Origin of the sequence: Mesorhizobium sp. B2-4-12 (assembly GCF_006441575.1) — a bacterium.
GTDB lineage: Bacteria > Pseudomonadota > Alphaproteobacteria > Rhizobiales > Rhizobiaceae > Mesorhizobium.
In genome coordinates this window covers 169320-221789 of the sequence record NZ_VFVC01000003.1, presented here as the reverse complement: position 1 = coordinate 221789, position 52470 = coordinate 169320, and the positions used below count along the sequence as shown (strand labels likewise).

The following is a 52470-nucleotide window of genomic DNA, read 5'->3' as shown; positions in this document are numbered from 1 at the left end:
TGAACATCAAGGTCGGATCGAGCGGCGGTCGGCCATTGTCGGCGCAGTAGAGCGGCGCTGTCAGATCGTGGATGAAGGAAAAGTCGATCGCGCGATCGATCTTGCGCAACAGGTGGTCAGCCGGAACCAGCTGATCCAACGTCACCATCTCGAGCGCGGTCTGTTCAGGGGCGGGTCGCTTCAACATGACCCAGTGAATCAAAAACCCCCGGCAAATGCCAGGGGTTTGTCAGCAGTCTGAGGCGCCGATCCGGCGCCTGTTTTCGTCCACGAAACCCAAACTGCCTAACGATTGATCGCTGTCGTCGTATCGGTGGCGGCCGCCGTGGCCGGCGGATTTGTCCGTGGCGGCCAGGAGAAATCATCGGCGCGCCCCGGCGAAGCCTCCGGCGCCTTGCCCTCGATCATCAGTCTTTCACCGGGGAGAGCCGGATCGGCTTTCGGCTGAGGAGCCGCGCCGAGCAGTTCGGTGCCGCCGTCGAACGCCGGGTCGCTGAGCAGCATCGGTGGCGTGCGGTCTATTACGATCGGCGCGGCCGCTGGGCCAGGTGCCTCGACGGGCGCGCCCGCCGGTGCGGCGGCAGGGGCGACGCCGCCGGGCGCGGCCAGGCCCAGGATCTTCATCAGCGGTTTTTCAGTATAGAAGGCGAGCTTGCGTTTGCCGGCCTTCGACACGTTGATGCCGTCATCGCCACGCAGCCGCACGGGCTGGCCGTTCATGTCGGGACCGCTGGTGACGAAGGCACCGTTCTCGTCGACGAACCCGTCCCAGACGTCGACGAATTCGCCGCCATGATTTTCGGCCGCCTTGCGGTAAATGTCGTTGAAGGCCAGCATGTCCGAGGTCATCTTCGGCAGCCGGAAAGCCGGCATGCCGACCCACAGGAAGGGCACCTTGGCAGTGGCGATGGCCGTGCCGAACGAATCGGTGCGGCGCTCGTATTCCTTGGTCCAGTTCTCCGACCGAGGCTGCTCGCGCACGTCCCCCACCTTCATCTGCTGGCGGTCGTTGGAGCCGAGCATGACGACAATGGCGGAAGGTTTTTCGGTCTCGATCAGCGATTTGATCTGTTCAGGCCAGTTGTAGAAATCCTCGCGCACGAAGCCGGATGAACCATTGCTGCGCGTAACGATCCTGACAGCGGCATTGTCGGTAAAGGCGGCGTCCAGGCCCTCGGCGAGGCCCGCCGCCATGAAGTCGCCGACCACCAGCACGGTGCGGGCGTCCGGCGCTTTTTCGACCACAGGGGTTTCAGGCTCCGTGGGCGGGCGAGGCGCGCGCGGTTTCTTGGCTTTGGGCTTTGGCCTTGCCTTCTCGATGTCCAGTGGTGGCTCGACCCATTCGCTGCGGCGCGGGAACAGCAGGTCGCGCAACGACCAGCCACGGTTTTGCTGCGGTTGCTCCTGTGCCAGGGCCGGCGTGCGGAAGGCGCCGGCGGCGCCGATCGTCAGCAGAACGATCGCCAGAATCAGGATCGGCGTGCGACGAACAAGGATCGCGATACGCGCAGCCGAAACCAATCACTCCTCCATCCCCTTGCGCCTGGTCCCGCAAACCGGAGCCGGTTTTGGGGCGTGGCGCAAGTTCAAAGTGCCATGGCGCCAGGTGCCAGCGCCAAAAAAACGCGGCGCCGCGGCCGGCTCTATTTCTGCCTGAGCCATTTGAGCACTTCCATGCTCGGATAGCCGTCCTGGGTCAAGCCGACCTTTGCCTGATAGGCCATGATGGCGGTCTTGGAACCGTCCCCGATCTTGCCGTCGAATTTGCCGTCGTAAAGCCCGTGCTGCGAAAGCCGCTTCTGCAACTCCTGTCTTTCCTCGAAGGTAAGCTTGGTGAAAGGCCGCTTCCAATCCTGGACCAGGCCGCTGCCACCGGCGATCTCGTCGGCCAGAAGGCCGACGGCGAGGGCATATTTGTCGGCGTTGTTGTAGGCCTTGATGACCGAAAAATTCCTGATCATCAGGAAGGCCGGCCCGCCACGGCCATCCGGCACCTTCAGTGTCGCCTTGTCCGTGAGGTTCCTGAACGGCTTGCCGCTGGCCCTGACGACGCCGAGCGTCTCCCACTGCGCCAGCGTTTTCGCTCCGCCGGGCAATTTGCCGGCCGGCAGCGTGACTTCGTAGCCCCAGGTCTTGCCGGCTTGCCAGCCGTTCTTCTTCAACAGATTGGCGGCGGTCGCCAGCGCATCGGGAATGGAATTCCAGATGTCGCGCTTGCCGTTGCCGTCCATGTCTACGGCATAGTGCTGGTAGCTGGTGGGGATGAACTGGGTCTGGCCCATGGCGCCGGCCCATGAGCCCATCAAATGGCTTTCATCGATGTCGCCGGTCTGCAGGATTTTCAGTGCCGCGATCAACTGCGTGCGGGCAAATTTCGACCGTTTCGGGTCGCCATAGCCCAAAGTCGCCAGCGAGCGGATGACATTGCGCATGATGTCGTCGCGCTTCAGGATCTCGCCATAGTTCGATTCCATCGACCATATCGCCAGGAGGACGTAGCGGTCGACACCAAACCTCGCCTCGATCCTGTCCAGCCACGGCTTCCACTTTTTCGCCATTGCCTGGCCGTTGGCCACCGACTGGTCATGCACGCGGTTGTCGAAATAGTCCCAGGCGGGTGCGGTGAATTCCGGCTGCGTGCGCGCCTTTTCCAGCACCACCGGATCGGGCTCGTTGATGCCCCGGAAAGCCTGGTCATAGATGGACCCGGAAACGCCGCCCGCCACAGCGGTGGCACGGAAACTGGCGACCCACTGCCGGAAACCGCCGTCGGCGAAGGCTGGCCCGGCGGGCATCAGCAGAGCAAGCGAGAGGCTGGCCGCCGTCGTGACGCTGGTGAAACGTTTTGCGGCATTGCGAACGGACATGTTTTCCTCCTTCTCTATCTCAGGAAAGACCATTCATCGCCGAACCGGGTTAGGAATTGGTTTACCATAGGCGTCGTCTGGAACGAAAAGACACCTGATGCTTTACCGGTGGAAGCTCCCCTCGGTTGTGCAGGTAATCCTCAATTCCGGCGTGAAAATGTCGACTGACGGGATTGCGGAGCCGGCCATCACATGGATAATTGAAAGCATGAAGAGAGTTCGCAAGGCAGTTTTCCCGGTCGCCGGCCTCGGTACGCGGTTTCTCCCAGCCACCAAGGCTGTTCCCAAGGAGATGCTGACCGTCGTCGACAGGCCGGTCATCCAGTATGTTGTCGATGAGGCCCGGGAAGCCGGCATCGAGCATTTCATCTTCGTGACCGGCCGCAACAAGGCGGTCATCGAGGATCATTTCGATATCCAGTTCGAGCTCTATGACACGCTGGCCCAGCGCGGCAAGGACGAGCAGCTTGCCCGCTTGCAGCGGCTGCAGCCGGCGCCTGGGCAAACCAGCTTCACCCGCCAGCAGGTGCCGCTCGGCCTTGGCCATGCGGTCTGGTGCGCGCGCGAACTGGTCGGCGACGAGCCGTTCGCGCTGTTGTTGCCCGACATGATCATGCAGTCGGAAAAGAGCTGCATGAAGTCGATGGTCGAACTCTACGAAGAAACCGGCAACAACATCATCGCCGTGCAGGAATGTGACCCGGCGGAGACCCACAAATACGGCATTGTCGGCCGCGGCGAGGATAAGCATCACGGCTTCCGCATCACCGAGATGGTGGAGAAGCCGAAGACCGGCACCGCGCCGTCCAACCTTTACATCAACGGCCGCTACATCCTGCAGCCGGAGATTTTCAAGATTCTCGAAGGCCAGGAAAAGGGCGCCGGCAACGAAATCCAGCTCACCGACGCGATGCTGAAGCTGGAGAAGCAGCAGTCCTTCTATGGCTATCACTATCAGGGCCGCACTTTCGACTGCGGCTCGCCGGAAGGTTTTGTGGAGGCCAATGTCGCTTTCGCGCTGTGGCGCAGCGACATGAACCATAGCATGGCCGGTGTCATCCGCACACTTCTGGACGAGATGAAGCCCTCGGAGCGGCGCGGCGCTGCTTTCTAGGTCGCGGGGCGAGTTTGGCCGACCGCAGGCCCCGCGCCTTCGTCATCCTTGGGTCTGCGCCGCGTCGCTTCGCTCCTTGCTACGCCCCAGGATGATGAATCTCAGACGTCCTCAGCGTTGCACTTTCACGCCGAGATAGATGCTGTTGGCGGTGTAGTCGCGGCCAGGCAGGTTGCTGGTCAGCTTTTCGGTTCTCACCCGGCTGGTGAGGCCGGCATAGCGGTTCAGCCACCAGGTCAGGCCGGCCTCGGCGCTCAGGATCCTGTCATGGCCGTCGATGCCGATATAGTCTCGCCAATCGAGGCCGAGTGCCGCATTGCCGGTAAGGTTGGCACGGATCTGCCGCTCGGCCGTCAGGCGGCCGGAGTAGAGGATATCGCCGCTTTCCCCAGCGGTGGTCGTGGTCTCGACGGTGGTCTTGCCGGTCAGGCCGATCGTGGTTCCGCGCTCTGGCGACCATTTGAGATCGGCGTTGACGGTCGCGCCTGAAATAGGCTCCAGGCTCTTGTCATCAAGCGCTTCCCTCAGCCACCCGGCCGAGAATTCACCCGATAGCTTCTCACCCATGTCGAGTTGCAAGCCGGCACGAGCGCCGAAGCGCGTCGAGGAGCGCTCGAAGCCTTCATTGTCGATGCGCTGATCATAGAGGCGACGGCCGAGCTCGACTTCCGTGAACGGGGTGAGGGCCGGGGAGATTTCGTAGCCGGTGCGCAGGGTCGCCGTGTAGAGCGTCGAGTCCTGATCCTTCTGCGACAGCGAGGTGCCGTCCGAAAGTTTCGCGTCGCCATAGAAGTCGTGCGAGACCGCGCCGGTCAACGTGTACTGCATCTTGCCGACGGCCTTCTCGATGCCGAGGCTGCCGTCGATCGTCTGCCGCAGCGGCTGGGTGCTGACGCCGGCAATGGCGTTGGGTGATGAGGCCGTTTCCGGCACGGCTTCGTAGCCGAGCTTGGCGATGGCGCGCAGTTCATTGTCGAGGTCCATGTTGAACTGGCCTTCGATGCGGCCTTGCCCATCGTGAACCGGGTAACCCGACACGGTCTCGCGGAACAGGCCGTAGCCGTCGACGGTGGCGGAGTTTTCGCGCCAGTCGGAAACCGCTGAAAAGCGCAGCGCCGTCTCCGACAGCAGCGCCGATGTGCCGGCACTGCTCGAATCGCCATTGGTCGTGGCGGTCAGGCCCTGTTCGATCGTCGGCCGGATGGTGAAGGACCCCCATCTGACGCCGGTAGCGGCGAACGGATCGTCCTCGGCCTTCTTGTTCAGGCCTTCGATGGCGGCGGTGCGCTCGGCGCCGGGGTCGAGCTTCTGCCGCTCGGCGCTGTCGATGGTGAGGGCGCGCCGGTTGGCCGCTTCCTGGTCCGTCGCGGCGGTGTCGCTGCCATCGGTCACGGCCCCGGTGGTGTCAGTGGTCGCGGCGGTTGTCTTCTTTTTCTTCGCCTTGTCGGCCGCCTTGGCGTCGGCCTTGGTCTTGTCCTGATCCGCCGCGGTCCGCCCGCCAGTCGATGGGCGGCGGCGGGGCTTGGGCGTCGTCGGATCGGCGGTGGACGTGTCGTCGTACGCCTGCGGCGGATCGAAAATGCTGGCTGTGGCGGCGTCGGTGCCCGTGTCGTCAGGGACGGCGCCGGCGCTGGCCGGCAAATAGGTACGCGGCTGCGTGTCGTCTTGCGCGGCATCGGCCGGTTGTTGCTGGCCCTGGGCAGCGAGGACCAACTGCCTTGCCTTGCGTTGCTGATCGGACAGGATCGCCGATTCGGGAACCTCGCCACGCAGCTCCGTTTCCTGGGCATGGAGCGGAGCCGGGCGCAGCAAGGCGAGCATGCTGGTCGCCAGCAACAAGGCACATGCCGCCTTGCCCTGTCGTCTTCTTGATTTTTCTGGCTGGGCCCCGGACATCGCCACCACTGCTTGCGCGGCGCCTGGACGCCATACTTACCGAACCGTAAATGGGGATGGTTAACGGAGGGTTGAGGTGGCGGTTGTTCGGGCGGCTAAAGCGCCGCTGTTCGCAGGCTCGCGCGCTGCGCGCGAGGCCTCTGCGGTCTGGGGTGTCAGCGCCATTTCTGTTGGACAGGCGGACGGCAAAGCGCTAATCGCATCATCCATGCATGCGAGATCCCTCGATAAGAAGCCCCTGGACAGGCAAGCGTCGATCGATTCGGCGCTGAGAACGGTGGCAACCGAGCAGGCGGGAATCGCCGCCTTGGCCGAAGCGCTCGAGAACGGACTGGCCGCGCCTTTCGCGCAGGCCGTCGACATGATCTCGAAGATCGATGGCCGACTGATCGTCACCGGTATCGGCAAAAGCGGCCATATCGGCTCCAAGATCGCGGCGACGCTGGCTTCGACCGGCACGCCGGCCTTCTTCGTCCATCCCGTCGAGGCCAACCATGGAGACCTCGGCATGATCGCCAAGGACGACGCGATCATCGCCATATCATGGTCGGGCGAGAGCAAGGAGATGATGGGCATCGTCACCTATTCCAGGCGCTTCTCCATCCCACTCATCGCCATCACATCCGGCGAGACATCGGCGCTGGCGCGCGCGGCCGACATCGTGCTGCTTTTGCCACGTACGCCCGAGGCCTGTCCGCACGGATTGGCGCCGACGACGTCGACATTGCTGCAACTGGTCATGGGCGATGCGCTGGCGATCGCGCTGCTCGAAGCGCGCGGTTTCACGCCGGATCATTTCCGCACCTTCCACCCGGGCGGCCAGCTCGGCGCCAACCTGACCATGGTCTCCGAGATCATGCGGGTCGGCGAGCAGATGCCGCTCGCTGTACTCGGTACAAAGATGCCGGAGGCGGTCATGACGCTGTCGCAAAAGAAGGTCGGCTGCGTCCTGATCGTCGACGCCAACGGCGAGCTGGCCGGGATCATCACCGACGGTGACGTCGCGCGCAACCTGCATCGCAACCTGGCCGATGTCATCGTGGACGAGGTGATGACCCGCACGCCCAAGACGGTCGACCCTCAGACACTTGCCGGTACGGCGATCGCGCTGCTCAACGAGCACAATATCGGTGCGCTCGTGGTGACCAGGAACAACATGCCGCTGGGCGTGGTTCATTTCCACGACCTACTGCGCATCGGCGCAGCTTAAGGTATTGATATTCAGGTGATGCCGGCCTGCGAAAGACGGCTTTCTGCGCTTCCGGTGCTCACGTACTTAAGTACGCTCCGCTCCGGTTCTCGAAAGCCATCCTTCTCGACTCGGCCTGACCTGAATCTCAACACCTTAGGGCGTTGGCGCTGTCTGCAACTCAGACCTGCTCCACCGTCAATTCCAGATCGGTATCGGCGGCGGCGGTGACGCGCACCTGCGTGCCGGCCGGCAGATCCGGGCCGGAAACCCGCCACAACGTATCGCCGAGCTTGATGCGGCCGCGGCCATCTCGGATCGGTTCGGCGAGCGTCGCCATCTTGCCGATCAATTGCGCGCCGCGACGGTTGAGTAGTGGCTGGTCGCTCGGCTGGTCGCGGCCGCCCATCAGTTTCTTGCCGATGAAAGCCGAAACCAGCGACAGCACGAGGAAGACGAGCACCTGGACCTGCCAGCTCCAGATGGCGGCATTCCAGATCAGCAGCGAGGCCGCGCCAACGATCAAGGCGGCGATGCCGATCCACAGCATGAAGAAGCCCGGCGCGATGACCTCCACCACCAGCAGCACGAAGCCCAGAACCATCCAGTTCCACGGACCGAGTTCGGAAATAATGCGGTCGATCATGATCTTGACCCACTCACAATGACATCAGTTATCACTTGGCTTGACGACCGGCGGGCGTGAAACCTGCCGTTGCGTGCCAGCCGGGCCATCGCCCTTGAAGACTTCCCGGGCGATCTCGCCGATGCCGCCCAGCGAGCCGATCAGCGACGACGCCTCGAAAGGCATCAGCACGATCTTGCTGTTGGTGGCGGAGCCGATCTTGCCGAGCGCCTCGGTGTATTTCTGGGCGACGAAGTAATTCAACGCCTGCACGTCGCCCTTGGCGATGGCTTCCGACACCACTTGCGTGGCGCGGGCTTCGGCCTCGGCGGAGCGTTCGCGCGCCTCGGCGTCGCGGAACGCGGCTTCCTTGCGGCCTTCGGCTTCGAGGATCTGCGACTGCTTGAGGCCCTCGGCGGCCAGGATCTGCGCGCGCTTGTTGCGCTCGGCGGTCATCTGGCGGCCCATCGATTCGATCAGGTTGGCCGGCGGATTGATGTCCTTGATCTCGACGCGGGTGATCTTGATGCCCCACGGATGCGCGGCTTCGTCGACGACACGCAGCAGGCGCTCGTTGATGGCGTCGCGGTTGGACAGCAGCTCGTCGAGGTCCATCGAGCCCATGACGGTACGGATGTTGGTCATCGTCAGGTTGAGGATGGCGTTCTGCAGGCCGGCGACCTGGTAGGCGGCCTGTGCCGCATTGAGGATCTGATAGAAGGCGATGCCGTCAACACCGACTATGGCGTTATCACGGGTGATGATTTCCTGGCTCGGAACGTCGAGCACCTGCTCCATCATGTTCATCTTGGCGCCGATGCGGTCAACGAAGGGCGTGATCAGGTTGAGGCCCGGGCTCAGTGTCTTTGTGTAACGGCCAAAGCGTTCGACGGTATAGTTGTAGCCTTGTGGAATTGTCTTGATGCCCTTGAACAGCACCAGCACGACAAGCGCGACCAAAACCACGACCGCAATATCGAAACCACTGAAATCCATTTGGCTCTCCCTCAGAGGCAGGCCGCGAGAGCCATTCCCGCGCAGCCGGCTTCACCAAAGACTTAAGTGTGTTTCAGCAACGTTACAATCAGGTGATGAGGGATTGTTTGCGGGGTGCGCTCAACGGTTGAAGGCAAATAGTCCTGCATCCGTGTCGTCCAGCCCGCCGATCGAGGCGGAGACGATCTCGGAAGCGATGCGCGAGAAGGTGATGCCGTTGCCGCCATAGCCCATCACCGCATGAATGCGCGGGTGCCTCGGAATGGCGCCGATATAGGGCAGGCCGGTGGTCGTGGTGCCGAAGGAGCCGGTCCAGGCAAATTCAGGCCTGACGTCGAGGTGCGGAAACAGCTGGCCAAGTTTTGCGGCGATGCGCGCGCTCTTGTCGGCGATCTGCTCGTCACGCCGCGTTTCGTCGACGAAATCCTCGTCCTCGCCGCCGCAGATGACCCTGCCGTCGGCCGTCGTCCTGACATAGAGGTATGGGTCGGACGCTTCCCAGACGAAGGTTGCCCGGGGCCAGAGCTTTCGCGGTTGCGGGCAGGTCGCGATCGCCCAGGTCGAGATGATCCGGTGGGCCGCCGCCGGCACGATGTCGATCAGTTCATAGCCGGTGGCCAGCACCATTTGTCGTGCCGTGATGGTCGGGCCGTCTTTCGTGGCCACGAGCACCTCGTTGGCGCCGTCCTCGATCCTTGTCGCTTCGACGGGGGCGTGGAAGCGAGCCTTGCGTTCCAGCGCCTTGAGAAACAGCCCGGCCGTCAGTTTGCATGGATCGAGCGCGATGTTGCCGTGGCTGTGGATGGCGCCATCGCGATCGATGCCAAATGTCTGCGCCAACGGCGCTGATGTGAGGTAGGTCGCGTCGATGCCGGCCTCTCGCCGCGCCTGGGCCTCGCCCCGGAGTTGCGAAGGGCCGAGCATGGTGCCGGCCAGATAGAGCGATTGGCTGCGGCTCAGAGCGCAGTTGATGCCGAGTTCGGCGATGCGGGCGGCAAGATTGGAAACGGCGAGCCGTGAGCGCCGCCAGGCCTGCTCGGCGGAGGCCTTGCCGATCATCTTCGACAGAATTGAAAGCGGCTGGTCGATTTCGAACTGCACCAGTGCGGTGGTTGCCGCGGTCGAACCTTTCAGCGGTCCGCGCCGGTCAATGCAGATGACGGAGTGGCCGTCCGCCGTCAGCGCTTCGGCCATCATGGCGCCGCTGATGCCCATGCCGACGATGAGCACATCCGCTTTGGCGTCGCGGGTCAGCGCTGAAGTCGGCACGCTGGGTGCCCGATAGGCGGACCAGACGGGCCGGCCAGTTCTGAGGTCGAGTTTGCGGGGCATCGAATTCTCCGGAAGCGCGGCTCAACGCTGCGGAGAGGCCGTTGTTCCGGTCTCAGACCCAGCCGGACAGTTCGCGCCGCACCATCGCCTCAATCACCGCCATGCCTTCGGCGCTGTCGTTGAGGCAAGGGATATGGGCGAAATTCTTGCCGCCGGCGTGGTGGAAGGTCTCGGCGGCCTCGCGGCCGATTTCATCCAGCGTCTCGATGCAGTCGACGGAAAAGCCGGGATTGACGATGGCGATCGACTTGACGCCGTCCTTGCCCAGTTTCTCCACGGTCTGGTCGGTATAGGGCTGCAGCCACTCCTGCGCTCCAAAGCGGGACTGGAAGGTGGTGATCAGCCTGCTCTCGCTCCAGCCGAGCTTCTCGCGCAGCAGCCGCGTCGTTTCCAGGCAATGCGCCTGATAGGGGTCGCCCTTGTCGGAATACGGTTTCGGGATGCCGTGATAGGAGGTGATGACGACTTCCGGTTCGAAATCGAGTGTTGCCAGATGCCGTTCGATCGAGGAGGCGAGCGCCTCGATGTAGATAGGCTCGGCATAATAGGGCGGCACGCTGCGGATGGCCGGTGCCGCCCGCATCTTCATCAAGGCGCGAAACAACTGGTCATTGGCGGTCGCCGTCGTCGTCGCCGAATATTGCGGATAGAGCGGAAAGGTCAGGATGCGGTCGCAGCTTTGCGCGAGCAGATTTTGGGCGACGCTCGCAGTCGAGGGGTTGCCGTAGCGCATCGCCCAATCGACGACGACATCGGGAAGGTCGCGCAGTGCCTGGGCCAGCTTTTCAGACTGGGCGCGCGTGTAGGTGCGCAGCGGCGACTCGTTCTTCTCCTGGTTCCAGATCCGAGCATAATTGGCGCCTGATTTCGTCGGCCGCGTGGTGAGCACCAGGCCGTAGAGGATCGGATACCAGACCGCCCTGTTGAGCTCGATGACGCGCGGATCGGACAGGAATTCCCTGAGATAGCGCCACATCGGCTTGAAGCCGGTGCCGTCGGGCGTGCCAAGATTGATCAGCATGACGCCGACCTTGCCCGCTCCGGTAGGCGCGTGACCCGCCGTCAGGCCAACCGGCTTGGCGGCTTTGGGATCGACAGCGGTGGTTAGCGTCATAAGGGTTCTCCGGACACGGCGTGAAACTAGCGATGGCACGCCGGTTTTCAATGCCGCGTCTGGCCGCACCTTATCGCGTTTCCAGCCGAAAACAGAACACCCGCCCGGTTTCCCGCGCGGGTGTTTGTGAGAAGGCGAAGTGACGTTACTTTGCCGGGATGGTCAGCGTGGCGCCGGGCATAAGCCGATGCGGCCTTTGACCCTGGTTGGCTTCATAGATGACTTTCCATTTGGTCGCGTCGCCATAGGCCTTTTTGGCCAGATCCCAATAGGTGTCGCCGGTTACGATGACATGGCTGCTCCCGGAAGGTGCGGCCTCGGCCGGCTTTGCCGGTTCTGATGATATGGGTGCTGCCGGTGCGGATTCGGCAGGAGCTGTCGCGGCCGGGGCGGGCTCGACCGGCTTTGCCGGTTCGGCAGGCGCCGGGGTTGCGGGGGCAGCAGCCGGCGTAGCGGGCTGGGGCGGTGCTCCTTCCGTCGATATGGCCGGCGGCGTGTTGGCGATATTGCCTGAATTGCTGGGCAACTCCGGCATCGCAGGCGCGGCGTCGGCGGGTTTCGCCGGTTCTGCCGGCTTGGTGGCATCCGCAGGGGCCGGGGCCGCCGGAGCCGCCTCGGCCGGCTTGGCTGGTGTGGTTGCCGGGGCAGCGGGAGCTGCAGCTGTCGTCGCGGCGATCTCGGTGATGCGGCCGTCGAGCTTGGGCGTGTAGGGCCGGTGGGCGCCGAGATAATCGGCGACAACCGTTTCCAGGCCGGGACCATAATCATAGGCGTTCCTGGCCTTGTCGGCGAAGACCTTGTAGCCGTCGCCGCCCTGGCGCACGTAGTTGTTGGTGGCGACCAGATAGTCCTTGTCGGGATTGATCGGCTTCCAGGCGCCGTTCTCCATCACTTCCACCGACTTGACGCGGCCGGCATTGGGCGCGACCGACTTGTCGAAGGAATATTTGAGACCCGCCACCTGGGGGAAGCGCCCGGCGCCGTCCTCGATCTGGCTGAGGCCGTTCTCCAGCCCGGCGACAAGGTCCTTGCCGGAAATCTGGAAGGTCGCCAGCGTGTTCTGGAACGGCAGAACGGTGAGCACTTCACCCATGGTGATGGTGCCTTTGTCTATCGAGGCGCGCAGGCCACCGCCATTGGAGATCGCTATCTCGACGCCCTGTCCCTTGACGCGGTCCAGGATGGCGTCGGAGACGAGATTGCCCATCGCGCATTCGCGCGCGCGGCAACTCTCGCGGCTGCCGTCGATGACATCGGTGGTCTCGGCCACTTCCTTGTTCTTCAGGGCCTCGATCGGCCCTCCGAGTTCCTTGATGCGTGCGAGCACGGCGGGATCCGGCGTGATCGATTTGTCGAGATAGATCGGATCGCCGCTGGCCGATTTGACCACGCCATTGTCGTCGAACACGACCTTGAACTCGCCGAGATATTTCGAATAGGACGCCGCCTGCACCACCGGCACCTTGTAGCCGCCGGGGTTGTCGACCATCGTCGGATAGAGGCCTGCCGCCTTCGGATCGGTGTTGGACAAAAGCGTGTGGCTGTGGCCGCCGACAACGACATCGATGCCAGGGATCTTGGCAATGACGTCGCGCTCCCTGTTGTAGCCGATATGGGTGATGGCGATGATCTTGTTGATGCCTTGCGCCTGCAGTTTCTCGACCTCCGCCGTGATCGACTTGACGTCGTTTTCTATTGCGATGTTCGGGCCGGGGGAAGCGAGTTCGGGCGTGTCGTTGGTGACGGCGCCGATGATGCCGATCTTCTGGCCGCCGACTTCAACGACGATCGATGGCTTGACGCGGTCGCCGAGCTTGGACTGCGCGTTGGCTTTCACATTGGCGCCAAGCACGGGGAATTTGATCATGTCGAGGAACGGCGCCAGCGCCGCTTCGCCGTCGTCGAACTCGTGGTTGCCGAGCGCCATGGCGTCGAACTTCATGTCGTTGAGGAACTCGCCTTCGACCTTGCCCTTGTAGGTCGTATAGAACAGTGAGCCCTGGAAATTGTCGCCGGCGCTGAGCAAGAGCACGTTCTGGCCCTGGAGCTTCTTGCGTTCCTGGGCGATCGCGGTGATCAGCCGGCCCGCGCCGCCGATGCACTCGCCCTTGGTCTCTTCGTCGGCCGAGCAGGTCGTTTCATATTTATTGTTGCCTTCGATGCGGCTGTGCCAGTCGTTGATGTGTAGGATGTTCAGTGTGTAGTCGGCAAAGGATGTGCCGGCCGACAGGCCAAGCGTCGATGCCGAAACGGCGGCAATGGCGGCAAGCTTCTTCATCTTTGTCTCCCGACAGGCTGATCAGAGGCGTTTAACGCGCTTGCTCGACTGGGATATAACAGCCAGCGTTTTGACCATGTTCCCATCGTGTTCCGGCTGAGGCAAGCGCAAAACGGGGTATTTGCAAGCGCAAAACCCGGGGTATTTGCCGGCGCAAAAAAGGACGGCGGCCAGTGGCGCCGTCCCCGATGAGCTCGATGTCTGCTGGTTCAGACGCGCCGTGTCAGCACGAAGTTCTGGCCGGCTGAACTGGTGCAGTTCAGCTGGCTGGTGGACACCAGCAGGCAGTTGAAGCTGACGCCGGTCTGGCGGATCAGCGAGGTGCCGTTGATCTGCACCGACGTTGGGCCGGTCATCGTGTAGCTGCCATCGGCAAGCTTCTGGCCGGTATCGGTGGCGACGGTCGTGAACTTTCCGCCATTGAAGGTCGACAAGCCGGTGCCCTTGGCATCGATCCACGACCCTTCGACGCCTTTCGGCGCGGCTGCCATCGGCGGCGCGTCCGGACCGCTGGTGGTACAGGCCGCGAGCATCGTGGAAATGGCGCCCGCCACGCCCATCGAAAGAACTTTGCGCGCAATAGTCATGTGAAATCCTCTCCAAACGCATCAGCCCAAAGATCGGATCCGATTTTGGAAGGCATGATGCGAACGTCCAAAGTGCTGGAGCGGGCGTGCGTCCCACAAGACGCACGCTGCCCAGGCCGCATCTCTTCAATCGCCCGATTTCCGGGCGATTGCAAGGCAATGGGGCAGGGTGCGCGCGATGCTATCGGACGAGGATGTTGCGGAATTGCCACGGGTCGCTACGGTCGAGGTCCTCGGGGAAGAGGCCCGGGCGCCGGTCGAGCGGCGTCCAGTCGGTGTAGTAACCCTTGACCGGCCCGAGATAAGGCAACTGCACGTCCAGGCAGCGCCTGTAATCCATCTCGTCGGCCTCGACGATGCCAGCCTGAGGATTTTCCAGCGCCCAGACCATGCCGGCCAGAACCGCCGAGGTGACCTGCATGCCGGTGGCATTCTGATAGGGCGCCAGCTTGCGCGCCTCGGCGAGCGACAGTTGCGAGCCGTACCAGTAGGCGTTCTTGTCGTGGCCGTAGAGCAGGACGCCGAGCTCGTCGACGCCGTCGACCAGTTCGTTCTCGTCAAGCACGTGGTGCACCGGCTGGGGCTTGCCGGCGGCGCCGAACATCTCGTCCAGCGACAGCATCGCGTCGTTGCAGGGGTGGTAGGCATAGTGGCAGGTCGGCCGGTACTGAACCTTGCCCTTCTTGGAGCGGACGGTGAAGAAATCGGCGATCGAGATCGCCTCGTTATGCGTCACCAGCAGGCCGTATTGGGCGCCCGGGGTCGGGCACCAGGAGCGCACGCGCGTGTTGGCGCCGGCCTGCTCGAGATAGATCGCGGCCTTGGAGCCGTGCTTGTGCTTCTTGCCGTTCTTCGGCATCCACTTCTCGTGCGTGCCCCAGCCGAGTTCGGCGGGCTGCAATCCTTCCGAGATGAAGCCCTCGACCGACCAGGTGTTCCAGAACACATCCATCGGCTTCGGCTTCTTGGTGCGCTGGGTGTCACGCTCGGCGATGTGGATGCCCTTGACGCCGGCCTTCTTCATCAGCTTGGCCCAGCCCTCACGGTCGTCCTGTGCCGGCTCCGAGAAGTCCATGCCAAGGTCGGTGGCGAGGTTGACCAGCGCCTGCTTGACGAACCACGAGACCATGCCCGGGTTGGCACCGCAGGTGGAGACGGCGGTGGCGCCGCCCGGCTTGTCGTGCTTTTCCTTCATCAGCGCTTCGCGCAACGCATAGTTGGTGCGGCTGGCATTGTCGGCCTTGGCATCGAAATAGAAGCCCAGCCATGGCTCGACGACGGTGTCGATATAGAGCATGCCAAGCTTGCGGCAGAGCTTCATCAGGTCCACCGAACCGGTATCGACTGAGAGGTTGACGCAAAAGCCCTGGCCGCCGCCATTGGTCAAAAGCGGCGTCAAAAGCTTCTTGTAGTTCTTCTCGGTCACTGCTTCTTGGACGAAGGCGATGCCGCGCTCGTCGAGCAGCTTGCGGTCGGTATCGCGCGGGTCGATGACAGTCATGCGCGACTTGTCGAACTTGAAATGGCGTTCGATGAGAGGCAGCGTTCCCCGTCCGATCGAACCGAAGCCGATCATCACCACAGGGCCGGTGATCTCACCGTAAACAGGCCAGTTTTCATTCGCCATTTTATCGAGCACTCCTTCAGACACGTGCAAAAAAGCCAGGCATTTTCGCCAACGGCCATGCGCTACATCACAGATCATTGTCATAAACCAGCGAAAAGCGCCAACCCGTGGCTAGCCATCCTTGGCCATGTGGTTAAGGACCGACACCAGCCGATCGCGGTCCGATGTCAGGCCCTTGTAGTCGAGCTGGGCAAGATCGAGTTCTTTAAGCTGGGCGGCAAAGGACATTGCGAGCGTCGTCCGGTCGGGGTGCCGCGCCAGCACGGCGAGCGGATCGAGATGGATTCGGATGGTGAACAGGATGTCGCGCGAAGAGGGCAGCTTGCGCAGCGTCTGGCGCTCGACGCGGATGAAGGCGTGCGCCTTGACGTCACCGTCGGGGAAGCGTGTCGGCCGGTTCGTGGCGCGGTCGATGCGCTCGACATTGGACAGCGGATGGTAGAGCGCATCGCCCGACTGGATCGACCAGTTGTAGCGTTCGACGGCTTGGCCCTGCAGGCCGTCGAACATGCGGTTGATCAATTCGGCCGGCCTGGTGCCCGGGCCGAAGCCCGGCACCGGCGCGTGGATCTGCTGCAGCGGCTTGCCGAATTTTTCATTGAGCGACCAGGACGAGGGGAAGCACAGCGAACCCGCGGCGAGCCGCCAGCCGCTGTCGTCGCGGCGCATCAGGATCAGGTCTTCCTGGACCAGCAGCGAGGCTTCGACGAGCGGCGCGCTGCTGGTACCGGAAGGCAGGGCAGGTTGCTTCGTGGCGCCCACAATTTCGATGCCCGCATCGGTGCGCCTATAGGTGCCCGGAAATCTCTGAGGCAGGTATGCGCCGAGCAGGTCGAGCACTTCCTGCTGGGCATCGCGAGTCCCGTCCTCCTCGACGAAGACCCGCTCCGGAATTTCGGCGTAAAGCCGGCGCTTCTCGGCGAGATACGCCGGCAGATGGTCGTCGATTTCGATCCAGTCCGCGGGGTCGAGCGGCTTCAGCCCGATGGTGAAGAGTTTCGAGGAGCCGTCATAGGGCGTATGGGTGGGCTGGCGAAGACTCATTTTCGACTGTCGCATTCTCCGGGCCGCCTGTCAGGCCAGCCTCGCCGGGACCAGGCCGCGCAGCGAATTGCCGACGAACAACGCCTTGGCCAACATCAGATCATCGTAGCTGTAGATTGCTTCCTCGGCCCGGCCTTCATCCAGAAGCGCCTCGCGCAGTACGCCAGGCAGCAAGCCACAGTCGAGCCGGGGTGTTGCCAGCACGCCGTCGCCGAAATCGGCGAAGATATTGGTGATGGTGCCCTCGCAGATTTCGCCTCGCTCATTGGCCAGGATCACCTCGTCGGCCTGGTTGACGAGATATTCGCAGCGGGCATGGGTGTAGAGCTGGCGCCGGCTGGTCTTGTGGCGCAGCAGCTTGTTGTTCGAATCGAGCCTCGTTCGCGCCAGCCGCAGCATCCAGACCTTGTCGGCGGCGAGCGGTTCATAAGGCTGCGCCGAGGCGGTCGCGTCGCCGTTGCGCGACAAGGCAAGCCGGGTGCGCATGGCGCCACGGGCGCCATCGAGGGCGTCGCTCAACACCTCCGCGATCCTTCGCGAATCGCAGGCAAAGCCGAGCTCCGCCGCCGAACCATAGAGCCGCGCAAGGTGGCGATCGAAGCGCAGGAAGCCCGTCCCCGGCTCCCAGCGCATGGTCTCGATCAGCTCGAAATCGGCGGTGTCCCCGTCGCGAAGCGGGCTTTGAGCAGACACTCCTGATACTCCTCTTCGGCGACCGAATCGAAAACGATGCCGCCGCCGACATTGTAGACGGCCTCGCCATTGGCAAAGAGCGAGATGGTGCGGATCGCCACCGAAAAGCGCATGGTGCCTCCGGGAGCGATCCAGCCGATGGCGCCGCAATAAACGTCGCGCGGCATGCCTTCCAGATCGTGCAGGATTTCCATGGTGCGGATTTTTGGCGCCCCGGTGATCGAGCCGCACGGGAACAGCGCCGCGAATATCTGGCGAATCGACAGCCCCGGCAGCAGCTTCGCCCTGACGTCGCTGACCATCTGGTGAACAGTCGGGTAGCTCTCGATGCGGAACAGTTCCGGCACCTCCAGCGTGCCGACCTCGCTGATCAGCGAGATATCGTTGCGCAGGAGATCGACGATCATCCGATTCTCGGCCTGGTTCTTTTCGTCGTTGCGCAGGAAGTTCTTCTGCCGCTCGTCTTCTGCTTTGGTCGCACCGCGCGGCGCGGTGCCCTTCATCGGATGGGTCTCGATCATGCCTTGCGCGTCGATTTCGAAGAAGAGTTCGGGCGAGCGCGACAGCACGATCGGGTTCCCCATTGCGACCAGCGCGCCATATTTCACCGGTTGACGTTCGGTCAGCGCGTCGAAGGCTGCCAGCGGATCGCCCGACCATTGCGCCTGCACCGGAAAGGTCAGATTGCCCTGGTAGCAATCGCCTTGTCTGATGTGCTGGTGCAGCCGCTTAAAGCGCTTCTCATAGTCGTCGAACGACCAGGCCGCCCTTGCATCGAAGATCGGACCATTGGTCGCCGCTGCCGTGCGTTCAGGTACCGCCTCCTCCACCGGCGCATCGAAGACGCCAAGGCAGACCAGCGGCGCCCGGCGCCCCCCCGGCAGCAGGGGCACAAGTTTCGGCTCGAGCAGGTAACCCGCCTCATACGAGAAATAGCCGGCCAGCCATTTGCCGGCGTCGTGCGCGGCTTGCGCGGCTTGCAGCGCCGGCGCGAAATCCCGGGCGCCATGCGCCACGATGATGTCGGCCGGCCGGTCGAAAACGAGCTGGCGCGCGCTGTCGTCGTTGCGGAAAATGGCGGCAGGCAGGGACATGGGAACCGAGATCGATAAGGCCGACGATCGCTCTATATGGGAGGTCGGCCGCGCGCAATCGAGGGAACGGCACCCTGTCCCTCAAAGCCGACCTATGGGCCGACCTTAGGCGACCTGCCCTGCGGCAAAGAAAACCGGCGGCGCCCGTGGCGTCGCCGGTTGTTGCCCTTGCCTTGGCCGTTCAGCTATTGCTGGAAGTTCCCGCGCTGGGGAAGCGCCGGGCGAATTCCCTCTCGTCGCCGGCGGCCAGCAGCTTGGCCTGTTCGACCCAGCGCTCGCGTTCGACGCGACCGCCGAATTGCAGGGCGTGTTCGATCCGCTCGATGTCGTCGGCCGTCCAGGCTGCGATCTGGGCGAAGCTGGTCACGCCTTGTCCCCTGAGCAGCTTCTCGTTGACCGGGCCGATGCCGATCAACCGGCGCAGATTGTCGGGCTTTGCCGCTGCCGGCTTGACTGCCGCCGGTGCAGCCTTCTTGGCGGCTACCGGCCTGGACGCGGCCGAACTCTTTGTTGCCGAAGCTGGGGAGACTGCGGGCTTGCTCGCGGCCGGTTTGGCTGGAGCGGATGGCTTCGGCGCGGCCGATTTGGCTGTGGTCGCTGGCGCGGCCTTCGCGGCTGGTTTGGCAGGCGCAGCCTTGGCCGCCGCCGGAGCGGATTTGGCAGCAGCCGGCGCCGACACCGGGGCTGCCGGCGACTGACTGGCCTTTGCCGCGCCGGTTCCCGAGGAAGCCTGCGCCTCGCGCAACTGGCGCTCGAGATCGGCGCGGGTCTTGCCACATGCATTGAGTTCGCCGGTCAGGCGGTCGCTGTCGGCACGCAGCCTGTCGCGCTCGCCACGGGTGCGGTCGAGGTCGCCGCGCAGGCTGTCGAGCTCACCGCGCAGCCGGCCCCAGAGGAACCAGCCAACCAGTACACCCACAAGGAACGCCAGGAGCATGTAGAAAAAAGTGCCCATTGTCTCTCTCTCCAGTCAGGTCCGTCTGCCGTGGCATGAGGCCATGACTTTCGGCGGGACTACTCGATGGTGGTTCCACGGCTCGCGGAACAGCCTGCTTCGGTCGAGCTGTCGGCGATCGGCTTTGCCTGCCTGTGGCCAACGGCCGTTATCGCGTTCGCCTGAGCGCCACGGCCGGCTGAGATTTTCCCGCCGATCCGCACGCGCTCCGGCTGAACTTGCAGCGAAGGCTATCATAGAGCTTACGGAAAGCTATCCGAAAACTTTCGCGGAGAGTTCTTCAAGAACAAATATTTAGGACAAGAATAATGTGGTTCCAGCACGTTTTCCGGCGAAACTGTTCTTCGCGGACGAGAGACATATCAGCCGTCCAGTGCTTCCAGTTCGTCGATCAGGCCGCCGATCACGCCAAGTCCGATCTGCCAGAAGGCGGGATCGGTGGCGTCGAGCCCGAAAGGCGCCAGAAGCTCGGAGTGATGCTTGGTGCCGCCGGCGCGCAACATCTCGAAATACTTGTCTTGGAAGCCCCGCTCGGCATTCTGGTAGACGGCGTAGAGCGAGTTCACCAGGCAGTCGCCGAAAGCATAGGCGTAGACGTAGAAGGGCGAGTGGATGAAGTGCGGAATGTAGGTCCAGAAGACCTCGTAGCCCTCGCGCAACTTGATCGCGGGCCCCAGGCTCTCGGCCTGCACCTCCAGCCAGAACTGGCCGAGCCTGTCGGATGTCAGTTCGCCGTTGCGGCGCTCGGCATGCACCTTGCGCTCGAATTCGTAGAAGGCGATCTGGCGCACCACCGTGTTGATCATGTCCTCGACCTTCTGGGCGAGCATGGCCTTGCGCTCACGCCTGTCTGTGGTCCGCTCGAGCAGCGAACGAAAGGTCAGCATCTCGCCGAAGACGGAGGCCGTCTCGGCCAGCGTCAGCGGTGTCGAGGCCATCAGTGCCCCCTGGCCGGCGGCCAGCACCTGGTGCACGCCGTGACCAAGCTCATGCGCCAGCGTCATCACGTCGCGCGGCTTGCCCATGTAGTTGAGCAACACATAGGGGTGCGCGGAGGGCACGGTCGGGTGCGCGAAGGCGCCTGGCGACTTGCCCGGGCGCACCGGGGCGTCGATCCAGTTGCGGTCGAAGAAGGTGCGTGCGATCTCGGCCATTTCGGGCGAGAAGCGATGGTAAGCCGAGAGTACCGTGTTCCGGGCCTCATCCCAGCCGATCACCGCCTGCGGCGTCTCCGGCAGAGGCGCGTTGCGGTCCCAATGGTTCATCACCTCCATGCCAAGCCAGCGCGCTTTCATCGCGTAATAGCGATGCGACAGGCGCGGATAGGCCTCGCGCACCGCGGTGGCGAGCGCGTCGACCACGCCACGCTCGACCCGGTTGGCAAGGTGCCGTGAATCGGCGATGTCCTCGAAGCCGCGCCAGCGGTCGGAGATTTCCTTGTCCTTGGCCAGCGTGTTGGTGATCAGCGTGAAGGTGCGCAGATTCTTGCGGAAGGTCGCGGCCAGCGCCTCGGAGGCTCGGCGGCGCACCTCACCATCGGCATCCTGCAGGCGGTTCAGCGCTGGCTCCAGTGTCAGCTCCTCGCCATCGACGTCGAAACGGAGGTCGGTCATCGTCTCGTCGAACAGGCGGTTCCAGGCGCCGCGCCCGGTGATCGACTTCTCGTGGAAAACCTGCTCGACGCGATCCTCGAGCTGGTAAGGTTTGTCCATGCGAAGGTCGAGCACCCAGGGCCGGTAGTGGCCGAACACCGGGTCGGCAACGAGCGCTCCTTCGATCGCGGCGTCGTCGATCAGGTTCAGTTCGAGCGCGAAGAACAAAAGATGCGCGCTGGCGTCGGTCATCTTCTCCTGGACGTCGCCATAGAGCTTGGCGCGCTGCGGGTCGGCGGTGTTGCCGGCATAGATCAGGCCGGCATAGGAGACGATGCGGCCGATCAGCTCTTCCAGTGCTTCATAGGCAACCAGCGCCTCGCCCAGCCTGCCGGCGCCGCCGCGCCCGGCCTCGGTGGCGAGCGTGCCCTTCCAGCGCGTTTCGAACGCAATCGCGTCGGCGGCGGCCCTGGCGATGTCACGCTTCAGTTCCGGCGCGTCCATGCCGGCATAGAGGTCGGCAAGGTTCCATTCCGGCAGATCGCCAAGCTCGGCCGCGCCCTGACCGGACGCCGGTGCCGCAAGCCGCCGACCAAACATCATGCGCATCGACAATACCTTTTGTGAATTACGAGGTCAGAATCAAGGGGCCAGAATCGGGGAGAATGGAGAAGCCGGTCAAATCCTAAGGAATTCGTTCACCGGGTTTTTTGAAACCTTCTTTAGAACCCTGTGCCAAGATGATCCATGGGGATATCGGGCGCGGGCAAGCCAAGACAGTCATGACAGGTTCCATACTCATAGTCGATGACGATCCCGTGCAGCGCCGGCTGCTCGAAGCCGCGGTGACGCGCTTCGGCCACACGGCCACCGTGGTCAACAGCGGCGCCGCCGGGCTCGACGTGCTTGACGGGCCCGGTGCCCGCGACGTCTCGGTGGTTATTCTCGACCTGGTCATGCCCGGACTCGACGGCATCGGCGTGCTGAAGGCGATGCGCGAACGCGACATCAGCGTGCCAGTCATCGTCCAGACCGCGCAGGGCGGCATCGAAACCGTGGTTTCGGCGATGCGCCACGGCGCCTTCGACTTCGTCGTCAAGCCGGCTTCGCCCGACCGGCTGCAAGCTTCGATCTCCAATGCGCTCAAGGTCGAGGCGGTCGAGGGCGAGGTCAAGCGCACGTCGCGCAAACGCGGCGGGCTGCTGACCTTCAGGGACATGATCACCCACAGTCCGGCCATGGACCGGGTGATACGCCTCGGCCAGAAAGCGGCTGCCTCAAACATCCCGATCCTGATCGAAGGCGAATCCGGCGTCGGCAAGGAATTGGTGGCCCGTGCCATCCAGGGCAGCGGCGACCGCCGCTCGAAACCATTCGTCACCGTCAATTGCGGCGCCATCCCCGATAATCTGGTCGAGAGCATCCTGTTCGGCCACGAAAAAGGCTCGTTCACCGGCGCCACCGACAAGCACACCGGCAAATTCGTCGAGGCGCATTCCGGCACGCTGTTTCTCGACGAGATCGGCGACCTGCCGCTCGATGTGCAGGTGAAGCTGTTGCGCGCCGTCCAGGACGGCGAGGTCGACCCGGTCGGCGGCCGCTCGACCGTCAAGGTCGACATAAGGCTGATTTCAGCGACGCACCGCAACCTGCTGCAGCAGGTCAAGGACGGTAAGTTCCGCGAGGACCTCTTTTACCGACTGAACGTCTATCCGATCTTCGTGCCGCCCCTGCGCGACCGCCGCGACGACATTCCCCACCTGGTCACGCATTTCATGGAGAAGGTGGCGCCGGCCGACCCTCGGCGTCGCCTGCAAGGCATTTCGGCGGCAGCGCTTGCCGTGCTGCAGGCCTATGATTGGCCTGGCAACATCCGGCAGCTGGAGAACGCCGTCTTCCGCGCCTCGGTGCTGTGTGAAGGCGACGTGCTGACGATCGATGATTTTCCGCAGATCCGCGCGCAGGTTGAAGGCATCGTCAATCTCGAAACGGACGATGCGGCGCCTCACGTTTCGTCGCCCGCGGGGCCGTGCGATGAGGAGGTGCTGGTCGGCGACGACGTTCCGGCGGCAGAGTCCGATCCGCCGGCCATGTTTCAGCCCAGATTCGGCACGCTGCGGGCACTCGACGAACGCGGCAATGTGCGGGCGCTGGCCGACGTCGAATTCGAGATGATCAGGCTCGCCATCGATCACTATAACGGCCAGATGAGCGAGGTCGCCCGGCGTCTCGGCATCGGCCGCTCGACGCTTTACCGCAAGCTAAAGGAATACGGCATCGATCCGGAAACAGGCCGTATCGACCGGCTCGCGTCCTAGATCATCGGTTCACGGAAGCAGAACCGCTCTCCTTGGTTATGAAGCAATTCCAGGAAAATGGCTTCGCGCTTTCCTGAAATTGCTCTCGCGCAAGGCCGGGACAAGTTTTCCCCGTCACGATATCGCTTGATGGAGTGTCGCTGCCGCATCAGGGCGGGTTGGGGCGACGCTCGATGGGACATTGTTCACGCATTAAGGCTAACGGTAACAGATCGTGTTTCGGCCAAAGCCGGAAACGTGATGTAAACCAGCGGTTTACCAAGAGACCTCGTGAATAATTTTTGACGGGAAATCGCCATGGTGTTACCGCATTTCGACTTCAATAAGCGATGATTAACCACTAGGATCGATATTCGGATGTGAAAACGACACGTCCGTTTGGGCAAATCCGGGGACAAACGGCAGCCTGCAAGGCCTTTTGATTTGAACAGAATCGAACGACTCACAAACGGGCGTCATAATCATTTGAGCGTCTGGCCGGCATGGCTGGCTGTGATGATTGTCGCATTTGGGTTTGTTGCCGCGGCTGCCACCGGCGCCCAGGCCGAAGTTCGCTCGCTGAAGCTCTATCATCTCCACACGCACGAGAAGGCCGAGATCGTCTACAAGCGCAATGGCCGCTACGATCCGGAAGGCCTGAGGAAGATCAACATCATCCTGCGCGACTGGCGTCGCAACGAGCCGACCAAGATGGACCCGCGTCTGCTGGACCTGGTCTGGGAGGCGTATCGGGAAAGCGGCGCCACCGACTATATCCAGGTCGTCTGCGGCTATCGTTCGCCATCGACAAATTCGATGCTGCGCAGCCGCAGCAAGGGCGTCGCCGAGAAGAGCCAGCATATGCTCGGCAAGGCAATGGATTTCTACATTCCCGGCGTGCCGCTGAAGAAGTTGCGCAACATCGGCCTGAAGATGCAGGGCGGTGGCGTGGGCTATTATCCGACCTCGGGTTCGCCGTTCGTCCATATGGATGTCGGCAATGTGCGCCACTGGCCCGGCATCAGCCGCCAGGAACTGGTCAGCCTGTTCCCGAACGGCAAGACGCTGCACGTGCCGAGCGATGGCCGGCCGCTGCCTGGCTATGAACAGGCGCTGGCCTCCTACAAGGCACGCAAAGGTGCTGGTACGCCCAACGTCGAGCTTGCGAGTGCCGGCGGCAAGAGGTCCGGTGGGTTCCTCTCTGCCTTGTTTGGCGGCGGCGGCTCCGATGAAGCCGACGATAGCGCCGATGTCGAGACCGCTTCGGCTGCCCCGGCGCCCAAGGCTAGAGACCTGAAGCCGGCCGCGACCGCCAAGAGCAGCAACCTCCCGGGCATCGCCGCCGTCGTGGCGCCCGAGAATGCACAGCGCGCCAACATTCCGCAGGCCGCCGATGAGCAGGCTCCGGAGCCGGAGAAGGATACGCCGGAAACGATCATTGCCGCGCTGCCGGCCAAGGAGATTCCGCTGCCCGATTTCGCGCCGCGGCCGAAGGCCGATGTCGGCGCGCAGCCGCCTGCGAACGTTCCGTTCGCCATGGCGGATGCGACGGCGACCACCGAACAGGCCGTGGCGACCGTGCAGGCGCCGGCGAATATGCCTTTCGGCAAGGCCGACCCTGCTGCCATGGCGGTTGCGGCAGCAGCCGATCCGGCGCAGGTTGCGGCCAACAATATCCCCTTGCCGACATGGCGTCCCGAACACTCGCTGCCGGCGGACCTCGCACCGCCGCCCGGGAAGGACGTACTGATGGCGCTGGCTGAAACCGCTGATCGCGGCAAGACGGCGACCGATGCGTTCTCGGTGCTGCCGACGGCGCGGCCTGAGCCGAGCAAGCCGGATGCCGTCAAGGCCGTGCTGGACGAGGCCAATGCCCAGGTCGGCAATGCTGACGAATATCAGGTTGCGTCGCTGTCCGAAGAGCCGCGCTCGGCCTTCAACGATCCGTCTGACGTCAACACCGCATCGCCGCGCCAGGCTATCGCCGCCCGCCCGGCCGGTACCGATCCGGTCGCCGCGATCGGCGCCGGCGTGAAGACGACCCGCAAGGAAGCAAGGGCCACCGCCCGCGACCAGAAGCCCGGCCCCAAGGCCGTGGTGGTCGCCGCCGCGCCGCAGGCCGCCCGCTGGGCGCTGACCAGCGGCGAGAACGTCACCACCGTTTCCAGCGCGACGACGGCGCCGGGCTATGCCTACAACATCGTGCATACAGCGCCGAGCGAGGTCTATACAGCCGGCTTCCAGTCGGGCAACCAGATGGCCGAGGCCAATCGCTTCACCGGCAACGCCGTCAAGTTCCTGTCGGTCGCTCGCTTCCAGACGAAGTAACGAATGGACCGGAATCCGAAGCCGCGCTGGGCGACCCGCGCGGCTTTTTGCTGTCCAAAAGCGCGATGCATGTGGAGTTTCGAAGCGCTTGCGGCCACTCATGACCGCCTACGACAGGAAGTCGACCGCACTCAGTGGAATCACGCGCGCCTGAACTTCTCGTGAAGCCGGAACGGCCTCTCTGTTTACAGGTTAGAGCGCGTAGGTTCCAACCTGGGGATATTCATGAAGAAGATTCTATTGGCATCAGTTCTGGCCCTGGCGGCCGCGTCAGCCGCGATCGTTCCGTCGCAGGCTGAAACAGTGATCGTCAAGAACGGCAAGCATCACTGCCGGACCAGGGTGGTCACGCATTGGCGGCATCACCACAAGGTGGTCGAGAAGGTCAGGGTCTGTAACTGACCATGTCCAAACAACTGACCCGGTCGGCGAAAGCCGGCCGGTTTTTTCATGCGCCTAAAACGCGGCGCGTCGAACTGGATTCATGCGACGCGCTTAGGGTCCTTTTATGCATGTCGTCGTCCTAAAAGCGATGTCACGTTTGGGCGGCATGCATTAGCTATTCCTGAGCTTACTCGCCGCGCGCGCCAGCGCTTCGATCTCATCCCACTTGCCCGCCTTGACCATGTCGTCGGGCGCGACCCAGGAGCCGCCGACGCAGATGACATTAGGCAGGCTGAGGTAGTCGGCAGCGTTCTTGCCGGTGATGCCGCCGGTCGGGCAGAATTTGACATCCGCCAGCGGCGAGGCGAAGGCCTTCAGCGAAGCGATGCCGCCGGACTGCTCGGCCGGGAAGAATTTCAGGAAGCGCAGGCCCGCCTCGCGCGCGGCCATGATCTCGCCGGGCGTGATGGCGCCGGGCAGCAGCGGGACCTCGCTGTCAGCGGCCGCGGCCAGAAGCTCGCGCGTGATGCCGGGGCTGACGATGAAACGCGAGCCTGCGGACGCGGCTTCGTCGAATTGCCTGGCGTCCAGAATGGTGCCGGCGCCGACGATGGCCTCCTCGACCTCAGCCGCCACCTGCCGGATCGCTTCCAGAGCGTCGGCGGTTCTCAGGGTAATCTCGATCGCTGGCAGACCGCCACGTGCCAGGGCGCGGGCCAGCGGCACGGCGTCGGCCACATCGGCGATCCTGAGGACCGGAATGACCGGCTGGCCATTGAGGAGCGACAGGAGTTTCTCGGTCTTGCTGGACATTTGTCTCTCCGTACCGTTGGGCAATTCAACCGATTAGCAGACGCGTGTTTTTCTGTCCATGAAACGAAGCGTTTCGCGATGTCACGCTTGCTGGATGATCATGCCGGCCATTACCCCTCACACACAATGACGGGTTGATGAACGGTGTCGCCTTGAATCGGTTGCCATGAGCGTCTAGTTGCTGCGGACAATGACACCGTCCGCGCCATCCCAGCCTGTCCGCGTCGCCGCGCTTTACCGGTTTGCCCGGCTGGATGCGTTCGGCGAGCTGCGCGCGCCGCTCGCGGCCTTCTGCCGCGGACGCGGTGTCAAGGGCACGCTGCTCCTGGCGCATGAAGGGATCAACGGCACCGTTGCCGGCGGCGAAGCCGCGATCGCCGATCTCATCGAGCATATCGAAACTATCGATGGGCTGGCTGGCCTCGAGGTCAAGTACAGCGTGGCTGCGGCAATGCCGTTCCACCGCATGAAGGTGCGGTTGAAGCGCGAGATCGTCACCATGGGCGTCGAGGATATCGACCCGGCGACGAGCGCGGGGACCTATGTGGCGCCCGCCGATTGGAACGCGCTGATTTCCGAGCCCGGCACGATCGTCGTCGACACGCGCAACGCCTATGAGGTCTCGATCGGCACCTTCAAGGGCGCGGTCGACCCGGCGACCGCGAGCTTTCGCGATTTTCCGGCCTGGGTGGAAGCGCACAGGGCGGATTTCGAAGGCCGCAAGGTGGCGATGTTCTGTACCGGCGGCATACGCTGCGAAAAGGCGACCGCCTATGTCAGGTCGCTCGGCTTCGAGGACGTCTTCCACCTCAAGGGTGGTATCCTCAAATATCTTGAGGAGGTTCCAGCGGAGCAGAGCCTGTGGCAGGGCGAGTGCTTCGTCTTCGACGAGCGGGTTTCCGTATCGCACGGCCTCGCCGAGGGCGAAGCGGAACTGTGTCGAGCCTGCCGCCACCCGGTGACGGCCAGCGAGCTGACGTCGCCGAAATATGCCACGGGCGTTTCCTGCCCGCATTGCTTCGACGCCCGTTCGGACGAAGACCGCAAGCGCTACGCGGAGCGTCAGCGGCAGGTGGCGCTCGCCGAGGCGCGCGGCAAAGGACCGCATATCGGATCCTGATCGAAGCATCCGGGCCACCGGCAGAGGGCCGGCTGTCATTGCAATGTCAAGCTTCGGGACCTACGTCTTCGGCGTTCGAAACCTGCCCGTTCGGCCGGGCCCATGCTGGAGGCATTGAATGTTCGATCCCAAGAAGCTTCTCGACGATCTGCTCGGCTCGCAAATTCCCGGCACCAGCGGCACTGTCCGCGACAAGGCCGGGCAGGCGGTGCAGATGGCCAAGGACAACCCGTTGGCCGCAGGGGCGCTGGCGGCGGTGCTGCTTGGAACAGGTGCCGGCCGCGAAGTGACGGGTGCAGCCGTGAAGCTCGGCGGGCTCGCCGCGATCGGCGGCCTCGCCTACAAGGCCTACCAGAACTACAAGGCCGGCAATGCGCCGGAGCAAGCGCCAGCCGCTGGCGAACCGGAATTGCTGCCGCCGCCCAAGGACACGGCCTTCCACCCGTCGCAGGCGCCGCAAGGCGAGGATGAATTCACGCTGACGCTGGTGCGGGCGATGATCTCGGCCGCCAAGGCCGATGGCCATGTCGACGACGACGAGCGCAAGAAGATCGCCGGCAAGCTCAGCCTTGCAGGGATTGGCGCCGAGGCCGAGAGATTCCTGATGGCCGAACTGGAGAAGCCGCTCGATCTCGACACGCTGGTGGCCGGCGCCCACACCGACGCACAGAAGCTCGAACTCTACACTGCCTCGCGCCTCACCATCGATCCCGACACGCGCGCCGAGCGCGGCTATCTCGACCTGCTCGCCGGACGGCTGGGCCTGCCGGACGCGCTGGTCGACCATGTCGAGGCGACGGTTTCAGCGGCCAAGGTGCCGGCGGCCAAGGCGGGCACCTCGCCCAATCCGCGCTGGTAGGCCAAAACGGCACAGGCCACGTTTCCAGCGTTAATCTTTCATTAACTCAGGAAGCGCATCATTCTACACAGTCGGATCGGCTTTTCCTCCTCCCAAGCCCGATTCAGATCAGGGCGGTCGCCAATGACCGCCCTTTTTGTCGGCGGGTAGCTGCGCCGAAAACTGGCCCCGATCATCCCCCGAAGTCCGTTCCCAAACAGCAAAACCGGCACCTTTTTGGGTGCTTCAGGGAACGCGCCGCACGCTTGGCTCTTGTCTTACGCATGCCATTGTCCCAAAACCGCTACGCGCTTTTTGGTTGACGTACATTCGGAGGACAGCCATGACCGAGCAGAAAACCGCCATCGTCACTGGCGCCGGCACGGGCATCGGCAAAAGCGTCGCTACGGCGCTGCTCAAGGCGGGCTGGAACACGGTGTTCTGCGGTCGGCGCAAATCGGTGCTGGACGCGGCGGTCGCCGAGGCCGGGCCGACGGAGGCCAAGGCGCTGGCGGTTGCATGCGACATCAGCAAGGCCGGCGAAGTCGATGACCTCTTCGAGACGGTGGCGGAGGCTTTTGGCCGCGTCGACCTGCTCTTCAACAATGCCGGTATGGGCTACAAGTCGACGCCGATCGACGAGATCCCGGTCGCGGTGTGGGACGAGATCGTCGGGGTCAACCTCACAGGTTCGTTCCTGTGCGCGCGCGCCGCCTTCGGCGCCATGCGCAAGCAGCGGCCGATGGGCGGCCGCATCATCAACAACGGCTCGGTGTCGGCCTATGCGCCGCGCCCGGGCTCGGCGCCCTATACGGCCACCAAGCATGCTATCACCGGGCTGACCAAGACGCTGGCGCTCGACGGCCGCCCCTATGATATCGCCTGTGGCCAGATCGACATCGGCAACGCGCTGACCGAGATGGCGCAGCCGATGACCGTCGGCGTGCCGCAGGCCAACGGCTCCATCGCCGCCGAAGCGGTGATGGATGTCCAGCATGTCGCGAATGCCGTCCTCCACATGGCCAGCCTGCCGCTTGACGCCAATGTGCTGTTCATGACCGTGATGGCGACCAAGATGCCGTTTGTCGGGCGCGGCTGAGCGGCGGATGCCGGCGGGGCTTTCGCAGCCCGCTCATTTGCCCGCCAGCGGCACGCCGGGCTTGAAGAGCAAAATCGGCCTGATCTCGTAAACGGCTGTAGGATTGACGCGGCGAAGGTCGCGGGCGATCGCGATGGCGTCGTCTCTCGTGGTGCAGTCGACGACATAGAGGCCAAGCAACTGTTCCTTGGTCTCGGCGAAAGGGCCGTCGAGGACCACGCCGTCGCCCGGGCCGCGCAGCGTGCACGCATCCTGTGTTGCCCCCAGACGCGCGGAGGGTCCAAGCGTGCCTTCCTCGTGAAGCCGGGTGTTTATCTTCAGCAACTCGGCCATCAGCGCCGCATCTTCCTGCTGCGTCAGCGCCTTGATCGCATCTTCGACGTGATAGGCAAGGATTGCGTAGAACATCCGGGGTCCCTCATCTTTTCTGATCCGCGGAAGTCGTAGCCGTTTTCGGCATGCCCGCCCAGCCTTGGCCAAGCGCCTCCGGACGGCTCATGACGCCGCCGTGGCGGCCGGCCGTAACCTATCTCGACGAGGAGACCGGCCCGCCTTGAGCCTCACTTCGCCAGGAACGCTCCGATCCTGTCCAGCGCGCGCAAAATGTTCTCCTCGGAGTTGGCGTAGGAGAGCCTGACATAGCCTTCGCCGAGAATGCCGAAATCGGGACCGCCGATCAGCGCCACGCCGGCATCGTCAAGCAAGGCGGAGGCGAGCTTCTTTGCCTTCCAGCCGGTCTTCGACACGTTGGGGAAGGCATAGAACGCGCCCTTCGGCGTGATGCAGGAGATGTTGGGCAAGGCGTTCAACCCTTCGACGACGACCTTCCGGCGCCGGTCGAAAGCACGCATCATCTTGTCGACGTCGTCCTGCGGGCCGTCGATGGCCGCGATGCCGGCGAACTGGCTCGGCGCGTTGACGCAGGACCAGCAATTGACCGCCAGCTTGCGCACCTTGTCATAGAGATGGGCACCCTTGTCGCCGTTGGGCCAGATCGACCAGCCCATGCGCCAGCCGGTCATCGCCCAGGTCTTGGACCAGCCGTTGAGCACGATCAGGCGGTCGCGGATCTCGGGGTAGCGGAGCAGCGAACAATGCGTCTCGCCGTCATAGGTCATCACGTCGTAGATCTCGTCGGAGAGGACGGCGACGTCGGGGTGCTTTTCCAGCCCCTTGACCAACTTTTCGATCTCGGCGCGCGGCGTCACGCCGCCGGTCGGGTTGGCCGGTGAGTTGAGGATCAGCAGCCTCGTCCTGGGGGTGATGAGCGCCAGCGTCTCCTCGGCCGAAAAGGCGAAGCCGTTCTCCTCCCGCATAGGCACCGGGATTGGTGCCGCACCAGTGAACTCGATCATCGAGCGGTAGATGGGAAAGCCGGGGTCCGGATAGAGGATCTCGGCGCCGGGTTCGCCGAACATCAGGATGGCGGCGAACATGGTCGGCTTGCCGCCGGGCAGGATCATCACGGCTTCGGGCGAGACCTCGACGCCGGTGGTGGTCAGCGTGCGCCGCACCACCGCTTCGCGCGTTGCCAGAAGCCCGTTGGCCGGCGTGTAGCCGTGATGGCCGTCACGCAGCGCCTTGATCGCGGCTTCGACGATGTGCTGCGGCGTCTTGAAGTCGGGCTGGCCGATACCGAGGTTGACGATGTCGCGGCCCTGGCTCGCCAGCGCCGTCGCGCGCGCCAGCACGGCAAAGGCGTTTTCCTCGCCGAGACGATCGAAGGCCGAAATCGTGTGGAGCATTTTTCCCGTCCGTGTGGTTCTTACCATGACGTTGCGTTTTTGTGAGCCTCATCGGGCAAAAGTCAAACGGATTGGAGTTTTCGGTGTCGGAAAATCTCAAGGATTGGCAACCGCGTCCGCGCCCGGAGCGCAAGGTTCTGGAGGGCCGCACTGTCAGGCTCGAACCGCTGAGTGCCGCAAAGCATGGTGATGGCCTCTATGAGGCGTCCTCGGTTTCCGACGTCGATGGCCGCTTCGCCTGGCTGCCGGACTATCCGCCGGAAACCCGTGCCGCCTTCCAGCCTTGGCTGGACAAGGTCGAAGCCAGTGAGGATCCGCTGTTCTTCACCGTCATCGACAAGGCCAGCGGCAAGGTCGCAGGTCGCCAGACGTTGTTGCGCATCGATCCGACCAACGGCGTCATCGAGATCGGCCACATTTATTGGGGGCCGATCATCTCGCGCAAGCCGGCAGCGACGGAAGCGCAGTTCCTGTTCATGAAATATGTCTTCGACGAGCTCGGCTACCGGCGCTACGAATGGAAGTGCAACAACCGCAACGAGCCGTCGAAGCGGGCGGCGGAACGCTTCGGTTTCAAGTTCGAGGGCATTTTCCGCCAGCATCTCATCGTCAAGGGTGAAAACCGCGATACCGCGTGGTATTCGATCATCGACAAGGAGTGGCCGGCCCTTCGCAAAGCCTATGAGGCGTGGCTCGATCCGGCCAATTTCGACGGCGCCGGCCAGCAAAAGCGACGGCTCGAGGATTTTCGAGCGGAGTTCGGGGCGTAATGCACTTCCAGGAAAAGTGCGTGGCGGTTTTCCGTCCGGAATTGCGTGGTAACAAAGCGCTTCAGGAGTCTGCCATTGGCGCATGCCCATTCCCACGACCATAGCGGGCATGATCACGGGGCCCGCCATGTGCAAGGCTCGACCGACAAGAAGCGCGTTCTGATCGCGGCCTGCCTGACGGCGGGCTTCATGGTGGCGGAAGCGTTTGGCGGTCTTTTCACCGGGTCGCTGGCGCTGCTGGCGGACGCCGGCCACATGCTTGCCGACGCCATCGCGCTCGGCCTTGCCTGGTATGCGTTTCATCTCGTGGACCGGCCGGGGACGGGCCGTCTCACCTACGGCTTCGGCCGGGTGAAGACGCTGGTCGCCTATACCAACGGCATCGCCATCTTCGTTATCGCGCTCTGGATCGTCTATGAGGCGTGGGAGCGCCTGCAGAGGCCGCCGCCGGTGCTGGGCGGACCGATGCTGGTCGTGGCGGTGCTCGGTCTGCTGGTCAATATAGGCTCCTTCCTGGCGCTGCATGGCGGCGATCGCGAGAGCCTCAACATGCGCGGCGCCATATTGCATGTGCTTGGCGACCTGCTGGGCTCGGCCGCGGCGATCGTGGCGGCGGTTGTCATCCTTGCGACCGGCTGGACGCCGATCGACCCGATCCTGTCGGTGCTCGTCGCGTTGCTGATCCTGTCGACGGCATGGTCGCTGATGCGTGCCGCGGCCCATGTGCTGCTCGAAGGCGTGCCGGAGAGCCTTGACCGGGATCTCATCGCCAGGGACCTCGAAAAGACCATCCAGGGCGTGCGTGAAGTGCACCATATGCACATCTGGTCGCTCGACGGCGCCAGCAACATGGCGACGCTGCATGCCTGCCTGGACGAAGGCGTCGACGCGCACCAGGCGGTCAGCGCCATCAAGAAGCGGCTTGCCAGCGAGCACGCCATCAGCCATGCCACCGTGGAACCGGAGTTCGGCCAATGCGCCGACGACGGCGACGGTCATGAGTATGAGCCCGATGCGGCCGCGCATCACGGCCACCACCACTAGGCCCGGTCAATGACCGGCCCTGTCTCAGGAGTTCCACTGCCTTGGAAGCCAGCTTGACCAACGCCCGCCGCCCTGGTGCAGCCTAATGGACCGAGATACCAGGAATTCGGCCATCGCTGCGCTGTTGATCATACTTCTGTTCGGCACGGCGGCCTTTTATCTGCCGACCGTGATGCTGGCACTCGGCAGCCTTTCGACAGTGCTCGCGGGCATTTTCGGCGTCGTCTTCGTGCTGGCGTTTTTTACGGTTTTCTGGCTGCGGGCCCGCAGCCAGCGCAAGAACCAGGACAAATAAGGGAAGTTTGACATGCGCATTCTGATCACCGGCGCCGCGGGCATGGTCGGCCGCAAACTCATCGCCCGGCTGGCCAAGGACGGCACGCTGCGCGGCAAGAAGATCACCGCACTCGAACTGCACGACATCGTGCCGCCGCAGGCGCCGACCCTCGACGGTGTCAGCATCCATACCCATACCGGCGATCTCGCCGAGGCGGGCGCCGCCGAAAGCCTGGTCGCGTCGCGTCCCGACGTCATTTTCCACCTCGCCGGCATCGTGTCCGGCGAGGCGGAAGCCAATTTCGATCTCGGCTACCGCGTCAATCTCGACGGGACGCGGGCGCTGTTCGATGCCATCCGGTTGGGGGGCTTTGCGCCGCGCATCGTCTTCACCTCATCGATCGCCGTGTTCGGCGCGCCGTTCCCGGATGTCATCCCCGATGACTTCCACCCGACGCCGCTGACCTCCTACGGCACGCAGAAACAGATGAGCGAGGCGCTGCTGGCCGACTATACCAGGCGCGGTTTCTTCGACGGCATCGGCATCCGGCTGCCGACGATCTGCGTGCGGCCAGGCAAGCCCAACAAGGCGGCCTCCAGCTTCTTCTCCGGCATCATCCGCGAGCCGCTGAGCGGCCACGAGGCGATCCTGCCGGTGCCGCGCTCGGTCGTGCACACCCATGCCAGCCCGCGCTCGGCCGTGAACTTCCTGATCCATGCGGCTGAAATCGATGGTGCGGCTGTCGGGCCGCGCCGTAACCTGACGATGCCGGGCGTCGCCGTCACCGTCGGCGAGCAGATCGAGGCGCTGGAACGCATTGCCGGCGCGAAGGCAGTGAAGTTGATCCGCGAGGAGCCAGATGAGACGATCTGGGCGATCGTCAAGGGCTGGCCGACGCGGTTCGAGGCGCGGCGGTCACGAGAACTCGGTTTTGTGGCCGAGAAGAGTTTCGACGAGATCATCCGCGCCCATATCGAGGATGAACTCGGCGGCAAGATTCCCGGTTAACCGTCTGCGGGCCCCCATCACGTTCGATCGGGATGGGACAGGCCTAGACGCTGCCCGTCAGGCTCGCTGAAAGCAACAACAGTCCGAACAGGAAGACGAAGGCGGCGCCGCCGATCTCGACGACCGAATGGATGCGGTTGCCCATGCGGCCGTCGCCGGCGAAATAGACCGCCCAGTTCTTGGCGGTCACCGCGACCGTCGCCAGCGCGGACACAGTGATCGCGGTTCCGATCGACATCGCCAGCACTGACAGCAGCCCACCGAGCCAGAGCCCGTTGAGCAGTGCGAAGCTCAGCACGATCAGCGCGCCGGAGCAGGGGCGGATGCCAACCGCCGCCACCGCCGTCCAGGCCGTGCGCCAGTCGAAGCGGTCGCCCGACAGCAGCGCCGGATCGGGCGCATGCGAGTGGCCGCAGGTTTCGCAGACTTCGCCGGCCGCATGGCCATGATGCGCATGATCGCGCGCGCCATGGTCATGGTGGTGGTCATGCGCGCCGTGATGGTCGTGCGAATGGCCATGTGCATGGTCGTGGTCTTCATGAACGTGCAGCGCATGCGAATGAGCATGCGCCGAATGAGCAGCATGCGAATGGCTGGCGTGGGAATGCCCGGCATGAGCCGCCGACAGGCTGTAAGCGGGCGCCCCGCCGAACAGGCGCGTGATGGAAGGACCGAGCTTGCGCCACAGCAGCCAGGCGCCGAACAGCGTGACAAAGACAAAGCTCATGATCTCCATGAACCAGGCCGCGTCGGTCATCGAGACGGCCGTGCCGCGCAGCACGAAATAAGCGAGCGCCATCACCGCTACCGCGGTCAGACCCTGCAGCAGGGCCGAGACGAAGGACAACAGGATGCCGCGCCGCAGCGCCACTTCATTGGCCACCATGTAGGACGAGATCACCGCCTTGCCGTGGCCGGGGCCGGCGGCGTGGAAGATGCCGTAGGCGAAGGACAGGCCGACGAGTATCCAGATCTTGCTGCCGTCCTGGCGCATCGCCTTCATGGCCGTCGCCAGCGCACGATAGAATTCCTGTTGCCTCAGATTGATCCACATCAGGACGTGGGCGAACGGACCAGTGCTGGGCGCCATGCCGTCATTGACGCCGATGCCCAGCGAACTCTGGGCGTGCGCGGCGTTGGCGAAATGCATCGTGACAAAGGTGAGGGCCAACAGGCCGAATGCCAAACGCAGGGACGGTTTCGTCACCGGGTTCATCCTTCTGGCTGACAGTTCAGTTCGAGCTTGGTGGCAAAGATCTTGCTCATGTTGGTGCCTGTGGGGTCGTTGAAGAAGGCATCCGTCAGGGTTTTCTGGTTTTCCTTGATGGCTTCGTCCGGATCCGGCCGGATGACCTTGCTGGCGCAGTTCGGCGGCAGGCCTTCGACCGTGATGTTGGAATCCTCGGTGAAATCGATCGCCGTATAGAAGGTCGGATCGTAGACGCCGATGTCGACCTTGCCGGTCAGCTTGATCGGCACCTTGGGTTCGGACTCGAACAGGATGATCAATTGGTCGTTGTCGAAATTGGCCATCAGATGTGGAGGCGGCACCATCGTCACGTCCTTGCCGTTCTGCGTGACGAGTTGGAAATAATTGAATTCGGCCAGAGAGGCATGAACGGTGTCGGCGACCTCCTTCAGCTCCTTGTCATCAAGCTTCAGGTCGGAGTTCTTGTCGAACTCCATCATCACCGTACTCGAAAACAGGTCGTCGAAGCGCCAGAGATGGCGTAGCGCTTTCACGCTTTGGTGATCCGGAGACAGGATCACGTCGAGCCGCGCCTCGGCGAAAACATGCGGATGCACATAAGCCGGCCCCGTGGCGGCAAGAGTCGCCGCCAAGCCCGAAGCCAACATGATTGCGTGCCGTTTCAGGTGCATTCCCGGTCGCGATTCCCTTGGCTTCGGAGAAAGCCCGACAGTTACCACAAAGGGGGCGAAATTGGGACCGCGAGACGATTGAAACGGATCAAGCAATCTCACGCGTCCTGAACCACTGCACCAGGAAGTCGACGAAAACGCGGACCTTGGCCGGCAAATAGCGGCGGTGCGGGTAGACGGCGAAGATACCGCCGCCGGACAGGATGCGGTCGTCAAGCACCGTCACCAACTGGCCGCTCTTGAGATCGGGCGCGGCGATGAAATCCGGCAGGATGCAAAACCCGAGCCCCGACATGGCGGCGGCGCGCGCCGCCATCGGGCTGTTGACCTCGATAGGGCCGGACACGGCGACGCTCAACTGATCGTTGTTGTCGCCCTTGAACGCCCAGTTGTTCAATCCGCGGCCATTGGTGTCGACGATGCAAGGCATGTGGCCGAGATCCTGCGGCCGTGTCGGCATGCCATGCTTGGCGATCAGCTCCGGCGACGCGCAGAGCTTTACGGAGAATGGCGCCAGCCGTCTGGCGATCAGCGACGAGTTCTCCAGACGCGATATGCGCACCGCGAGATCGAAGCCTTCCTCGACCAGGTCGACGAAGCGGTCGTCGAGCTGGATGTCGAGCACGATGTCGGGGTGCTGCTTGGCGAAATCGATCAGCGACTGGCCGACCGGCGCGTCGGCGAAGGTGCGCGGCGCCGACAGCTTGATCCGGCCGCGCACATCGCTGGAGGATTCGCGCACCGCGTCGGCCAGGCTATCGACTTCGCGCACGATCTCCGAGGCGCGCCGGTAATAGGTATGACCGGCCTCGGTCATCGAAAACTGGCGCGTGGTGCGGTTCAAGAGCAGCGCGCCGAGCTCGTCCTCCAGCTCGCGTACATATTTCGACAACAGCGCCTTGGAGCGGCCGATCTTGCGCGCCGCCGCCGAAAAGCCCTCGGCCTCGACCACATCGATGAAGGCACGCATGCGGGTCAGTGTGTCCATGGATCAGGCCTTTCGTGCGGCGTCCAAAGCGCGTCGCGTCGAAGCGGATTCATGCGACGCGCTTTGAGTTTTTGTTTGATGCATGTCGTCATCGCAAAACCGAGGTCACTTTTGCGCGACATGCATTAGAAGTTTTCGGCCGAGCCGTATCAGGGCAATGTCGCTGCCGGAAGGGCCCAGCAGCGACAGGCCGAACGGAGCGCCGGCGACCGAGCCGATGGGCAGGGTGATCTGTGGAAAGCCCGACAGGCCGGCAAGGCACAGAAGATGCAGCGCCCGCTCGCGATAGGCCTGGAACTGCTCGGGTGTGCTGTCCACATAGGGCGCCGGCCCCGGCACCGTCGGCAGGATGAGGAATCCGTCCTCGCCGAGCAGGGCGCCGAGTTCGCCGCGGAAGGTCAGCCGGCGCACCCTCTCGGCCTGTGCCGTGCGGTCATCGACGGCACGGCCAAAGCCGAATCGCTCCTCGACGCCGGGGCCGAGGTCGCGCTCGCCGCTGGTGATCCATTCGCCATGCACCGCCCAGGCCTCCCTGGCCTGCAGCCGGCGAAAGCACCAGTAGAGTTCATCCGGGGAAGAGCTGAAGCGCGTCGTCGGCATCGCCGGCGCGCCGAAGACCGCGCTCGCCAGCGCCGTCATCCCGGCATATTCGTCGAGCGCCGGCCGGGCGACCATCTCGTCCAGCCAGGCGAGCGTCAGCGGACGGTCCAGCGTGTGCTGGTGCGGGTCGCGGCTGAGCAGAAGCTTGCCGACGGCTTCGTAGGTATCGATGTCATTCGCGAACCAGCCGAATGTGTCGAAGCTCGGCGCCAGCTTCATGGTGCCGTCGAGAGAGATGCGGCCATGTGTGGTGCGCAGCCCGATCAGCCCGCAAAAACTCGCCGGCGCGCGGATCGAGCCGCCGGTGTCGGAGCCGGTGGCGATATCGGCCAGCCCACCCGCGACCGCCGCCGCCGACCCCGACGACGAGCCGCCGGTTACGCGGTCGGGCGCGGCAGGGTTTACCGGAAACGGGAAATGCGCGTTCTGGCCGAACAGCGCGAAGGCAAGCTCGTCGGTCTGGGTCTTGCCGACAAAGCGCGCGCCGGCGTCGAGAATCATCTGGATGGCGGGGGCGGTGCGCGAGGCGGCAGGGCTTTCGGCGAATTTCCGCAAATTTCCGCAGCCGGTGCGGTAGCCGGCAACGTCGTAGATGTCCTTGACGGCCAGCCGCAGTCCGGCGAGCGGGCCGAGCTTGGCATGCGCCACCGGCACTTGGCGAAGATCGAGAAAGGCGTTGAGAGGGCCGTGCGTGCCTGTCATTGTTCGATATCCGGATACGTTTGCGCCAACATTGTTCGGTGCCGGAAATTTTACAACCTGAGATACGATTTTTATTGATTGTGACGGCCACCGGCCATATATCGCGCTTGCCCAAAGTCGCACGTGCCTGTGGGTGTCCGCCGATCCTCGAATGGTGAGGGCAATCGGTAAGGTAACTGGAGCTAACCCCTCCAGTCGGTTTAGCGGCCAACCGCCAGACCGAGGACACCTTGAAGCAACGACGGTGCGGGCCTTTCTGGTTCTCTGCCGGTTGTCCAAAGACCGGGGTTACTGAAGAGGCACACCTTCATTGCCGGCAGTGCGGAACGGGGTTCTCCCAATCCAAGCCAAGGCAGACAAAGCGAACCGAAGCCGGGCAAGGCTAGGTTCATCGCCGCGAGACGGCGTTTCATGGTTCCGGGGTCTCCACCGGCTGGTTCCATGGATTTTCCGTCCCGCCTTTGTTTGACCGCGTGTTCGCGAGGCCGACAGCCCGCGTCCGCACCCTTGTGCGCGCCGAAAGGCGTGATGGAGATACCGATGGCTACCCAGCGCATCCTCGACTTTCTCGCCACCCGACGTCCGACCGGCCCGTGCCTCGTCGTCGATCTCGATGTCGTGCGCGACAATTTCCGCGCCTTCGAGAAGGCGCTGCCCGATTCCAAGATCTACTATGCGGTGAAAGCAAACCCGGCGCCGGAGATCCTGCGCCTGCTTGCTGCGATGGGCTCGTCCTTCGACACCGCATCCGTTGCCGAAGTCGAGATGGCGATGGACGCCGGTGCGCCGGCCGACCGCATCTCCTTCGGCAACACCATCAAGAAGGAGCGTGACATCGCCCGCGCTTACCAGCTCGGCATCCGGCTGTTCGCGGTCGACTGCGTCGAGGAGGTCGAGAAGATCGCCCGCGCCGCTCCCGGCGCGCGCGTGTTCTGCCGCGTGCTGACCGATGGCGAGGGTGCCGAATGGCCGCTGTCGCGCAAGTTCGGCTGCGTGCCGGCCATGGCCGTCGACGTGCTGCGCCATGCCAAGGGCCTCGGCCTCGACGCCTATGGCGTGTCGTTCCATGTCGGCTCGCAGCAGACCGACCTGACCGCCTGGGACCGTGCGCTCGCCGACGCCAAGACGGTGTTTTCGACGCTGGCCGAGGAAGGCATCGTACTCAAGATGGTCAATATGGGCGGCGGTTTCCCGACCCGTTATCTGAAGGACGTGCCGGTGGCGCAAGCCTATGGCCAGGCGATCTTCTCGGCGCTGCGCAAGCATTTCGGCAATGCGCTGCCCGAGACCATCATCGAGCCGGGCCGCGGCATGGTCGGCAATGCCGGCGTCATCAAGTCGGAAGTCGTGCTGATCTCGAAGAAGGCCGACAACGACAATGTGCGCTGGGTGTTCCTCGACATCGGCAAGTTCGGCGGTCTGGCCGAGACGATGGACGAGGCGATCCGCTACCCGATCGTCACCGCGCATGACGGCGGCGAGACCGCGCCTTGCGTGCTCGCCGGCCCGACCTGCGATTCGGCCGATGTGATGTACGAGAAGACGCCGTACCCGCTGCCTCTGTCGCTGACCATCGGCGACGAGGTGCTGATCGAAGGCACCGGCGCTTACACGACCACCTATTCGGCGGTCGCTTTCAACGGCTTCGAGCCTCTCCGATCCTACGTGATCTGACGGTTCGAAAGAGCCGGTCAGATCATCCCAGGTGGGCGCCTGTCGCCCGCCCGGGTTCGCTTGTGGAACAGATCTCCGCTCGTGAAGGATTGCGGAAATGGACATTGCAAATTTCGTTGTTGAGGACGCCGCGCACGGAATCTCCCCCCTTGAGAGGGAGATGGCCACGAAGTGGCCAGAGGGGGTCGGTTCGACCGGATGCGACCTCCTGCGGCGTATGGATGTTGGCGCTTCACGCGCGACCCCCTCTGTCGCCTTTGGCGACATCTCCCCCTCAAGGGGGGAGAGTGCCCGCGCCATTGTCGTCATTGCCGAAACCGCTGGTGACGTCGCGGCCCGCGAGGCGCTGCTCGACGACGCCATGGGGCCGAAGCGCAAGACAAAGTCATCCGAAAAACTGCGGCGCGGCCGCCGGCCTTCCGAAGGCCTGGCTTTCGTTGCGCGCGATGCATCCGGCTCCGTCATGGGCACGGTGCGGCTGTGGGATGTGACGCTCGGCGAGGCCGGTCCGGCAGCACTTCTGCTTGGCCCGCTTGCCGTCGATCCGTCGCTCAAGAATGCCGGCATCGGCTCGGTGCTGATGCGCCATGCCATCGCCGAGGCGGCGCGGCTGGGCCACGCGGCGATCCTGCTGGTCGGCGATGCGCCTTACTACGGACGCTTCGGCTTTTCGGCCACCAAGACCGGCTCGCTTGCCATGCCGGGGCCGTACGAGCGGCACCGCTTGTTGGCGCTGGAGCTGGTGGAGGGCGCGCTTGACGGCGCGCGGGGTACGCTGAAGGCATCCGGCCGCAAGCTGAAGGCGCAGGCGCCGACTCTGGCGGCCTGAATCATCCACCCGAACCCGAACAAAAACGCCGCCCGATAAGGCGGCGTTTTTCGTGATCGGTGAAGCGATCGGCGGTTGTGTGCTCAGCCGATCAGCTGGCTGAGCGCCATGGCGACCGTCATGTCGCCCTCGACCTTTATCTTGCCGGTCATGAACGCCATGGTCGGGTTCAGGTCGCCTGATATCAGTGAATCGAGATCGTCGAGCGAGAGCTTGATGGTGCAGTCGGTGGGGGCGTCGGTGGTCGAAACAGTTGCGCCGTCGATGACGATGACGCCGTCGCTGCCGGTGTCGAATTTCACGGAACGATCGAACCCGCTGCTGGCCACGCGCGACTTGATCTTCTCGGCAATCTGCTGAACGCTCACGCTGTTCTCCTGTTCTGGTTGCATCTGCTTGTCTGGTTGCACCTGTCGCGCAACGGCGCTTCGGTCCGGCCGAAGCCCATGCCGCATCTGTGGCGATCACAATCGCTGCCGCATATAGCTTTGGATTGACGTTTACGTCAACGCGAATTGCAGCGGCTGGTTCCTATCGCCGCACCGGCGAAACAGCCGGGACCATCGGTGCGTGGCCGTGCCGGGTGGCGTCAATGCGCGCTGACCGGCTTGGCCGTCTCGGGCGCGGTTGTGCCGGATTCCTGCCGGCGGCGCAGCCAGTTGTCGCGGATCTCGTCCTTGCTCAGGAAATTGACCTGGTCGACCAGAACCTCATGCACGAGGTCCGCGCCGACACGGGTATTGACAGTGTCGCGGATGGCGGCGCGAAAGGCATCGAGGTCGATCGTCGCCCTCTTGGTGAAGTCGATCTGGGGATTGGCGTAGAGGTAGGTGTAGACCTGGTCGGTGATCAATGCCTCGGCCGGGACCGAGAGCTTTTTTATCTGCTCGGGCTCGACGGTGTAGACGAGCTTGGCCAGGAAGTAGCCGTCGATCCTGGAATCGCGGATCAGCGGCACCGAAATGATGTCGGTCTTGACGTAGTCCAGCCCGCCCAGCATCGGCTTGGGTTTCTCGCCGACGCCGCGTTCGCCGGCGGCCTGGAACGAATAAAATACCGCGCCGAGGGTGGCGGCGCACACCCAGACCGCGATGGCGATGACCTTGATCATTCGGAGACCGAGCCCGACATTGTCGCGCTCTAACCTTTCAGCCGGCCGAACTCGCCGGCGGAATAGGTACCGTCGGTTTCGGCGCGCTGGATAGCGCTGCGCAGGAGGCTGGCGACTTCGTTGACGGCGCTCAGATGCGCCAGGATCGCCGCCTCGTTGCGGGCCAGCTTCTGCCGCAGCCGGGTCAGGCCCTCGCGGTGCTGTTCGAGGAATTCGGCTTCGCTGCCGCCCTTCATGGCGCGCGTCAATTCGTAGAGATAGCGGCTCTTGCGGGCATTCGACGCCTTGAGGTCATAGCTGGTGTCGCTGCGGATGCCGGCGGTCTCTTCCTCGACCACCTCCTCGATGCGGCCGATGATGGCGGCAAGATTTCCGGGGCGCGCGAACGGAATCGACGCTTCCGACGCAGTCGCGCGCGCTGGCAGGTTGGCGATGAATTCGGATGAGTCGGCCATGGTGTTTCCAGTCTAGATCTTGATGTCTGTTTTTATGGTTGTCTCGTCGCCGGTCATCGACCTGGCGGCCTTGCGCTGCAATTCCTGGACGAGCGAGATGGACAGACGGGTTTGCTGATCGATCTCGATCTTTCCGGTCCATTTGAAACCGGGCCGATCGGCACCTTGCGCTTGCCGTCGAGATAGTGGTCGGCGAGCAGCGACTTGGCGATGCCGATGCCGCCGCGATCGGCCATGACGTCGGCGACGCGCTCGGCGAGTTGCGATTTCCACATGTCGCCGGCGAGACCCTTGCCATAGACGCCCTCGGTGTCCTTGGGCAGCATGTTCTGGATGAAGGTCTGCAGCACCATGGCCTCGAACTTCTTGAACTTCTTGGCCGGATCGGTCCCGGCGGCGTGTTCGGCGGAGGCGCGCGACAGGATCGAGCCGGCGTCGACCGATGCGGCGGCGTCGACCGAGAACGTGCCTGCGGCACCGCCGGCACGCTTGGTCAGCGCGGCACGGGCAGCCTCGATGTCCGCCGGCTCCGCGGCTCGGGCGACATCCATAACGATGTCGCTGGGTGGAGAAATCGCCAAGAAAGTCCGCCTTTTGCCGGTTTTCCTTTAGCCAGACCATGCCTCAAGAAGCTTGTGGCAGGCTTGCGGGCCATGCTCGGCCTATTCGTCGGCTTCATGGCCCCGCTTCTGCGCGATCAGATCGAGGCGTTCGCGGTCGGAACGTTCGCGCTCGTCGCGGTTGCGCACGTCCTTGTAGGCGCGTTCGACCATGTTGGTGCGGGCGGTTGCCGCGGCGATGAGGCCGGCTTCCTGCCTGGCGCCCTCCAGGCTCTTCTCTTGGCGCGCCACCGCCTGGGCGATGCGGCGATGATAGAGATCGGGGAACAGGCCGGAAAGCGAATTGTCCTGGTCGAAGTGTCCGATCAATTCCCTGGCCTCTGCCGCGGCGGCGTTGGCGGCGGCCAGGAAGGTGGCGTGACGGGTTTCATGCAGCGCCTTCAGCTGTTCCTGCACCTTGACCAGTTTCTTGAGGCGATCCTTGCGCGTGCTCATGTCACCTCGCCAGCGTCAGGTCGACGAAGCCATTGACGAACAGCGACAGCATGGTGCCGACAGCGAAATAGAAGATGATCATGCCGCCGGCGATGACGAAGGGCTGGGAGATGAAATAGATCGGGATCTGCGGGGTCAGCTTGTTGACGAAGCCGATCGTCAGATTGACCAGAATGGCATAGGCGACAAACGGGCTGCCGAGGCGGATGACCAGGAAGAAGGTGTCCGACACGGTGTCGGTGATGTCGACGAGGGCCGCCTGCGGGTTGAAGAAGACGTTGACGGGCGCCACCGTATAGGAGGCCACCAGGGCGCGCACGATCTCATGGTCGAAATCGAAGACGAACAGCATCAGCAGCGCCGAGAACGAGATGATGGCGGCAAGGGCGGCCTGCGGTTCCGGCTCCTCGATCGCCGGTCCGCCCGAGCCGCCATAGCCGATCAGCATGGCGATGGCCGAACCCATGAAGCGCAGCGCTTCCATGTAGAGCCTGGTCATGGCGCCGATCAGACCGCCGACCAGGAGTTCCGAAATGATCATCGGCACCAGGACCTGCGGGCGCGGATCGACGAAGGGAAAGATGCGGTCCCAGAGGAAGGCGAGCAGGCCGCCGGTGGCGGCCACCGCCACGAACAGCCTGACCTGCATCGGGACGCGCGCGCTGGACAGGCCCGGCATCAGCATGAAGCAGGCGCCGATGCGGCAGAAGGCGAGGAATGCCGCGATGACGACCGCTTGCGAGAGAACGCTCACGATATGGTTCCGAGCACCCTGATCTCGACGCCCTTGGCGATTTCGACATGGGAGAGCACCGGCAGCGTTGTGAACAGGCGCTCGATGATCATGCGCACATAGGGGCGGGCGTCCGGCGCGGTGACGAGGACGAAACGTTCGCCGGCTTCCAGGTGCTTCTTGATCGCCTTGGTGGCGTCCTGGCCGAATTCTTCCAGCTGGCGCGGATCGATGTCGAATTCGCGCACCTCGCCCTTGGCGTCGCGCTTGAGGCTCTGGTGGAAAGCAAGGTCCCAGCGGTTGCCGAGGCGCAGCACCTTGAGCACGCCGCCCTCGGACAGGTCGCCGCAGATCTGCTGGGCCATGCGGATGCGGACATGCTCGACGATCTGCTCGGTGCGGCGCACATGCGGCGCGATCTCGGCGATCGCCTCGATGATCAGGTGCAGGTTGCGGATCGAGACGCGCTCGGCCAGAAGCAGCTTCAGCACGGCCTGCAGGCCCGGGTAGGAGATGTGCGTGGTGCAGATCTCGTCGGCGAGCTTGCGGTATTCCTGGTCCTGGCGTTCGAGCAGCGCCTTCATGTCCTTGTAGGATAGAAGCTGCGGCAGGTTGTTGCGGATGACTTCCGAGAGATGGGTGAGCAGCACCGACATGTTGTCGGCGAAAGTGAAGTTCTCGCGCTTCAAATCCTCGGCGAAGGTTTCCATGACGGAATAGGCGCGCATGCCGAAGGCGGGCTCGCGGATCTCTTCGCCCGGTATTTCGGGCAAGTCGCGGTTGCCGAGCAGCACCATGATCTCACCGACGCGCATCGAATATTCTGCGACCACCGTGCCGTGCACCTTGATCTGGTAGCTCTTCGGCGGGATAGCGAAATCGTCGGCAACGCGCACCTCTGGCACGACGAAGCCGTATTGCTGGGCGAATTTCTTGCGCATCTTGGCCATGCGGAAGACCAGTTCCTGATGCGAGACCAGCAGCCGGGTCGAAAGCTGCTTGCCGATCAGCAGCTCGATCTCGGCGGTGGCGAGCGAGGCCTTGACCGAGTTCTTCTCTTCCTCGGCCTTGGTCGCCTTCTCCTGGCTCTTCAGCGCCTCGGCTTCGGCGACGGCGCGGTCGTGGCGCATCGGGATGACGTAGCCGAGGCCGGCCATGCCGGCGGCGAGCGCGAAGAAGGGAAACAGTGGCAGGCCAGGCATAAGGCCGAGCAGCACCAGCAGCGCCGCCGCCACATAGAGGGCGCGCGGATGGGCGCCGAGCTGGCCGAACACGGCCTGGTTGGTGGATCCGCGGGTGCCGCCCTTTGAAACGAGCAGACCGGCGGCGAGCGACACGATCAGCGCCGGGATCTGGGTGACCAGACCGTCGCCGACCGACAGCTTGATGAACACGTCGGCGGCCTCGCCCATGCCCATGCCGTGCCTGATATAGCCGATGGCGATGCCGCCGACGATGTTGATGGCGGTGATGATGAGGCCGGCGATGGCGTCGCCGCGGACGAATTTCGAGGCGCCGTCCATCGAGCCGAAGAAAGACGATTCCTCCTCCAGCTCGCGGCGGCGCAGCTGCGCCGTCTTTTCGTCGATCATGCCGGCGGAGAGATCGGCGTCGATCGACATCTGCTTGCCGGGGATGGCATCGAGGGTGAAGCGGGCGCCGACTTCGGCGATACGGGTGGCGCCCTTGGTAATGACGATGAAGTTCACCACGATCAGGATCATGAAGACGATCATGCCGATGACGAAGTCGCTGGCCATGACCAGCTTTGAGAAGCCGGCGATGACATAGCCGGCGGCGTGCGTGCCCTCATTGCCATGCGACAGGATCATACGCGTGGTGGCGATGTTGAGCGATAGCCGCAGCATGGTGGCGATGAGCAGCACGGTCGGGAACGACGAGAAATCGAGGGGCCGCTGGATCCACAGCGCCACCATCAGGATCAGCACCGAAAGCGCGATCGAGAAGGCGAGGCCGATGTCGATGAGGAAGGCGGGGATCGGCAGGAACAGAACCGCCAGGATGACGACGATGCCGAGCGCGAAGAAGATGTCGCGGCCGTTCTTGGCCACCGCGCCGGGCTGGATGCTTTCGCTGATCGCCATTCTCGTCCTCGAACCATGGGCTGCCAAGCATGCGACAGCCCGGCGAGGGTAGCTGGCCAAGCTTGCGCGAGGGTGGGAAAGTGGCCGAACCGGATGCAACGCAAGAAGGAAGACCCATGCTCCTGATCATCGGTACGATCCGTTTGCCTCCCAATATGTTCGAGGAGGCAAGGCCCGCGATGGAGCGCATGATCTCGGGCAGCCGTGGCGAGGACGGCTGCCTTGAATATTCCTATGCGCGGGATGTGCTTGACGCGGGGCTGATCCGGGTCACCGAGGTATGGCGCGACAAGGCGGCACTCGATGCGCATTTCCGCTCGCCGCACATCGCCGAGTGGCGTTCAAGCTGGCCGGCACTCAGCATTGGTGAGCGTAACCTCGTGCTCTATGAGGCCGGCGAGCCTATGCCGACCTGATCGAATAACAATCAGGATACCGACTGACGGCGGAACCGGTGGCTTCACGACCAAGGGGCGGGAAAGACCGAAATCAGCCGGTCTCTCGGCCATAATGGCGCCTTTGATGTCGGCATTGTGGTTGTCTTGCCGAGCCGCCCGGCGTATCAGGCGGGTCTTCCATTGCCTTTCATTTCGGCGAGCCGCCCCGGTGCTTTCCAGAACCCACAGCGAAGTCTACGCCCGCCGGATGCGCGCGGTGCTCCTGAGGTCAATTCCTCTGCTCGAGGCGCGCGGCATCGCCGTGGTCATCCTGGCTGGCGTTGTCGGCGTCATGGCGGGCATTCTGGTCACCGCGATGAGCCAGATCGTGCAGGACCTGCACGGCTTGCTGTTCGGCGTTCAACCTGGCGGCCGGCTTTCCGGCATGTTCTCGCTCGCCAATCCGATGCAGGCGCTGGTCCCGGCAATAGGCGGTATCCTGCTCGGTCTGAGCGTGATCTGGCTGAGAAAGCGCAAGTTCCGCACACCCGTCGATCCGATCGAAGCCAATGCGCTCTATGGCGGGCGCATGTCGCTCACCGATACTTTCGTCATCGTCTGCCAGACGATGATCTCGAGCGGCTTTGGCGCCTCGGTCGGGCTGGAAGCCGGCTATACACAGGTCGGCTCCGGCCTGGCATCGCGGCTGGCGCGCATCTTCAGGCTGCGCCGCAACGATGTCCGCATCCTGGTCGGCTGCGGCGCGGCCGGGGCCATCGCCGCCGCCTTCGACGCGCCGCTGACTGGCGCGTTCTATGGCTTCGAACTGGTCATCGGCATCTATTCGGTCGCCAACGTCGCGCCTGTCATGACCGCCGCTATCTCGGCCTCGCTGACAGCGGAAGTGTTCGGCGGCGTGCCGTTCCCGCTGGAGCTCGCCGGCCTGCCGGCACTGACGCCCAGCCAATATGTGCCGTTCCTGCTGCTCGGCCTGCTCGGCGGTGCCGCTTCGATCGCCATCATGCAGTTGGTGACGCTGATCGAACGCGGCTTTGCCAAACTGTCGATCGATGCCTCGGTGCGGCCCGTCATCGGCGGTGTCATTGTCGGCCTGCTGGGCCTGGTTACGCCGCAGGTCCTGTCCAGCGGCCATGGCGCGCTGCATCGCGAATTCGCCATGAATTACGGGCTGGCGGCGGTGGCCAGCGTCTTCGTGCTGAAGCTGGCAGCGTCGGCCATTTCCCTAGGCTCCGGCTTTCGTGGCGGCCTGTTCTTCGCCTCGCTGTTCCTCGGCGCGCTGCTCGGCAAGGCGTTCGCCGGCGTGATGGCGCTCGTCTCACCGGCGACCGGCATCGACCCTGCCGTCGCCGCCGTCGTCGGCATGACTTCGCTTGCCGTCGGTGTTGTCGGCGGCCCGCTGACGATGACCTTCCTGGCGCTGGAATCGACCCGCGACCTGACGCTCACCGGCGTGGTGCTGGCGGCCTCGATCATGGCGGCGATCCTGGTGCGCGAAACCTTCGGCTATTCGTTCTCGACATGGCGCTTCCATCTGCGCGGCGAGACCATCCGCAGCGCCCACGACGTCGGCTGGATGCGCAGCCTCACCGTCGGCTCGATGATGCGCGAAGACATCAAGACCATCGATGCCTCGACGAAGCTTGCCGCCTTCCGCAAGGAAATCCCGCTCGGCTCTGCCCAGCGCGTTATCGCCGTCGACCCGGGTGATGAGTATGTCGGCGTGCTGATCGTGGCCGAACTGCACAGCGACCCCTCCGATGACGATGTGCCGGTGCGCGATCTGGCCCAGTACAAGGATGCCGTTCTGGTGCCAAGCATGAACGTGCAGGCCGCCGCCGAGACGTTCCAGCGCGCCGGCGCCGAAGAACTGGCCGTGGTCGAGGACTTCACCGATCACATCGTGCTCGGCCTGCTGACCGAGGGCCATTTGATGCGGCGCTATGCCGAGGAGCTCGAAAAGGCGCGCCGGGACCTTTCCGGCGAAGGGTAGGGGATTCTCCTGCCCGTCCTCGTGTCGTCCGGCAGACACATCCTGCTCCGGCGCAAATATCCTCCTGGCTGCAAGCCTGGCCCGAGTAGTGCCGCGGTCCTGGCCTCATGCGCGGCTTGCCAGCTGTACAGTGGTACTGTACATTTCGTTAAGTGAGGTGAGGAGACGGCATGGGCAGGGCTTCCGGCCAGACTTCAGTGAAGACGCTCGACGCATCAGCCGCGACCCATGCCCATCAGGTGCTGGGCATGCGGCTCAAGGGCCTTCGCCTCGCCCGCAGGCTGTCATTGCGCGACCTCGCGGAGGCGACCGGGACCAGCGCCAGCTTCATCAGCCAGCTCGAACGCGGCCTGACCGGCGCCAGCACCGCTTCGCTCAACCAGATGGCTTCGGCGCTTGGCGTCAGCGTCGCGATGCTGTTCGAGGAAAGTGCCGCGCGGAACCACGGCGTGCTTCGGCGCAGCGAGCGGCCGAGCCTGCCGCCCAGCGACGGCTGCCGCAAGATGCTGCTCTCGCGCCCGCCGCTGAGCGACATGGAGGTCTATGTCGGCGAATTCGACATAGGCGGCTCGACCGGGCACGACCAATACACGCATGGCGACGCGCATGAGATGCTCGTCGTGCTGCGCGGCATCGTCGAGGTCTCGCTCGGCGAGGCGCGCCATGTCCTGGAAGAGGGCGACAGCATCGAATACACGACATCGACGCCGCATCGCAGCGAGAACATCGGCGGTGGCCGAGCCGAAGTGATGTGGATTATCGCGCCGCCGACCTCGGCGCGCGCCGAACTCGATCAATACACGGCCTGGAAACCGCTCGCGGCCAGGTAGTCCGATCAAAACGCGGGCATGAATGGGAGAGTTAGTGTCATGTTGAAATCGAGATATGCAAGGCTTGGCGCCGCTCTGGCGCTCGGTATCCTGACAGGCGCGGCCTTTGCGCAGGACAAGCCGGTGGCAGGCGAGGTGAAGGAGGGGTCGCTCAAGGGCAAGACCCTGACCTTCGTCTCCTACGGCGGCATCTACCAGGACGGCCAGGCGGCGGCGCTGAAGGAGTTCGTCGACAAGTCCGGGGTCAAGCTGCTCAATGACGGGCCGACAGAGATCGCCAAGCTGCAGGCGCAGGTCGAGTCCGGCAATGTCACCTGGGATGTCGTCGACACCGACGACCTGCCGCCTTACGTCTATTGCGGCAAGCTGTTCCAGAAGCTGGATCTGACGAAGCTCGACGTCTCGAAGATTCCGGCAGGCCAGGTCGGCGAATGCTCGGTGCCGGCGATGAACTACGGCGTCGTGCTGATGTACAACAAGGAAAAGTACAAGGATAACCCGCCCAAGAGCTGGGCCGACTTCTTCGATACCCAGAAATTCCCCGGCGTGCGCGGGATCGACGGCTCCGGCAGCCCGACCGGCGGCTTGCTGGAACAGGCGTTCAAGGTTGCCGGCGGCGACCCGAAGGCCATGACCGTGGCCGATATCGACAAGGCCATCGACGTGGTCCGCAAGCTCGGCCCCGATACCATTTTCTGGAAGACGGGGGCTGAATCGCAGCAGCTGGCGGAGTCCGGCGAGGCCGACATGCTGATGATGTGGACCGGCCGCGCCATGACCGCCGTCAAGAACGGCGCCAAATATGCGCCGGCCTGGCAGGACTGGCTGGTGGTGATGGACCAGATGACGATCCCGGTCGGCGTCAAGGATACGGACGCATCCTACGCGCTGCTCAATGCCTATCTCGGCAAGCATGCCCAGGAGGTCCTGACCGAGCAGACGTCCTATACGCCGATCAACAGCGACGCGCAGCCCAAGGTCGACGCTTCCGTCGCCGCCTTCCTGACCAACACGCCCGAGCGCCAGAAGCAGGGCTACAAGCAGAACTTCAAGTTCTGGGTCCCGAACTTCGCGGTGGCGCAGGAGAAGTGGTCCGCGCTGATGGCCGGCAACTGACCGGCTGAGTGAGGCCAATCCCGTGAGCGCGCTCGAACCGACGACGCCTTCCGCCGCGAACCGGGCGGGTTGGGCATGGAGGCCGTACGCGCTCACGCTGCCGGCACTGCTCCTGCTGGTGGCCGTGATCGGCTACCCGCTGCTCACCATCGTGCTGCGCAGCCTGTCGGAGCCGCAATGGGGCGTGCAGAACTACATCTGGTTCTTCGGCGCGCCCGTCAATCTGACGGTGCTGCAGCGCACCTTTGTCATCTCGGCCTGGGTCACGGTGGTCTGTGTGGCCTGTGCTTATCCCTATGCCTATCTGATGACCGCCGTCGGGCCGCGCGTGCGGCTGATCTTGGTGCTGTGCGTGCTGATCCCGTTCTGGGTGAGCGGCGTGGTGCGCACGCTCTCCTGGGTGATCCTGCTGCAGGATTCGGGCGTCATCAATTCGTTGCTGAGGTCGGCCGGTTTTGACGGCATCCGACTGATCCGCACGCAGACCGGCGTCGTGATCGGCATGGCGCAGGTGCTTTTGCCCTTCATGATCCTGCCGCTCTATTCGGTGATGAAAGGCATCGACCTCAGGCTGATGCGGGCGGCGCAGAGTCTTGGCGCGCGACCTTCCCGCGCCTTCTTCACCGTCTATCTGCCGCTGTCGCTGCCGGGCGTCTATGCCGGGGCGATCATCGTCTTCATACTGGCGCTGGGCTTCTATATCACGCCGGCGCTGCTCGGCGGGCCGCGCTCGACCATGCTGTCGACGCTGGTCCAGACCCAGGTGCTCAGCCTGCTGCAATGGGGCCGGGGCGGCGCCATGGGCGTGGTGCTTCTGGTCACCACCTTCGTGCTTCTGGCGCTGGCGGCACCGGTGATGCGCTCGCGCTATCGGGAAGCGGAGCGACGCTGATGGAAATGAAGCCGCTCACCCGTGTGATTCTCGGCCTCGTCTGCCTGCTGGTGGCGATCTGGCTGGTGGCGCCGACGCTGGTCGTCGTGCCGATGTCGTTCAACGGGAACAAGTCGCTTGCTTTCCCGCCGCAGGGTTTCTCCTGGCAGTGGTACCAGAATTTCCTCACCAATCCGGACTGGTCCTCCAGCTTGCTGAATTCGCTGAAGGTTGCCTCGATCGTGGCGGTGCTGGCTACGGTGCTCGGCACGCTTGCCGCCTTCGGCCTGGATCGCATGAAGGCGCGGCCCGCCAATCTCCTGCGGATGCTGATGCTGACCCCGATGGTGGTGCCGGGCGTCGTCCTGGCCATCGGCATCTATGCCGTCTATCTCGATGCCCAGCT

At 63.8% G+C, this 52470-nt stretch carries 48 protein-coding genes and 2 pseudogenes (1 of these 50 cut by a window edge); 20 read left to right on the top strand and 30 right to left on the bottom strand.

The annotated features are described in order from the left end of the window. From FJ934_RS03600 to FJ934_RS03590, 3 genes and pseudogenes are all read right to left on the bottom strand, one after another. Positions 1–187: pseudogene (locus FJ934_RS03600) on the bottom strand (IS5/IS1182 family transposase); the annotation flags it as partial. Between the two features lie 98 nt (positions 188–285). Then, complete coding sequence (locus FJ934_RS03595; RefSeq protein ID WP_140607272.1) at positions 286–1521, bottom strand: DUF459 domain-containing protein; 1236 nt, start codon at positions 1519–1521, stop codon at positions 286–288. Positions 1522–1643: 122 nt separating this feature from the next. Further along, positions 1644–2867 carry a lytic murein transglycosylase gene (locus FJ934_RS03590; RefSeq protein ID WP_140607271.1) on the bottom strand — a complete coding sequence of 408 codons (1224 nt, stop codon included), beginning with the start codon at positions 2865–2867 and terminating at the stop codon, positions 1644–1646. A gap of 199 nt (positions 2868–3066) precedes the next feature. On the opposite strand from FJ934_RS03590, the gene galU reads away from it, so the two are divergent. Beyond that, positions 3067–3981 (top strand): UTP--glucose-1-phosphate uridylyltransferase GalU, encoded by a 915-nt coding sequence (galU, locus tag FJ934_RS03585; RefSeq protein ID WP_181165503.1) that lies wholly within the window; start codon positions 3067–3069, stop codon positions 3979–3981. Positions 3982–4092: 111 nt separating this feature from the next. On the opposite strand, the gene FJ934_RS03580 is transcribed toward galU, so the two are convergent. Beyond that, positions 4093–5877, bottom strand: coding sequence for an outer membrane beta-barrel protein (locus tag FJ934_RS03580; RefSeq protein ID WP_181165497.1), 1785 nt, complete (start codon positions 5875–5877; stop codon positions 4093–4095). 208 nt (positions 5878–6085) lie between these two features. Here FJ934_RS03580 and FJ934_RS03575 point away from each other — a divergent pair, with 208 nt between their 5' ends. Then, positions 6086–7087 (top strand): KpsF/GutQ family sugar-phosphate isomerase, encoded by a 1002-nt coding sequence (locus FJ934_RS03575; RefSeq protein WP_140607268.1) that lies wholly within the window; start codon positions 6086–6088, stop codon positions 7085–7087. 160 nt (positions 7088–7247) lie between these two features. On the opposite strand, the gene FJ934_RS03570 is transcribed toward FJ934_RS03575, so the two are convergent. The 12 genes from FJ934_RS03570 to FJ934_RS03515 form a co-directional block, all read right to left on the bottom strand. Further along, a complete protein-coding gene (locus tag FJ934_RS03570; RefSeq protein ID WP_140607267.1) occupies positions 7248–7712 on the bottom strand; it encodes an NfeD family protein in 465 nt (154 codons plus the stop codon). Between the two features lie 24 nt (positions 7713–7736). Next, positions 7737–8687, bottom strand: a complete 951-nt coding sequence (locus FJ934_RS03565; protein ID WP_140607266.1) for an SPFH domain-containing protein — start codon at positions 8685–8687, stop codon at positions 7737–7739. Between the two features lie 120 nt (positions 8688–8807). Beyond that, entirely contained in the window at positions 8808–10019 is a 1212-nt protein-coding gene (locus FJ934_RS03560; protein ID WP_140607265.1) for an FAD-binding oxidoreductase, read from the bottom strand. A 52-nt stretch (positions 10020–10071) separates the two neighbouring features. Next, positions 10072–11133 carry a ferrochelatase gene (gene hemH / locus FJ934_RS03555; protein WP_140607264.1) on the bottom strand — a complete coding sequence of 354 codons (1062 nt, stop codon included), beginning with the start codon at positions 11131–11133 and terminating at the stop codon, positions 10072–10074. A 145-nt stretch (positions 11134–11278) separates the two neighbouring features. After that, on the bottom strand, positions 11279–13411 hold the full coding sequence (locus FJ934_RS03550) for a bifunctional UDP-sugar hydrolase/5'-nucleotidase (RefSeq protein ID WP_140607263.1): 2133 nt from the start codon (positions 13409–13411) through the stop codon (positions 11279–11281). A gap of 209 nt (positions 13412–13620) precedes the next feature. Then, positions 13621–13998 (bottom strand): hypothetical protein, encoded by a 378-nt coding sequence (locus tag FJ934_RS03545; protein ID WP_140607262.1) that lies wholly within the window; start codon positions 13996–13998, stop codon positions 13621–13623. Between the two features lie 181 nt (positions 13999–14179). Beyond that, the gene (locus FJ934_RS03540) at positions 14180–15625 is read right to left on the bottom strand and encodes a homospermidine synthase (protein WP_140607261.1); all 1446 of its coding nucleotides are present in this window, start codon (positions 15623–15625) and stop codon (positions 14180–14182) included. A 111-nt stretch (positions 15626–15736) separates the two neighbouring features. Continuing rightward, complete coding sequence (locus tag FJ934_RS03535) at positions 15737–16669, bottom strand: DUF3445 domain-containing protein (RefSeq protein ID WP_140607260.1); 933 nt, start codon at positions 16667–16669, stop codon at positions 15737–15739. Positions 16670–16699: 30 nt separating this feature from the next. Beyond that, entirely contained in the window at positions 16700–17362 is a 663-nt protein-coding gene (locus FJ934_RS03530; RefSeq protein ID WP_140607259.1) for an aminotransferase class IV family protein, read from the bottom strand. After that, positions 17311–18468: an aminodeoxychorismate synthase component I gene (locus tag FJ934_RS03525; RefSeq protein ID WP_181165502.1), complete on the bottom strand. Its 1158-nt coding sequence runs from the start codon at positions 18466–18468 to the stop codon at positions 17311–17313. The genes FJ934_RS03530 and FJ934_RS03525 overlap by 52 nt, the downstream gene beginning before the upstream one ends. Before the next feature lie 169 nt (positions 18469–18637). Then, positions 18638–19411 carry a proton-conducting membrane transporter gene (locus FJ934_RS03520; protein ID WP_140607257.1) on the bottom strand — a complete coding sequence of 258 codons (774 nt, stop codon included), beginning with the start codon at positions 19409–19411 and terminating at the stop codon, positions 18638–18640. Positions 19412–19773: 362 nt separating this feature from the next. Continuing rightward, complete coding sequence (locus FJ934_RS03515; protein ID WP_181165496.1) at positions 19774–21612, bottom strand: M3 family oligoendopeptidase; 1839 nt, start codon at positions 21610–21612, stop codon at positions 19774–19776. Positions 21613–21785: 173 nt separating this feature from the next. Between FJ934_RS03515 and FJ934_RS03510 the strand changes: the two genes are divergently transcribed. The 3 genes from FJ934_RS03510 (at position 21786) to FJ934_RS27895 (ending at position 26030) form a co-directional block, all read left to right on the top strand. Beyond that, positions 21786–23321, top strand: coding sequence for a sigma-54 dependent transcriptional regulator (locus FJ934_RS03510; RefSeq protein ID WP_140607256.1), 1536 nt, complete (start codon positions 21786–21788; stop codon positions 23319–23321). Between the two features lie 495 nt (positions 23322–23816). Then, entirely contained in the window at positions 23817–25628 is a 1812-nt protein-coding gene (locus tag FJ934_RS03505) for a DUF882 domain-containing protein (protein ID WP_181165495.1), read from the top strand. Between the two features lie 225 nt (positions 25629–25853). After that, positions 25854–26030 carry a hypothetical protein gene (locus FJ934_RS27895; protein ID WP_181165494.1) on the top strand — a complete coding sequence of 59 codons (177 nt, stop codon included), beginning with the start codon at positions 25854–25856 and terminating at the stop codon, positions 26028–26030. Between the two features lie 153 nt (positions 26031–26183). On the opposite strand, the gene FJ934_RS03500 is transcribed toward FJ934_RS27895, so the two are convergent. Then, positions 26184–26825 carry a 2-dehydro-3-deoxy-phosphogluconate aldolase gene (locus FJ934_RS03500; protein WP_140607254.1) on the bottom strand — a complete coding sequence of 214 codons (642 nt, stop codon included), beginning with the start codon at positions 26823–26825 and terminating at the stop codon, positions 26184–26186. Between the two features lie 190 nt (positions 26826–27015). Here FJ934_RS03500 and FJ934_RS03495 point away from each other — a divergent pair, with 190 nt between their 5' ends. The 3 genes from FJ934_RS03495 (at position 27016) to FJ934_RS03485 (ending at position 29882) form a co-directional block, all read left to right on the top strand. Beyond that, positions 27016–27945 (top strand): rhodanese-related sulfurtransferase, encoded by a 930-nt coding sequence (locus tag FJ934_RS03495; RefSeq protein WP_140607284.1) that lies wholly within the window; start codon positions 27016–27018, stop codon positions 27943–27945. A 118-nt stretch (positions 27946–28063) separates the two neighbouring features. Then, complete coding sequence (locus FJ934_RS03490) at positions 28064–28804, top strand: tellurite resistance TerB family protein (RefSeq protein WP_140607253.1); 741 nt, start codon at positions 28064–28066, stop codon at positions 28802–28804. Between the two features lie 322 nt (positions 28805–29126). Continuing rightward, complete coding sequence (locus FJ934_RS03485; RefSeq protein ID WP_140607252.1) at positions 29127–29882, top strand: SDR family oxidoreductase; 756 nt, start codon at positions 29127–29129, stop codon at positions 29880–29882. Between the two features lie 33 nt (positions 29883–29915). Here the strand turns inward: FJ934_RS03485 and FJ934_RS03480 are convergent, their stop codons facing one another. Both FJ934_RS03480 and FJ934_RS03475 read right to left on the bottom strand, forming a co-directional pair. Next, a complete protein-coding gene (locus FJ934_RS03480) occupies positions 29916–30290 on the bottom strand; it encodes a YciI family protein (RefSeq protein WP_140607251.1) in 375 nt (124 codons plus the stop codon). A 152-nt stretch (positions 30291–30442) separates the two neighbouring features. Further along, complete coding sequence (locus FJ934_RS03475) at positions 30443–31627, bottom strand: pyridoxal phosphate-dependent aminotransferase (RefSeq protein ID WP_140607250.1); 1185 nt, start codon at positions 31625–31627, stop codon at positions 30443–30445. Positions 31628–31710: 83 nt separating this feature from the next. Here FJ934_RS03475 and FJ934_RS03470 point away from each other — a divergent pair, with 83 nt between their 5' ends. From FJ934_RS03470 to denD, 4 genes are all read left to right on the top strand, one after another. Next, a complete protein-coding gene (locus tag FJ934_RS03470) occupies positions 31711–32397 on the top strand; it encodes a GNAT family protein (protein WP_140607249.1) in 687 nt (228 codons plus the stop codon). A gap of 75 nt (positions 32398–32472) precedes the next feature. Continuing rightward, complete coding sequence (locus FJ934_RS03465) at positions 32473–33441, top strand: cation diffusion facilitator family transporter (RefSeq protein ID WP_140607248.1); 969 nt, start codon at positions 32473–32475, stop codon at positions 33439–33441. Between the two features lie 85 nt (positions 33442–33526). After that, a complete protein-coding gene (locus tag FJ934_RS03460) occupies positions 33527–33736 on the top strand; it encodes a hypothetical protein (RefSeq protein ID WP_140607247.1) in 210 nt (69 codons plus the stop codon). A gap of 12 nt (positions 33737–33748) precedes the next feature. Beyond that, positions 33749–34726 (top strand): D-erythronate dehydrogenase, encoded by a 978-nt coding sequence (gene denD / locus FJ934_RS03455; protein WP_140607246.1) that lies wholly within the window; start codon positions 33749–33751, stop codon positions 34724–34726. Positions 34727–34769: 43 nt separating this feature from the next. On the opposite strand, the gene FJ934_RS03450 is transcribed toward denD, so the two are convergent. The 4 genes from FJ934_RS03450 to FJ934_RS03435 form a co-directional block, all read right to left on the bottom strand. Beyond that, positions 34770–35942, bottom strand: a complete 1173-nt coding sequence (locus tag FJ934_RS03450) for a nickel/cobalt transporter (RefSeq protein ID WP_140607245.1) — start codon at positions 35940–35942, stop codon at positions 34770–34772. Then, positions 35939–36607 carry a DUF1007 family protein gene (locus FJ934_RS03445; RefSeq protein WP_140607244.1) on the bottom strand — a complete coding sequence of 223 codons (669 nt, stop codon included), beginning with the start codon at positions 36605–36607 and terminating at the stop codon, positions 35939–35941. The genes FJ934_RS03450 and FJ934_RS03445 overlap by 4 nt, the downstream gene beginning before the upstream one ends. A gap of 88 nt (positions 36608–36695) precedes the next feature. Further along, a complete protein-coding gene (locus FJ934_RS03440; RefSeq protein ID WP_140607243.1) occupies positions 36696–37595 on the bottom strand; it encodes a LysR family transcriptional regulator in 900 nt (299 codons plus the stop codon). 105 nt (positions 37596–37700) lie between these two features. Next, the gene (locus FJ934_RS03435; protein ID WP_140607242.1) at positions 37701–38897 is read right to left on the bottom strand and encodes an amidase; all 1197 of its coding nucleotides are present in this window, start codon (positions 38895–38897) and stop codon (positions 37701–37703) included. Between the two features lie 540 nt (positions 38898–39437). Here FJ934_RS03435 and odc2 point away from each other — a divergent pair. Together odc2 and FJ934_RS03425 are read left to right on the top strand one after the other, a co-directional pair. Further along, positions 39438–40571, top strand: a complete 1134-nt coding sequence (gene odc2 / locus FJ934_RS03430) for an ornithine/lysine decarboxylase (protein ID WP_140607241.1) — start codon at positions 39438–39440, stop codon at positions 40569–40571. Positions 40572–40731: 160 nt separating this feature from the next. Then, on the top strand, positions 40732–41400 hold the full coding sequence (locus tag FJ934_RS03425) for an N-acetyltransferase (RefSeq protein ID WP_226890405.1): 669 nt from the start codon (positions 40732–40734) through the stop codon (positions 41398–41400). An 83-nt stretch (positions 41401–41483) separates the two neighbouring features. On the opposite strand, the gene FJ934_RS03420 is transcribed toward FJ934_RS03425, so the two are convergent. The 7 genes from FJ934_RS03420 to flhA all read right to left on the bottom strand — a co-directional run bounded on the left by FJ934_RS03420 (position 41484) and on the right by flhA (position 46859). After that, complete coding sequence (locus FJ934_RS03420) at positions 41484–41768, bottom strand: SCP2 sterol-binding domain-containing protein (RefSeq protein ID WP_140607240.1); 285 nt, start codon at positions 41766–41768, stop codon at positions 41484–41486. Positions 41769–41989: 221 nt separating this feature from the next. Further along, positions 41990–42511, bottom strand: coding sequence for a hypothetical protein (locus FJ934_RS03415; protein ID WP_140607239.1), 522 nt, complete (start codon positions 42509–42511; stop codon positions 41990–41992). A 29-nt stretch (positions 42512–42540) separates the two neighbouring features. After that, the gene (locus FJ934_RS03410; protein ID WP_140607238.1) at positions 42541–42966 is read right to left on the bottom strand and encodes a hypothetical protein; all 426 of its coding nucleotides are present in this window, start codon (positions 42964–42966) and stop codon (positions 42541–42543) included. Between the two features lie 53 nt (positions 42967–43019). Next, positions 43020–43547 carry a rod-binding protein gene (locus FJ934_RS03405; protein WP_246671428.1) on the bottom strand — a complete coding sequence of 176 codons (528 nt, stop codon included), beginning with the start codon at positions 43545–43547 and terminating at the stop codon, positions 43020–43022. An 81-nt stretch (positions 43548–43628) separates the two neighbouring features. Then, positions 43629–44021, bottom strand: a complete 393-nt coding sequence (locus FJ934_RS03400) for a hypothetical protein (protein WP_140607237.1) — start codon at positions 44019–44021, stop codon at positions 43629–43631. 1 nt (position 44022) lies between these two features. Then, the gene (gene fliR, locus FJ934_RS03395) at positions 44023–44775 is read right to left on the bottom strand and encodes a flagellar biosynthetic protein FliR (RefSeq protein ID WP_140607236.1); all 753 of its coding nucleotides are present in this window, start codon (positions 44773–44775) and stop codon (positions 44023–44025) included. Continuing rightward, positions 44772–46859 carry a flagellar biosynthesis protein FlhA gene (gene flhA, locus FJ934_RS03390; protein ID WP_140607235.1) on the bottom strand — a complete coding sequence of 696 codons (2088 nt, stop codon included), beginning with the start codon at positions 46857–46859 and terminating at the stop codon, positions 44772–44774. The genes fliR and flhA overlap by 4 nt, the downstream gene beginning before the upstream one ends. Positions 46860–46975: 116 nt before the next feature. Here flhA and FJ934_RS03385 point away from each other — a divergent pair, with 116 nt between their 5' ends. From FJ934_RS03385 to FJ934_RS03360, 6 genes and pseudogenes are all read left to right on the top strand, one after another. After that, on the top strand, positions 46976–47275 hold the full coding sequence (locus FJ934_RS03385; RefSeq protein ID WP_140607234.1) for a putative quinol monooxygenase: 300 nt from the start codon (positions 46976–46978) through the stop codon (positions 47273–47275). Positions 47276–47465: 190 nt separating this feature from the next. Further along, on the top strand, positions 47466–49247 hold the full coding sequence (locus FJ934_RS03380) for a chloride channel protein (protein ID WP_140607233.1): 1782 nt from the start codon (positions 47466–47468) through the stop codon (positions 49245–49247). A 170-nt stretch (positions 49248–49417) separates the two neighbouring features. Beyond that, on the top strand, positions 49418–50077 hold the full coding sequence (locus FJ934_RS03375; protein ID WP_140607232.1) for an XRE family transcriptional regulator: 660 nt from the start codon (positions 49418–49420) through the stop codon (positions 50075–50077). Between the two features lie 39 nt (positions 50078–50116). Further along, a complete protein-coding gene (locus FJ934_RS03370; RefSeq protein ID WP_140607231.1) occupies positions 50117–51193 on the top strand; it encodes a PotD/PotF family extracellular solute-binding protein in 1077 nt (358 codons plus the stop codon). Between the two features lie 22 nt (positions 51194–51215). After that, positions 51216–52085, top strand: a complete 870-nt coding sequence (locus FJ934_RS03365; protein ID WP_140607230.1) for an ABC transporter permease — start codon at positions 51216–51218, stop codon at positions 52083–52085. Next, positions 52085–52470 (top strand): annotated as a pseudogene (locus tag FJ934_RS03360) (ABC transporter permease) (it continues 411 nt past the right edge of the window). The gene FJ934_RS03365 and the pseudogene FJ934_RS03360 overlap by 1 nt, the downstream one beginning before the upstream one ends.

Excerpts from the sequence above, each read along its gene's own strand:
- FJ934_RS03535 (WP_140607260.1), bottom strand. The coding sequence starts at position 16,669 with ATGAGTCTTCGCCAGCCCACCCATACGCCCTATGACGGCTCCTCGAAA.
- FJ934_RS03370 (WP_140607231.1), top strand. The coding sequence starts at position 50,117 with ATGTTGAAATCGAGATATGCAAGGCTTGGCGCCGCTCTGGCGCTCGGT.
- FJ934_RS03460 (WP_140607247.1), top strand. The coding sequence starts at position 33,527 with ATGGACCGAGATACCAGGAATTCGGCCATCGCTGCGCTGTTGATCATA.
- hemH (WP_140607264.1), bottom strand. The coding sequence starts at position 11,133 with ATGACGCTAACCACCGCTGTCGATCCCAAAGCCGCCAAGCCGGTTGGC.
- FJ934_RS03500 (WP_140607254.1), bottom strand. The coding sequence starts at position 26,825 with ATGTCCAGCAAGACCGAGAAACTCCTGTCGCTCCTCAATGGCCAGCCG.
- FJ934_RS03440 (WP_140607243.1), bottom strand. The coding sequence starts at position 37,595 with ATGGACACACTGACCCGCATGCGTGCCTTCATCGATGTGGTCGAGGCC.
- FJ934_RS03570 (WP_140607267.1), bottom strand. The coding sequence starts at position 7,712 with ATGATCGACCGCATTATTTCCGAACTCGGTCCGTGGAACTGGATGGTT.
- FJ934_RS27895 (WP_181165494.1), top strand. The coding sequence starts at position 25,854 with ATGAAGAAGATTCTATTGGCATCAGTTCTGGCCCTGGCGGCCGCGTCA.
- FJ934_RS03480 (WP_140607251.1), bottom strand. The coding sequence starts at position 30,290 with ATGTTCTACGCAATCCTTGCCTATCACGTCGAAGATGCGATCAAGGCG.
- FJ934_RS03410 (WP_140607238.1), bottom strand. The coding sequence starts at position 42,966 with ATGGCCGACTCATCCGAATTCATCGCCAACCTGCCAGCGCGCGCGACT.
- flhA (WP_140607235.1), bottom strand. The coding sequence starts at position 46,859 with ATGGCGATCAGCGAAAGCATCCAGCCCGGCGCGGTGGCCAAGAACGGC.
- FJ934_RS03510 (WP_140607256.1), top strand. The coding sequence starts at position 21,786 with ATGACAGGTTCCATACTCATAGTCGATGACGATCCCGTGCAGCGCCGG.
- FJ934_RS03550 (WP_140607263.1), bottom strand. The coding sequence starts at position 13,411 with ATGAAGAAGCTTGCCGCCATTGCCGCCGTTTCGGCATCGACGCTTGGC.
- FJ934_RS03375 (WP_140607232.1), top strand. The coding sequence starts at position 49,418 with ATGGGCAGGGCTTCCGGCCAGACTTCAGTGAAGACGCTCGACGCATCA.
- FJ934_RS03445 (WP_140607244.1), bottom strand. The coding sequence starts at position 36,607 with ATGCACCTGAAACGGCACGCAATCATGTTGGCTTCGGGCTTGGCGGCG.
- FJ934_RS03545 (WP_140607262.1), bottom strand. The coding sequence starts at position 13,998 with ATGACTATTGCGCGCAAAGTTCTTTCGATGGGCGTGGCGGGCGCCATT.
- denD (WP_140607246.1), top strand. The coding sequence starts at position 33,749 with ATGCGCATTCTGATCACCGGCGCCGCGGGCATGGTCGGCCGCAAACTC.
- FJ934_RS03415 (WP_140607239.1), bottom strand. The coding sequence starts at position 42,511 with ATGATCAAGGTCATCGCCATCGCGGTCTGGGTGTGCGCCGCCACCCTC.
- FJ934_RS03575 (WP_140607268.1), top strand. The coding sequence starts at position 6,086 with ATGCATGCGAGATCCCTCGATAAGAAGCCCCTGGACAGGCAAGCGTCG.
- FJ934_RS03450 (WP_140607245.1), bottom strand. The coding sequence starts at position 35,942 with ATGAACCCGGTGACGAAACCGTCCCTGCGTTTGGCATTCGGCCTGTTG.
- FJ934_RS03385 (WP_140607234.1), top strand. The coding sequence starts at position 46,976 with ATGCTCCTGATCATCGGTACGATCCGTTTGCCTCCCAATATGTTCGAG.
- FJ934_RS03590 (WP_140607271.1), bottom strand. The coding sequence starts at position 2,867 with ATGTCCGTTCGCAATGCCGCAAAACGTTTCACCAGCGTCACGACGGCG.
- FJ934_RS03515 (WP_181165496.1), bottom strand. The coding sequence starts at position 21,612 with ATGCGCATGATGTTTGGTCGGCGGCTTGCGGCACCGGCGTCCGGTCAG.
- FJ934_RS03425 (WP_226890405.1), top strand. The coding sequence starts at position 40,732 with ATGGCCACGAAGTGGCCAGAGGGGGTCGGTTCGACCGGATGCGACCTC.
- FJ934_RS03400 (WP_140607237.1), bottom strand. The coding sequence starts at position 44,021 with ATGAGCACGCGCAAGGATCGCCTCAAGAAACTGGTCAAGGTGCAGGAA.
- FJ934_RS03490 (WP_140607253.1), top strand. The coding sequence starts at position 28,064 with ATGTTCGATCCCAAGAAGCTTCTCGACGATCTGCTCGGCTCGCAAATT.
- FJ934_RS03435 (WP_140607242.1), bottom strand. The coding sequence starts at position 38,897 with ATGACAGGCACGCACGGCCCTCTCAACGCCTTTCTCGATCTTCGCCAA.
- FJ934_RS03565 (WP_140607266.1), bottom strand. The coding sequence starts at position 8,687 with ATGGATTTCAGTGGTTTCGATATTGCGGTCGTGGTTTTGGTCGCGCTT.
- FJ934_RS03560 (WP_140607265.1), bottom strand. The coding sequence starts at position 10,019 with ATGCCCCGCAAACTCGACCTCAGAACTGGCCGGCCCGTCTGGTCCGCC.
- FJ934_RS03580 (WP_181165497.1), bottom strand. The coding sequence starts at position 5,877 with ATGTCCGGGGCCCAGCCAGAAAAATCAAGAAGACGACAGGGCAAGGCG.
- FJ934_RS03540 (WP_140607261.1), bottom strand. The coding sequence starts at position 15,625 with ATGGCGAATGAAAACTGGCCTGTTTACGGTGAGATCACCGGCCCTGTG.
- FJ934_RS03505 (WP_181165495.1), top strand. The coding sequence starts at position 23,817 with ATGATTGTCGCATTTGGGTTTGTTGCCGCGGCTGCCACCGGCGCCCAG.
- FJ934_RS03475 (WP_140607250.1), bottom strand. The coding sequence starts at position 31,627 with ATGCTCCACACGATTTCGGCCTTCGATCGTCTCGGCGAGGAAAACGCC.
- FJ934_RS03520 (WP_140607257.1), bottom strand. The coding sequence starts at position 19,411 with ATGGGCACTTTTTTCTACATGCTCCTGGCGTTCCTTGTGGGTGTACTG.
- FJ934_RS03485 (WP_140607252.1), top strand. The coding sequence starts at position 29,127 with ATGACCGAGCAGAAAACCGCCATCGTCACTGGCGCCGGCACGGGCATC.
- odc2 (WP_140607241.1), top strand. The coding sequence starts at position 39,438 with ATGGCTACCCAGCGCATCCTCGACTTTCTCGCCACCCGACGTCCGACC.
- FJ934_RS03495 (WP_140607284.1), top strand. The coding sequence starts at position 27,016 with ATGACACCGTCCGCGCCATCCCAGCCTGTCCGCGTCGCCGCGCTTTAC.